The 50,674-nt window shown below is 67.7% G+C and carries 52 protein-coding genes and 3 pseudogenes (1 of these 55 running past the window's edge); 24 read left to right on the top strand and 31 right to left on the bottom strand.

All coding sequences use genetic code 11. The features are described from left to right. Positions 1-383: 383 nt before the first annotated feature. The 19 genes and pseudogenes from ACGG9C_RS12360 to ACGG9C_RS12270 all read left to right on the top strand — a co-directional run bounded on the left by ACGG9C_RS12360 (position 384) and on the right by ACGG9C_RS12270 (position 16,723). The gene (locus tag ACGG9C_RS12360; RefSeq protein ID WP_194384185.1) at positions 384-767 is read left to right on the top strand and encodes a helix-turn-helix transcriptional regulator; all 384 of its coding nucleotides are present in this window, start codon (positions 384-386) and stop codon (positions 765-767) included. A 119-nt stretch (positions 768-886) separates the two neighbouring features. Next, positions 887-2,902, top strand: a complete 2,016-nt coding sequence (locus ACGG9C_RS12355) for a cation-translocating P-type ATPase (protein ID WP_194385376.1) — start codon at positions 887-889, stop codon at positions 2,900-2,902. A 44-nt stretch (positions 2,903-2,946) separates the two neighbouring features. Then, positions 2,947-3,414 (top strand): hypothetical protein, encoded by a 468-nt coding sequence (locus tag ACGG9C_RS12350; protein WP_194384186.1) that lies wholly within the window; start codon positions 2,947-2,949, stop codon positions 3,412-3,414. A gap of 91 nt (positions 3,415-3,505) precedes the next feature. Continuing rightward, positions 3,506-4,174, top strand: coding sequence for a thioredoxin domain-containing protein (locus ACGG9C_RS12345; RefSeq protein ID WP_194384187.1), 669 nt, complete (start codon positions 3,506-3,508; stop codon positions 4,172-4,174). Between the two features lie 26 nt (positions 4,175-4,200). Next, positions 4,201-5,193, top strand: coding sequence for an NAD(P)/FAD-dependent oxidoreductase (locus tag ACGG9C_RS12340; protein WP_237673316.1), 993 nt, complete (start codon positions 4,201-4,203; stop codon positions 5,191-5,193). 10 nt (positions 5,194-5,203) lie between these two features. After that, a complete protein-coding gene (locus ACGG9C_RS12335; protein WP_194384189.1) occupies positions 5,204-5,932 on the top strand; it encodes a copper resistance CopC family protein in 729 nt (242 codons plus the stop codon). Next, a complete protein-coding gene (locus tag ACGG9C_RS12330) occupies positions 5,922-6,464 on the top strand; it encodes a signal peptidase II (RefSeq protein ID WP_194384190.1) in 543 nt (180 codons plus the stop codon). Before ACGG9C_RS12335 ends, ACGG9C_RS12330 begins: the two co-directional genes overlap by 11 nt. Then, on the top strand, positions 6,461-6,796 hold the full coding sequence (locus ACGG9C_RS12325; protein ID WP_194384191.1) for a DUF6804 family protein: 336 nt from the start codon (positions 6,461-6,463) through the stop codon (positions 6,794-6,796). The genes ACGG9C_RS12330 and ACGG9C_RS12325 overlap by 4 nt, the downstream gene beginning before the upstream one ends. Then, positions 6,793-7,398 (top strand): TlpA disulfide reductase family protein, encoded by a 606-nt coding sequence (locus ACGG9C_RS12320; protein ID WP_194384192.1) that lies wholly within the window; start codon positions 6,793-6,795, stop codon positions 7,396-7,398. The genes ACGG9C_RS12325 and ACGG9C_RS12320 overlap by 4 nt, the downstream gene beginning before the upstream one ends. Beyond that, a complete protein-coding gene (locus ACGG9C_RS12315; protein WP_194384193.1) occupies positions 7,395-8,159 on the top strand; it encodes a cytochrome c biogenesis CcdA family protein in 765 nt (254 codons plus the stop codon). The genes ACGG9C_RS12320 and ACGG9C_RS12315 overlap by 4 nt, the downstream gene beginning before the upstream one ends. Further along, positions 8,140-9,831: a cytochrome c biogenesis protein ResB gene (locus ACGG9C_RS12310; RefSeq protein ID WP_194384194.1), complete on the top strand. Its 1,692-nt coding sequence runs from the start codon at positions 8,140-8,142 to the stop codon at positions 9,829-9,831. Before ACGG9C_RS12315 ends, ACGG9C_RS12310 begins: the two co-directional genes overlap by 20 nt. Further along, a complete protein-coding gene (locus ACGG9C_RS12305; RefSeq protein WP_194384195.1) occupies positions 9,828-10,088 on the top strand; it encodes a zf-TFIIB domain-containing protein in 261 nt (86 codons plus the stop codon). The genes ACGG9C_RS12310 and ACGG9C_RS12305 overlap by 4 nt, the downstream gene beginning before the upstream one ends. 21 nt (positions 10,089-10,109) lie before the next feature. Beyond that, positions 10,110-11,051, top strand: a complete 942-nt coding sequence (locus ACGG9C_RS12300; protein ID WP_228480878.1) for a cytochrome c oxidase assembly protein — start codon at positions 10,110-10,112, stop codon at positions 11,049-11,051. Further along, positions 11,051-12,664: an apolipoprotein N-acyltransferase gene (gene lnt / locus ACGG9C_RS12295; RefSeq protein ID WP_390178689.1), complete on the top strand. Its 1,614-nt coding sequence runs from the start codon at positions 11,051-11,053 to the stop codon at positions 12,662-12,664. The genes ACGG9C_RS12300 and lnt (ACGG9C_RS12295) overlap by 1 nt, the downstream gene beginning before the upstream one ends. A 98-nt stretch (positions 12,665-12,762) precedes the next feature. Next, the gene (locus ACGG9C_RS12290; RefSeq protein ID WP_194384197.1) at positions 12,763-14,034 is read left to right on the top strand and encodes a M23 family metallopeptidase; all 1,272 of its coding nucleotides are present in this window, start codon (positions 12,763-12,765) and stop codon (positions 14,032-14,034) included. A 189-nt stretch (positions 14,035-14,223) separates the two neighbouring features. Then, positions 14,224-14,922: a M23 family metallopeptidase gene (locus tag ACGG9C_RS12285; protein WP_286793236.1), complete on the top strand. Its 699-nt coding sequence runs from the start codon at positions 14,224-14,226 to the stop codon at positions 14,920-14,922. A gap of 36 nt (positions 14,923-14,958) precedes the next feature. After that, positions 14,959-15,966, top strand: a complete 1,008-nt coding sequence (gene ccsB, locus ACGG9C_RS12280) for a c-type cytochrome biogenesis protein CcsB (protein ID WP_194384199.1) — start codon at positions 14,959-14,961, stop codon at positions 15,964-15,966. A 36-nt stretch (positions 15,967-16,002) separates the two neighbouring features. Next, positions 16,003-16,293 (top strand): annotated as a pseudogene (locus ACGG9C_RS12275) (cytochrome c oxidase assembly protein); the annotation flags it as partial. A 34-nt stretch (positions 16,294-16,327) separates the two neighbouring features. Beyond that, the gene (locus ACGG9C_RS12270; RefSeq protein WP_194384200.1) at positions 16,328-16,723 is read left to right on the top strand and encodes a DUF4307 domain-containing protein; all 396 of its coding nucleotides are present in this window, start codon (positions 16,328-16,330) and stop codon (positions 16,721-16,723) included. 46 nt (positions 16,724-16,769) lie between these two features. Here ACGG9C_RS12270 and ACGG9C_RS12265 read toward each other — a convergent pair whose 3' ends face one another. Next, a complete protein-coding gene (locus ACGG9C_RS12265; RefSeq protein ID WP_194384201.1) occupies positions 16,770-18,803 on the bottom strand; it encodes a heavy metal translocating P-type ATPase in 2,034 nt (677 codons plus the stop codon). Positions 18,804-18,881: 78 nt separating this feature from the next. Between ACGG9C_RS12265 and ACGG9C_RS12260 the strand changes: the two genes are divergently transcribed. Further along, positions 18,882-19,223, top strand: coding sequence for a helix-turn-helix transcriptional regulator (locus tag ACGG9C_RS12260; protein ID WP_194384202.1), 342 nt, complete (start codon positions 18,882-18,884; stop codon positions 19,221-19,223). A 682-nt stretch (positions 19,224-19,905) separates the two neighbouring features. Beyond that, positions 19,906-20,157, top strand: a pseudogene (locus ACGG9C_RS12255) (ArsR/SmtB family transcription factor); the annotation flags it as partial. Positions 20,158-20,269: 112 nt separating this feature from the next. Here the strand turns inward: ACGG9C_RS12255 and ACGG9C_RS12250 are convergent. From ACGG9C_RS12250 to ACGG9C_RS12225, 6 genes and pseudogenes are all read right to left on the bottom strand, one after another. Then, positions 20,270-20,597: pseudogene (locus ACGG9C_RS12250) on the bottom strand (cation-transporting P-type ATPase); the annotation flags it as partial. Positions 20,598-20,710: 113 nt separating this feature from the next. Continuing rightward, the gene (locus tag ACGG9C_RS12245) at positions 20,711-21,013 is read right to left on the bottom strand and encodes a hypothetical protein (protein WP_194384205.1); all 303 of its coding nucleotides are present in this window, start codon (positions 21,011-21,013) and stop codon (positions 20,711-20,713) included. Between the two features lie 17 nt (positions 21,014-21,030). After that, positions 21,031-21,573 (bottom strand): signal peptidase II, encoded by a 543-nt coding sequence (gene lspA, locus ACGG9C_RS12240; protein ID WP_194384206.1) that lies wholly within the window; start codon positions 21,571-21,573, stop codon positions 21,031-21,033. Continuing rightward, complete coding sequence (locus ACGG9C_RS12235; protein ID WP_194384207.1) at positions 21,570-23,474, bottom strand: cation-translocating P-type ATPase; 1,905 nt, start codon at positions 23,472-23,474, stop codon at positions 21,570-21,572. Before ACGG9C_RS12235 ends, lspA begins: the two co-directional genes overlap by 4 nt. Continuing rightward, a complete protein-coding gene (locus tag ACGG9C_RS12230; RefSeq protein WP_194384208.1) occupies positions 23,471-23,830 on the bottom strand; it encodes a helix-turn-helix transcriptional regulator in 360 nt (119 codons plus the stop codon). Before ACGG9C_RS12230 ends, ACGG9C_RS12235 begins: the two co-directional genes overlap by 4 nt. Before the next feature lie 68 nt (positions 23,831-23,898). Further along, positions 23,899-24,231, bottom strand: coding sequence for a helix-turn-helix transcriptional regulator (locus ACGG9C_RS12225; protein WP_228480879.1), 333 nt, complete (start codon positions 24,229-24,231; stop codon positions 23,899-23,901). Positions 24,232-24,309: 78 nt separating this feature from the next. On the opposite strand from ACGG9C_RS12225, the gene ACGG9C_RS12220 reads away from it, so the two are divergent. After that, complete coding sequence (locus tag ACGG9C_RS12220; RefSeq protein ID WP_194384209.1) at positions 24,310-26,343, top strand: heavy metal translocating P-type ATPase; 2,034 nt, start codon at positions 24,310-24,312, stop codon at positions 26,341-26,343. An 89-nt stretch (positions 26,344-26,432) separates the two neighbouring features. Here ACGG9C_RS12220 and ACGG9C_RS12215 read toward each other — a convergent pair whose 3' ends face one another. The 23 genes from ACGG9C_RS12215 to ACGG9C_RS12105 all read right to left on the bottom strand — a co-directional run bounded on the left by ACGG9C_RS12215 (position 26,433) and on the right by ACGG9C_RS12105 (position 48,045). Next, entirely contained in the window at positions 26,433-27,089 is a 657-nt protein-coding gene (locus ACGG9C_RS12215) for a metal-dependent transcriptional regulator (protein ID WP_194384210.1), read from the bottom strand. Between the two features lie 25 nt (positions 27,090-27,114). After that, complete coding sequence (locus ACGG9C_RS12210; RefSeq protein ID WP_194385379.1) at positions 27,115-28,497, bottom strand: Nramp family divalent metal transporter; 1,383 nt, start codon at positions 28,495-28,497, stop codon at positions 27,115-27,117. Between the two features lie 337 nt (positions 28,498-28,834). Further along, positions 28,835-29,230: a DUF4307 domain-containing protein gene (locus ACGG9C_RS12205; protein ID WP_194384211.1), complete on the bottom strand. Its 396-nt coding sequence runs from the start codon at positions 29,228-29,230 to the stop codon at positions 28,835-28,837. 25 nt (positions 29,231-29,255) lie between these two features. Beyond that, positions 29,256-31,019 carry a cytochrome c oxidase assembly protein gene (locus ACGG9C_RS12200; RefSeq protein WP_390178688.1) on the bottom strand — a complete coding sequence of 588 codons (1,764 nt, stop codon included), beginning with the start codon at positions 31,017-31,019 and terminating at the stop codon, positions 29,256-29,258. 64 nt (positions 31,020-31,083) lie between these two features. Continuing rightward, positions 31,084-32,268 (bottom strand): IS30 family transposase, encoded by a 1,185-nt coding sequence (locus ACGG9C_RS12195; RefSeq protein WP_390178690.1) that lies wholly within the window; start codon positions 32,266-32,268, stop codon positions 31,084-31,086. Between the two features lie 130 nt (positions 32,269-32,398). Continuing rightward, complete coding sequence (locus tag ACGG9C_RS12190; RefSeq protein ID WP_194384212.1) at positions 32,399-32,635, bottom strand: hypothetical protein; 237 nt, start codon at positions 32,633-32,635, stop codon at positions 32,399-32,401. A gap of 150 nt (positions 32,636-32,785) precedes the next feature. Continuing rightward, positions 32,786-33,469 carry a DUF305 domain-containing protein gene (locus tag ACGG9C_RS12185; RefSeq protein ID WP_194384213.1) on the bottom strand — a complete coding sequence of 228 codons (684 nt, stop codon included), beginning with the start codon at positions 33,467-33,469 and terminating at the stop codon, positions 32,786-32,788. Then, the gene (locus tag ACGG9C_RS12180) at positions 33,466-34,158 is read right to left on the bottom strand and encodes a DUF3105 domain-containing protein (RefSeq protein ID WP_194384214.1); all 693 of its coding nucleotides are present in this window, start codon (positions 34,156-34,158) and stop codon (positions 33,466-33,468) included. The genes ACGG9C_RS12185 and ACGG9C_RS12180 overlap by 4 nt, the downstream gene beginning before the upstream one ends. A 45-nt stretch (positions 34,159-34,203) precedes the next feature. Continuing rightward, the gene (gene ccsB, locus ACGG9C_RS12175; protein WP_194384215.1) at positions 34,204-35,214 is read right to left on the bottom strand and encodes a c-type cytochrome biogenesis protein CcsB; all 1,011 of its coding nucleotides are present in this window, start codon (positions 35,212-35,214) and stop codon (positions 34,204-34,206) included. A gap of 79 nt (positions 35,215-35,293) precedes the next feature. Continuing rightward, on the bottom strand, positions 35,294-36,160 hold the full coding sequence (locus ACGG9C_RS12170; RefSeq protein WP_390178687.1) for a M23 family metallopeptidase: 867 nt from the start codon (positions 36,158-36,160) through the stop codon (positions 35,294-35,296). Between the two features lie 18 nt (positions 36,161-36,178). Continuing rightward, entirely contained in the window at positions 36,179-37,579 is a 1,401-nt protein-coding gene (locus ACGG9C_RS12165) for a M23 family metallopeptidase (RefSeq protein WP_194384216.1), read from the bottom strand. Then, positions 37,576-39,198, bottom strand: coding sequence for an apolipoprotein N-acyltransferase (lnt, locus tag ACGG9C_RS12160; RefSeq protein WP_194384217.1), 1,623 nt, complete (start codon positions 39,196-39,198; stop codon positions 37,576-37,578). Before lnt (ACGG9C_RS12160) ends, ACGG9C_RS12165 begins: the two co-directional genes overlap by 4 nt. A 3-nt stretch (positions 39,199-39,201) precedes the next feature. Beyond that, positions 39,202-40,143, bottom strand: a complete 942-nt coding sequence (locus tag ACGG9C_RS12155; protein ID WP_194384218.1) for a cytochrome c oxidase assembly protein — start codon at positions 40,141-40,143, stop codon at positions 39,202-39,204. After that, positions 40,140-41,834 (bottom strand): cytochrome c biogenesis protein ResB, encoded by a 1,695-nt coding sequence (locus ACGG9C_RS12150; RefSeq protein WP_194384219.1) that lies wholly within the window; start codon positions 41,832-41,834, stop codon positions 40,140-40,142. The genes ACGG9C_RS12155 and ACGG9C_RS12150 overlap by 4 nt, the downstream gene beginning before the upstream one ends. Then, positions 41,815-42,582, bottom strand: a complete 768-nt coding sequence (locus ACGG9C_RS12145) for a cytochrome c biogenesis CcdA family protein (RefSeq protein ID WP_194384220.1) — start codon at positions 42,580-42,582, stop codon at positions 41,815-41,817. Before ACGG9C_RS12145 ends, ACGG9C_RS12150 begins: the two co-directional genes overlap by 20 nt. Then, complete coding sequence (locus ACGG9C_RS12140) at positions 42,579-43,181, bottom strand: TlpA disulfide reductase family protein (RefSeq protein ID WP_194384221.1); 603 nt, start codon at positions 43,179-43,181, stop codon at positions 42,579-42,581. The genes ACGG9C_RS12145 and ACGG9C_RS12140 overlap by 4 nt, the downstream gene beginning before the upstream one ends. Then, complete coding sequence (locus ACGG9C_RS12135) at positions 43,178-43,513, bottom strand: DUF6804 family protein (RefSeq protein ID WP_194384222.1); 336 nt, start codon at positions 43,511-43,513, stop codon at positions 43,178-43,180. The genes ACGG9C_RS12140 and ACGG9C_RS12135 overlap by 4 nt, the downstream gene beginning before the upstream one ends. Next, the gene (locus ACGG9C_RS12130; protein WP_194384223.1) at positions 43,510-44,061 is read right to left on the bottom strand and encodes a signal peptidase II; all 552 of its coding nucleotides are present in this window, start codon (positions 44,059-44,061) and stop codon (positions 43,510-43,512) included. The genes ACGG9C_RS12135 and ACGG9C_RS12130 overlap by 4 nt, the downstream gene beginning before the upstream one ends. After that, positions 44,051-44,788, bottom strand: a complete 738-nt coding sequence (locus tag ACGG9C_RS12125) for a copper resistance CopC family protein (RefSeq protein ID WP_194384224.1) — start codon at positions 44,786-44,788, stop codon at positions 44,051-44,053. Before ACGG9C_RS12125 ends, ACGG9C_RS12130 begins: the two co-directional genes overlap by 11 nt. 13 nt (positions 44,789-44,801) lie before the next feature. Next, a complete protein-coding gene (locus ACGG9C_RS12120) occupies positions 44,802-45,794 on the bottom strand; it encodes an NAD(P)/FAD-dependent oxidoreductase (protein ID WP_237673317.1) in 993 nt (330 codons plus the stop codon). Between the two features lie 26 nt (positions 45,795-45,820). Continuing rightward, positions 45,821-46,489: a thioredoxin domain-containing protein gene (locus tag ACGG9C_RS12115; protein ID WP_194384225.1), complete on the bottom strand. Its 669-nt coding sequence runs from the start codon at positions 46,487-46,489 to the stop codon at positions 45,821-45,823. 90 nt (positions 46,490-46,579) lie between these two features. Further along, positions 46,580-47,002, bottom strand: a complete 423-nt coding sequence (locus tag ACGG9C_RS12110) for a hypothetical protein (RefSeq protein WP_194384226.1) — start codon at positions 47,000-47,002, stop codon at positions 46,580-46,582. A gap of 281 nt (positions 47,003-47,283) precedes the next feature. Further along, positions 47,284-48,045 (bottom strand): hypothetical protein, encoded by a 762-nt coding sequence (locus ACGG9C_RS12105; RefSeq protein ID WP_194384227.1) that lies wholly within the window; start codon positions 48,043-48,045, stop codon positions 47,284-47,286. A gap of 165 nt (positions 48,046-48,210) precedes the next feature. Here ACGG9C_RS12105 and ACGG9C_RS12100 point away from each other — a divergent pair, with 165 nt between their 5' ends. Both ACGG9C_RS12100 and ACGG9C_RS12095 read left to right on the top strand, forming a co-directional pair. Next, positions 48,211-48,864 carry a hypothetical protein gene (locus ACGG9C_RS12100; protein ID WP_194384228.1) on the top strand — a complete coding sequence of 218 codons (654 nt, stop codon included), beginning with the start codon at positions 48,211-48,213 and terminating at the stop codon, positions 48,862-48,864. Further along, a complete protein-coding gene (locus ACGG9C_RS12095) occupies positions 48,864-49,601 on the top strand; it encodes a DUF4238 domain-containing protein (protein ID WP_194384229.1) in 738 nt (245 codons plus the stop codon). Before ACGG9C_RS12100 ends, ACGG9C_RS12095 begins: the two co-directional genes overlap by 1 nt. An 83-nt stretch (positions 49,602-49,684) precedes the next feature. Here ACGG9C_RS12095 and ACGG9C_RS12090 read toward each other — a convergent pair whose 3' ends face one another. Further along, positions 49,685-50,674 carry the 3' portion of a HigA family addiction module antitoxin gene (locus ACGG9C_RS12090; protein ID WP_194384230.1) on the bottom strand. It continues 102 nt past the right edge of the window, so only the last 990 of its 1,092 coding nucleotides appear in the window; the start codon falls outside the window, past its right edge — the gene reads right to left on this strand; it ends in the stop codon at positions 49,685-49,687.

Here is a 50,674-nt window from a genome sequence, read left to right as displayed (position 1 = left end):
TCGTGCGTTTAGGATCGGCACTGAACCGTCCTTTCGGGGTATCGAACGCCTACCGCAACCACCGACCCTGGGAATCCGTTGCGCGGCGCGCAGCCCGAGCAACGTACGTCGAGGCCCTCGGCGGCGCGATCTATCTTGCCGTTGGCGGTTCGTCGGAAAAGGCGGCGGGGACACCGTCATGGCCGAGTCACACTCTGTGATCTACGGAGAGAAAGCAGCCGCTCGACGGCGGCATGCCTGGACTCGGACATTGTCAGACACGCCCTAGCCGCTACGACCCCTCCGCCCAAACACACCGGAGGGCCCGCACGTATTGGGTGCAGGTCCGCGAGCATCTCGGGGCCGCGACCGCAACACTACAGCAATGGATGTATAGTCATCGCATGCTGACTCTTGCGTCTCGAGTTGATGTGATGAACCGTCTCGGTCGCGCGATGGCCGACCCCACCAGATCCCGTATCCTGCTGGAGCTGCTGTCCGGCCCAGGCTACCCGGCCCGATTGTCCGAGTCCCTTGGGCTGACCCGCACGAACGTGTCCAACCACCTGACGTGCCTGCGGGGCTGCGGGATTGTGGTGGCCACCTCGGAGGGGCGGCAGACACGGTACGAGATCGCTGACCCGCACCTGACCCGCGCGATCACGATCCTGGTCGACACGGTCCTCGCCTACGACGACGGCGCCGCGTGCGCGAACGAGAACTGTGACGTGCCGCTGTGCTGCGGCCCCTCCGCCTCGATCGGCGACCAGGTGGAGGGAGCGCTGTGAGCGATGAGTGCTGCGGACCAGACGAGCCGCGCAAGACCACGACGATCGTGAAGCGGCTGCAGCTGAGCAAGCCGCTGGCCACCGGCGACGCCTGCTGCGGCCCGGTCCACGAGCCGGCCATGGCCGGCAAGGCACGTCGCGCACACCACGATGCCGGTGACGCATGCTGCGGACCCGACGAGAAGACCGCCACGCACGCGCCCGGTCACGACGACCACGATGATGACGACGGACTCGAGGTGCGGCCGCCGTGGTGGCGGGACACCGCGCTGCTGCCCTCCGCGATCGCCGGGGTCACCCTGCTGGCCGGGTACATCTTCGCGTGGACCGGCATCCCGATCCCGGCGCTGATCCTGCAGTGGGTCACCCTGCTGGCCGGGGCGTACACGTTCGTGCCTAGTGCGATCCGCCGCCTGTTTCGGGGCAGGCTCGGCGTGGGGCTGCTGATGACGATCGCCGCGATCGGAGCGGTGCTACTGGGTCACGTCGGGGAGGCGGCAACACTGGCGTTCCTGTTCTCGCTCGCCGAGGCACTCGAGGACCGTGCAATGGATCGCGCGAAGGAGGGGCTGCGCGCACTGCTATCCCTCATTCCCGAGACCGTTCGGGTCTCGCGCCTCGCGGGAGACGTCATAATCCCTGCGGCGGAGGTGCGTGAGCTCGACATCTTCGTCGTCGGCGCCGGTGAGCGGATCGCCACTGACGGCGTGATCGTGGAGGGCCGCTCGAGCCTGGACACATCCGTGATCACCGGTGAGTCCATTCCGGTGGAAGTCGGTCCCGGCGCCGCGGTCGCCGCGGGCTCTGTGAACGGGTCGGCGACGTTGCGGGTGGAGGCGACCGCGGATGGGCGCGACAACTCACTCACGCAGATCGTCGCCCTTGTAGAGCAGGCTCATGCTCGCAAGGGCGAGCGGGCACGACTGGCGGACCGGATCGCGCGGCCGCTCGTGCCGGCGGTGCTGATCGCGGCCGCGCTCGTCGCGCTGTTCGGTCTGGTCGTGGGCGACCCGTGGACGTGGATCGAGCGGGCGCTCGTGGTGCTGGTTGCGGCATCCCCGTGCGCATTGGCGATCGCGGTGCCGGTGACGGTAATCAGCGCGGTCGGGTCTGCATCGAAGTTCGGGGTGGTGATCAAGTCCGGGGAGGCCTTCGAGCAGCTCGGCACGATCCGCACCGTCGCCCTCGACAAGACCGGAACCCTCACCCGCAACGAGCCGACCGTCGTCGACGTGCGCCCCGCTCCCGGCATCAACCGGGACGAGCTGCTCGGCTGGGCCGCCGCGCTAGAAGCGACGAGCACGCACCCCCTGGCTGCGGCGATCGTCGCCGCCAGTCCCACGACCCCCACTGCGGCCGATGTGATCGAAGAGGCCGGGCGGGGCATGACCGGACGCGTCGATGGGCGCGCCGTGCGAGCGGGCAACGCCCGCTGGCTCGACCCCGCCGCGCTCCGGGACGCGGCCGAAGAGATGGCCTCCAAAGGTATGACCGTCGTGGTCGTCGAGGCCGAGGGGCAAATCGCCGGTCTCATCGGGGTGCGGGACGAGCTTCGCGCAGAATCGGCCGAGACGGTGCGGATGCTGCAGGCTCAGGGCATCGAGACGGTCATGCTCACCGGCGACAACGAACGCACCGCCCGCGCGATCGCCGGGGAGGCGGGGATCACCGACGTGCGTGCGGAACAGCTGCCCGCGGATAAGGCTGCAGCGATCGAGACTCTCGTGATGACGCGCCCGACTGCGATGGTAGGCGACGGCATCAACGATGCGCCCGCGCTTGCGACCGCGACGGTGGGGATTGCGATGGGCCTGAAGGGATCGGCCGCGGCCATCGAGTCTGCCGATGTCGCCTTCACTGGCCACGATCTGCGTCTCATCCCCGGGGCGCTGGCACACGCCCGCCGAGGTCGGCGGATCATGACCGTCAACATCGGCCTCGCCCTGGCGATCATCATCGGACTCTTCCCCCTTGCACTGTTCGGTGTGCTCGGACTGGCGGGCGTCGTGCTGGTGCATGAAGTCGCCGAGGTCATCGTCATCCTCAACGGTGTACGCGCCGCTCGTCGCCCCCGCTCGGTCCCCGCCGCTCACGATTCTGCGTCTGTGAAGGAGCCTCACCTGGTAAGTGTCTGAGCCTGTTTACAGACCTGGAATAAACCCACGGTAAGCTTTCGGTGATGATCCCGACGACTCGAACCCAGCACAATACTGTGCTGAGCGAGCGTCTTCTGATAACGAGGATCATTACTGGTCTAGGGTTGGCACTCCTGCTCGTGCTGGGCATCGCCGCTGCAGGACACCTCGAGACCGATGGCACCACACCTGTGCCGCTGGGAATATCCGCACTCTTGGACCCGCACGTCGAGCCGCTGAGCGACAACGCTACCGATCCGAGCGGCGCCGGCGAACATCAAGCGGCGGTTGGCGAATCCTCGGGGACCAGCGCTCTGATGGGGGCAGCGCTATGTGTTCTCGGGGTTCTCTGCGGGCTGGTGTTCGCAGTGCTGACTCACCGGCTGTGGCGTCGCCGCGTCCTTCCTGAACGCGGGATCTGGCCGCGGATACTGTCGCTCTTTCCCCACCCGTCGACATTTTCGCGGGTGCGCACCCTCTCACTGACGCAGCTGAGCATCTCCCGAACCTGACATTCGGCATGCCGTCCTCTCTGGACGGCGCTTCGCCCCGGGCTCACGCCCGGGTCCTGTCATGCGCCGTGTCTTGGTTTGGAGTACCCGAATGAAAACCCCTGTGAAAGCGACGTTGATCTCCGTCGCCGTTGTCGTCGTGCTGGTGCTGGTCGCGATCATCTACGCCCTGGCCAATCAAAGCCCCGCCCCACCCCCGGAGGAAGGAAGCAGCACCGGCGGCTCCTCCGTGGTGCGGGAGAGCTCGCACGTGCTGGACGACGGCGGACCGGATGCGGTGACCGTCGTGGAGTTCCTGGACTTCGAGTGTGAGGCGTGCGGGGCGTTCTACCCGATCGTCGAAGACCTGCGCGAGACGTACGCCGGTCAGATCACCTACGTGGTGCGGTACTTCCCCCTGCCCGGTCACTTCAACTCGAAGAACGCGGCGATCGCTGCGGAAGCGGCCGCACAGCAGGACCGATTCGAGGACATGTATCACCGGCTGTTCGAGACACAGGCGGAGTGGGGCGAGGCGCAGGAATCCCGCGCCGACCTGTTCCGCGGCTTCGCCGAAGAGCTCGGACTGGACATGGCCGCCTACGACGCAGCCGTCGCCGATCCCGCCACCACCGAACGGGTGGAGCTCGATTTCAACGAGGGACGCGCTCTCGGAGTCGACAGCACGCCGACCTTCTTCCTCGACGGGGAGAAGCTCGATCTGCAGACGCTGAACGACCTCGAAGACGCCATCGCGGCTGCCGTCTCCGGTGGTCAGTGATGCGGACGGGCCTGTCACACCGGCGAGTGATCATCGTCGGAGCCGGGCAGTCGGGACTAGCCGTTGCCGCGGCGTTGAACGCCGAGGGTCTGCGTCCGCAGCAGGACTTCGTCGTGATCGACGCCGCCGGCAAGGGGCAGCGCAGCTGGGCATCCCGATGGCATTCGATGGAGCTGCTCAGCGACGCCCGGCATAGCGCGCTCCCGCCTCGCGGACTCCCCGGGGATCAACGCCGGCGTCCCCGCGTAGACGAGATCGTCGACTATCTCACCTTCGTCGAGGCGGGCCTCCGCGTCGAGACGGTCTGGGGTGTCCGCGCCACCGGGGTAGAGCGTCCCGGCACCGGAACCACACTGCTGCTGTCCACCACCGCAGGGGAGGTGCAGACCCGCAACGTCGTGTGCGCCACCGCCGCCGCGGCGTATCCGCGCATGCCGGAGTGGGCCGCACGTGTGAGCGTCCCTGGCATCGTGCTGCACAGCAGCGACTACCTGTACCCGAACCAGATCCCGCCGGGCAAGGTGCTCGTCGTAGGAGGCGGCAACAGCGGCGTGCAGCTAGCCCGTGAGCTGACCGCGTCTCACACGGTCACCATGTCCGTGCGCAGCCCCCGCCGACACCGGCCGAGCAGCAGCTACCCGGCAGCTGCTGGACCGGCCGTCTCGTGGCTTACCCGCCGGCGGCATCCCGAACCGATCTTCAGCGACAGCTACGACCAGCTGCGACGCGCCGGCGTCACCATCGTCCCCGCCGCAACCGCCGCAGACGGTGGCGTGGTGACACTCGCCGATGGCAGCGAGCTCGCACCGGACTCCGTGATCTTCGCCACCGGCTACGAACCGGGCGACGACTGGCTGCCCGATGCCGCGCGCACCGATCGGGCAGCCCGCACCCAGACCGGGATCCCGGGACTATTCGTGGCCGGCATGCCGCAGTACAGCGGCCGCGGCGCAGACACGATCACCGGGGTCTGGCGAGACGCCACCACCATCGCCCACCACATCATCAACCGTCCCTGAAAGCCACGCCATGACACCCTCCTCACCTACCGACACCAGCCCGGGCATCGCGCGGATGCCGCACAGGTTCCGCCCGGCCGCGTTCCTCGGCCTGTTGGCAAGCCTGCTGCTGGCAGCCGGCATAGTGCTCTCCACCGCATCGTCCGCGGCCGCTCACGACAGCATCGTCTCGGCCACCCCCGAGGCTGACGCGACCATCGGCGTGGTGCCGCAGGAGATCTCGTTGACGTTCAGCGGCGAAATCCTCACCGTGGGCAGCGCCGTCGTCATCGAAGTGATCACCCCGGGCGGTCAGAACCTCGCGACCGAACAGCCGCAGATCGACGGCACGACGGTCACTCAGGCTCTCACCGGCGATCAGGAGCCCGGTCTCTACACGGTGCGGTGGCGGGTCGTCTCCAGCGACGGCCACCCCATCAGCGACGAGTACACGTACACCCTCGAATCCGCCGCGATCCCCGACAACACCCCCACTCCCGCGCCCACCGCCACAGAGCACACGCCCGAACCATCTCCCACATCCTCCACCGCCGAATCCGCGGATGACGGCTACGGCGGTCAGGCCTCCGGCGGGGGAGAGATCTTCCCCGTTCTGGCTGTCATCAGCGGTGTGATGATCGTCGGCGGGGCACTGGTCGTGGTGCTCATGGTGGCCAGGGAACGGCGCCGCCGCGACCGCGCCGCCGCAGCAGCGGCCCAGGCAGATTCCTCGACGAGTGGCAAGACAGATGGCTCGTAACCGAGGCACACGACTCGCGATCGCCTGCGTGATCGCCGCGGTGGTGGTGCTGATCGACCAGGCCACCAAGGCGGCCGCGCTGTCCGGGCTGAGCACGGAGCAGCGCATCCCGCTGCTGGGAGATCTGCTCGGGCTGCAGCTCGCGTTCAACCCCGGTGCGATCCTCTCCCTCGGCGCCGGGTTCACCGGGCTGCTCACCCTCCTCGGGGTGGCTGCCGTGGTGCTGCTGGTGATCGCCGTCGTCCGAGCTCGCACCGTGTGGTGGGCCGTGGGGCTCGGGCTGATCCTGGGCGGCGCGATCGGGAATCTCATCGACCGACTGTTCTCCCCGCCCGGGTTCGGTGTCGGGCACGTCACCGATTTCCTCGCCTACGGCACCTGGTTCATCGGTAACCTCGCCGACGTCGCCCTCGGCGCGGGCGTCATCGTCCTCGTCGGCGTGCTGTGGGCACGGCGGCGAGCTGCCACCGCGCAACGCGCCGACACGACGCAGGACGGGCAGGAGCCCGTCGCGGAGGGGCAGAGACCATGATGGCCAAGCAACGAGTGCCGTCCGTCTATCAGCGCAATGCGTTCGCCCCGGGATTGCTCGCGGCGGTCGTCCTGTTCCTGGCCCCGGTGCTGATGGGCGGAGACTGGTTCCTGCTGGTGCTGTTCGTCGCCGCGATCCTCGCCGTCATCGTCGGCTGGTTCGCCGTGCAGGCTCGGCAGTGGTGGTGGCTGCCGGTGTTCGCCGCGATCGCGGTGCTGTGGAACCCGGTGTTCCCGTTCCCGTTCTCCGGGCCGGTGTGGACGGCCGCGCAACCGGCTGCCGCGGTGGTCTTCCTGGTCGCCGGAGCGATGATCAAGGTCCGCCGCTCGTGACCCGCGGCCGCGTGTTCGCCGCAGCCGTGGTGCTGCTGGCAGTCGTCGTACTGGCCGGGTGCGCGAGCAGCGATTCGCTCGCCCAGCAGTACCGGGACGGGAACGAGAAGGGCTACATCGCCGGCGAGTTCCAAGTGGTGGAGATCCCGGAGCCCGACCGCGGCGAACCGGTCGCGTTCGAGGGGGTCACCGAAACCGGCGAGCGCGTGTCCAGCGACGACTACCGCGGCGGGGTGCTGGTGGTGAACTTCTGGTACGCCGCATGCGGACCGTGCATCGTCGAGGCGCCGCTGCTGGAAGAGGTCTGGCAGGAGTACCAGGACCAGGGCGTCTCGTTCCTCGGCGTGAACACCTACGACCAGCCCGCCACCGCCCTGTCGTTCGCCCGTGACAACAACGTCACCTACCCGAGCGTGATCGACGTGAACGACGGCAAGGTCAAGCTCGCGTTCGCCCAAGTCACCCCGATCCAGGCCACCCCCACCACCCTCGTGCTCGATCGGAACGGGAGAGTCGCCGCCCGGGTCATCGGGCAGCTGGCCAGCGCCTCCATCCTGTCCACCCTGGTCGCCGACACCCTCGCCGAGGAGAACCCGTCATGAACCCCGGGCAGCTGGTCGTCGACGGCGCCCTCTGGATCGCGATCCCGATCGCGGCCCTCGCCGGCCTGGTCTCATTCCTCTCCCCCTGCGTGCTGCCTCTGGTGCCCGGTTACCTCGGCTACCTCGGCGGCGCCGCCGGCAGCAACCCAGGTGCCGCCGCGACCGGGTCGACGGTCACAGCGGAACGCACCCGCCTGCTGCTGGGGGTGGGCCTGTTCATCGCCGGGTTCACGGTGGTGTTCGTCACAGTGACGATCCTCGGCGGCACGTTCGGGTTCCTGCTGCTGCAGTACGGCAACATCCTCACCCGGATCCTCGGGGCGGTCGTGATCGTGCTCGGCCTGGTGTTCATCGGGTTCTTCGGCATCGCCCAACGCACCCTGCGCCCCCGGGTGCAGAGCCGCGCCGGCCTGATCGGCGCCCCGCTGCTCGGGTTCGCGCTCGGAGTGGGGTGGACCCCCTGTATCGGTCCGACGCTCGCGGCGATCCTGTCGATGTCGTGGAACCTTGGCGACCCCGCCCGCGCCGGCCTGCTCGGTCTTGCCTACTCGCTCGGGTTGGGCATCCCGTTCCTGCTGCTCGCCGTGGGCTGGGGATGGGCGTCCCGCTCGGTGTCGTTCCTGCGCCGCCACATCCGCGCCCTGAACATCGTCGGCGGCGCCCTGCTGGTGCTGCTCGGAGTGCTGATGGTGACCGGGCTGTGGACCACGCTGATGTCTGCTCTGCAGCAGGTGGTGATCAATGTTCCCGCCCCGCTCTGAGACCGACACGGTCGTCGACCCACTGCGCCCCGCCGATCACCTCGACTCCGACGCCCCGTCCGAGATCACCGGTCCTGCCCTCGGCATGGTGGGTTGGGCACGGTGGGCGTGGCGGCAGCTGACCAGCATGCGTACCGCCCTGGTGTTGCTGCTGTTCCTCGCGATCGCCGCCGTCCCCGGGTCGCTTTTCCCGCAACGCACCGCCGACCCGAACGGGGTCACCCAGTGGCAACGCGACAACCCTGACGTGTTCCCGTTGGCGGACGCGGTCGGCCTGTTCGACGTGTATTCCTCGCCGTGGTTCTCCGCGATCTACCTGCTGCTGTTCGCGTCCCTTATCGGCTGCGTCATCCCCCGCGCCAAGCACCACTACAAGGCGCTTCGGTCCCTGCCGCCGCGTACCCCCGCACGACTGTCCCGCCTAGTCGACTACCAGGACACGACGGTCGCGGCCGATGAAGCCGCCCCGGATCCGGCGGAGGAGGCGGTGCGGCTTGCGGAGCATCAGCTGCGCCGCGCCGGCTACCGGGTGCACCGATACGACGGACCGGGATGGGCGTCGGTCTCGGCCGAGCGTGGGTATCTGCGGGAGACCGGCAACCTGGTCTTCCACGTCGCCCTGGTCGGGGTGCTCGCCTCGGTCGCGATCGGCGGCGGGTTCGCCTACACCGGGCAGCGTGTCGTGGTGGAGGGCACCACGTTCGTCAACGCGCTCAGCGACTACTCCTCGTTCAACCCCGGCCGGTTCGTCGACGGCGCCGGCTTGGCCCCGTACTCGCTCACCCTCGACGACTTCCGAGTCTCCTATCAGCTGCCCGGCAGCCCGGGGGCCGGGCAGGCGGGTGACTTCTCCGCCGACGTCACCATCCGCAGCGCCGGTGAGGACGCCCGGGCGGAGAGCGTGATCGTGAACTATCCGATCACCGTCGCCGGCGACCGCATCTACCTGCTCGGCAACGGGTACGCCCCGACCCTCACCGTCCGTGATGCCGCAGGAGAGATCGTGTGGAGCGAATCGCAGCCGTTCCTGCCGCAGGACTCGAACATGACCTCGCTCGGGATCATCAAGATCCCCGACGGGCTGCCCGAGCAGCTCGGCCTGGTCGGCTTCTTCTATCCCACCCAGGGTGTGCTGCCCTCCGGCGCGTTCACGTCGGTCTATCCGGACGTGGTCAACCCGGTACTCACCCTCAACGTGTTCAGCGGCGACCTCGGCATCGACGACGGCACACCCAGGTCGGTGTACACCCTCGAGGTCGACGGACTCACCCAGCACACCGGCGGCGACACCGGCCTGGACTCCCTCGAGCTCACCCCCGGCGCCACCGTGGACCTGCCCAACGGGTGGGGAACGATCACCTGGGAGGCGGCGTCCGAGCAGGAGCCGGTGAAACGGTTCGCGTCACTGCAGATCCAGAACGACCCCACCAGCGGATGGGTGCTCGCCTTCGCGATCCTCGCCACGGTGGGACTGTTCGCCGGACTGTTCGTGCCCCGTCGACGCATCTGGGTCAAGGCTCGCACCACCCCCGAGGGCGTGCACGTCGAATACGCGGGACTCGCCCGCGGCGAAGATCCCACGCTCCACAAGGCCGTCCGCGACATCGCGAACGACCACGCCGCCGCCCTGGATCGCGCGCGCGGCGCGAACCCCGAAGGAGGAACCCGATGAAATGCCCCGTTGATGACACTCAGCTCCTGGTGAGTGAGCGTTCCGGCGTCGAGATCGACTACTGCCCAGGGTGCCGTGGCGTCTGGCTGGACCGCGGCGAGCTGGACAAGATCCTCGACCGTGCCACCGACACCCGCGCCCCGAGCAATCCCGCACCCGATAGCCGGGACTCCCACCACGGCCGAAGCGACTCCCACCACGGCCGGAACGGGCGCCGCCGCCGCGACGGCTTTCTGGGAGAGCTGTTCGACTTCTGATCCCCTGACAGGCATGACACCGTGAACGACTGGATCCCCGGGACGCCGCCGACTCTGCTCGGCTTCCTCAGCCCCGCACCGTTGCCGTTCCCACTGCTGCCGGTGATCGCCGCAGTGATCGCCGCCGCTTACCTGGCCGGCGCGATCCGGCTGTGGACCAGCCGGCGGCGGTGGCCGGTGTGGCGCACGATCAGCTTCCTGCTCGGGTGCCTCACCCTGGCCGCGGTCACCGGCCTGGGCGTCGAGGCGTACGGGTACGCGCTGTTCTCGGTGTTCATGTTCCAGCAGCTCACCCTCATGATGGCCATCCCCCCGCTGCTGGTGTTGGGATCCCCGGGCACGCTCCTGCTTCGAGCCACCCCCCATCACGGGCTCGGCCGGCTCGCGCTCCGGGCCGCTCACGCGGGGCTGCGCAGCCGGGTCGCGCGGTGGGCGCTGAGCCCCTGGGTCGCGCTCCCGCTGTACCTGTTCGCGTTCTACGGGCTCTACCTCGCCGACGCCGCCGACCGCATCCTGCAAGCACCCGGCGGGCATGTCGGCCTCGAGTTCGGGTTCCTGGTCGCTGGGATCCTGTTCACCATCCCGGTGCTCTCCGCCGACCCGCTGCCGGTGCGGCTCAGCCACGGCGGCCGCGCGCTGGACGTGTTCGCCGAAGCCGCCCTGCACGCATTCTTCGGGGTGTTCCTGATGATGGCCACCACGTTGCTTGTCGACGCGTTCGCCGCGCCCACGCTGGCGCTGGGCATCGACCCGATCGAGGACCAGCGTCTCGCCGGCGGCCTGGCCTGGTCCTACGGAGAAGCACCGACTCTGCTGATGCTGATGTTCGTCATGCACCGCTGGTTCCGCGACGACACCGCCCGCGACGCCGCCGCCACCCGCTACGCCGACACTCACGGAGACCCCGAACTGGACGCCTACAACGCCTACCTCGAAAAGCTCCGCCAAAAGGACAGCCGCTGATGGCCACGACTACTCTCGTCACTCCGGCTCGGCCGGTCACGACCACGGCGACGCCCGTGGATCGCACGGCGCGGCTGCCGCTGTGGGCCGCGATGGCGGTGGCGGGCGCCGGCGGGTTCGCGCTGGATCTGGCCACCCCGGCGATCGGCTGGTGGCCGCTGGCGTTGGTGGCGGTCACGATGTCGCTGATCAGTCTGATCGGCCGCAGCATCCTCACCGCATTCCTCGTCGGCACGGTCTTCGGCGTCGTGTTCTTCTTCACCCATCTGGCCTGGGTCGGGCAATTCCTCGGCCCGATACCCTGGGTCGCTCTCGCCAGCCTGCAGGCTGTCCTCTTCGGCGCCGGCGCCATCCCGCTCACCCTCGCCTACCGGTGGACCGGGCGGTATCGACCGCGCGGGACCGTGCAGCTGGTCGCCGTGCCGCTGCTGATCGGCGTCCTCTGGGCTACGCGTGAGGTCGTGATGGGGGCGTGGCCGTACGGCGGGTTCCCTTGGGTGCGGATTGGGATGACACAGGTCGAGGGCCCGTTGGCGCAGGCCGCGTCCTGGACCGGGGTGACCGGACTGAGCCTGCTGGTCGTGGCGCTGTGCGCGGGCATCCTGCAGTGGGCCCGCGCGGGCGGCCTCCGGTTCCTGCGCGGCATCATCCCCGCCGCGATCCTCACATTGATCCTCGTCGTGACACCGCAATTCCCCACCACCGACGCCGGGACACTGCGGGTCGGGTGGGTGCAAGGCAACGGCCCGGCCGGCTACTTCGATCCCAAGGCGCCCGGCGACATGCTCGCCGCGCAAACCGCCGGCTCCCGGCCGCTGCTGGGCCAGCAGATGGACCTGCTGGTGTGGCCGGAAGGCAGCGTCGATGCCGACCCGCTGCGAACCCCCGCGGTCGCGACTCAGCTGGATCGTGTCGTAGCGGGGGCGGGTGCGCCGCTGCTGATGAACGCGGCCACCACCCGCGGTGAGGACGTGTTCAACACGTCGCTGCTGTGGACGGCTGATGCCGACGCACGCCAGTGGCACGACAAGGTCAACCCGGTCCCGTTCGGCGAATACGTGCCCGACCGGTGGCTGTACGAACGTATCGTCCCCGGCCTCGTCGGGCTGATCCAACGGGAGTACACCCCCGGCAGCAACCCGCCGATCGTCACCGTCAACGACATCGACGTCGGGCTGGCGATCTGCTTCGACGTCATCTACGACCAGGTGATCTGGGACAGCGCCCGCGCCGGCGCGGAACTCTACGTCTTCCAGACCAACAACGCCGACTTCCGCGGCACCGACGAGAACCTGCAACAACTCGCCTTCGCAAGGATGCGCGCCATCGAGACCGGCCGGGCCGTGGTCAACGTCTCCACCGTGGGCACCAGTCAGGTCATCGCCCCCGAGGGTGCCACGACCGACAGCGTCGGCGTCGACACCGCGGCCGCGCAGATCAGCACCATTCCGTTGCGCACCGGGCTCACCGCGGCCGTGGTGATCGGCCCGTGGCTGACATTGCTGATCCCCGTCGCCGCGTTCGTCGCCCTCACCGCGCTCGGGATCCACCACCGCGCCCGGCCCGCAGCCCCTCGTGTACACGCCGATTCAACGAGGTCAACACGAGCATGAGACCAACAAACCCCATCGTGGATGCCCGGTCCCACCCGCCAGGTGAAGGGCCGCCGAGCACAGAGTTGGGCTGCGGCTCATCGCCTGCCGAGCAGCGGATGCTGGGGCTCCCCCTGACCCGCCGTGGGGCGCTCAGGGCGGGGCTGCTCGGTCTCGTCGCCGGGAGCTCGATCGTCGGCTCCGCGCGGCCGCTGCCCGCCTTCGCCGCCGACTACCCGTCGTGGGATGACGTGCAGGCGGCGAAGGCGAACGAGACGGCGAAGACCGCCGAGATCACCCGGATCCAAGGTCTCATCCAGAGCCTCACCAGCGACGTGCAACGTACTCGCGCGGTGGCCGAACAGGCGGCCGATGCGTTCTACACCGCACAACAGGACTACTTCGCCGCCGTCCAACGAGCTGACGCGCTCCAATCCCAGGCAGACGCCGAAGCCGAAGCCGCCGCTGAGGCCTCTGACCGGGCGGGACGGCTCGCCGCGCAGCTGTACCGCACCGGCGGCGACGACACCGCGCTGAAGCTGTTCTTGTCCGGGTCCGCGGCGAACGCTGACGATCTGCTGGCACGACTGGGCACGATGGACAAGCTCCTCGAACGCAACCAGGGCGTGTATGCCGCCGCGCTCACTGCGCGCAACGCGGCGCAGGGGTTGAGCGATCAGGCGGCCGTGGCCCGTGACGAACGTGACCGGCTGCAGCAGCTCGCCGAGCAGAAGATGCGCGAATCGCAGCAGGCCGCCGACGCCGCTCAGACGGCGCTGGACGCGCAGACCCTCCACCTCGGCGAGCTCGAAGCGCAGCTCGCCGCCCTCCAAGACACCACCGCGCGGACGATTGCCGACTATCAGGCCGGAGTAGAAGCAGCCCGGCTCGCCGAAGAGCAGCGCAAGGCCGCCGAACGCGCCGAAGCCGCACGCCGTGCCACGGAGGGGAGTGCTGGCGGCGGTGTCGCCAGCTCCGGGTGGGCACGTCCCACATCTGGACCCCGGACATCCGGCTTCGGCCCCCGCAGCTCGCAATGCGGCAACGGGTATTGCTCCACCAGCTACCACTACGGCGTCGACCTGAGCGGAGGCTGCAGCGCCGGAATCTACGCGGCCGCTGCCGGCACGGTCGTCTACGCCGGATACAACGGCGGCTACGGCAACTACATCAAGATCGACCACGGCGGCGGGATCGGAACCGGATACGCGCACATCCGCAACGGCGGGTTCTTCGTCGGCTACGGCCAGCGCGTGAACGCCGGAGATCTGATCGGCAGCGAAGGCAACACCGGGAACGCGTTCGGCTGCAACCTGCACTTCGAGGCCTACGTGAACGGCGCTCCCGTCAACCCCATCGACTTCCTGGCCGCCCGTGGCATCTCCATCTGACCCGAAACGAAGGAGGACATCATGACGGAACAGCTCACCCCCGAAGCTGACCAGCCTCAGACGCCCCCCACCCGCCGCAGCCTCCGACAACAAGGCTCTCCGCCGCGCAAGATTGTCGCCCCCACCCGGCGACAGGCCGCCGCCGCCGCGCCAGCGCGCGGACCCCGGACGATGCGTCCGGTGCGGAGCGTGGCTGCCCTCGCCATCGTCAGCGGCCTGATCGCGACGGTGGCGTTGCCCGCATACGGCGCCTGGCAGACCACAACCCCCGAGCCGCTGACCCTGCAGCAGATCGCCTCGGACAACGCCCAATCTCTCATCGTGGCGTCCGACGCGACGCAGACACAGCTCACGCGGGACAGCTACGCGGCCACCACCCAGGAGGAGATCGACCGGAAGAAGGAGGCAGAGGCGGCCGCTGCTCGCGCCCGCACCTCGACCCGCGTGGCGTCGGTGCCGTTCGACTACAGCATGGTCGCCCCCGGCAGCGGTACGGTGCGCTGGCCAGTGGGCGGCCCGTTCACCGTCACGGACCGGTTCGGCGACCGGGGCGGTGCGCACATGGGCACCGACATGGTCGCCGCCGGCGGCACCCCGGTGTACGCGTCCGTCGACGGCGCCGTCAGCGTCTCGCAGGACAGCTATGGCGGCTATGGGGTCACCGTCGTGATCGAGTCCGTCCTGAACGGTCAGCGCGTCCGCACCGTCTACCCGCACATGCAGACCGGAAGCCGACAGGTCACTGTCGGTCAGACGGTCACCGCCGGTCAGACGGTCGGGCTGGTCGGCAGCACCGGACGCTCCACCGCCAACCATCTGCACTTCGAGGTGTACATCGACGACACGGCCGTCGACTCACTGGTATGGCTCCAAGCAAACGCCGGCTGAAACCGGCATAACCCTGAAGAAGAGGACACCTACATCATGACCGGATCACTCACACTCGACGGCATCTCGCTGCTGCTGGTCTGGACCGCGATCGCTACCTACCTGCTCGCATTCATCGCCTACACCATCGACCTCGCCCGCCGCTCCGTCCCCGCCGCCGTGCCGCTGCGTGAACCGGCGCTGGTCAGCGCGGCGACGGCACCCGCGGTCACGGAGGCCTGGCAGGAACAGCACCCCGGCGCCCCCGAGCCGCGAGCATCTCAGCCGCGGCTGCTGTGGGCACGGATCGGGACGGCGCTGACGATCCTCGGTTTCCTGTTCCACCTGGCCGGCACCGTTCTGCGGGGGATCGCGGCCGGGCGGGTGCCGTGGGCGAACATGTACGAGTTCGCCCTGACCGGCACCGTCCTGATCGTCGCCGTCTACCTCGCCGTCCTGCGCCGCTACGACCTCCGCTTCCTCGGCGCGTTCCTGATCGGCATGGTGGTGCTGCTGCTGGGCGGCGCCACCATCACCTTCTACGTCGACGTCGTTCCCCTGATGGATCCGCTCAAGAGCGTGTGGCTGGTCATCCACGTATTCGTCGCATCCCTGGCCACTGCCCTGTTCGCGATCGGATGCGGCCTCTCCGTCACCCAGCTCCTGCAGGCCCGCCGCGAACGCCGCACGGCAGCCGCCTCTGCGGATGGCGCACCGCGCAGCGGCCCGCGGTTCCTGGCCACGTTGCCGCCCGCGGACGCGCTCGAGTCCCTCGCATACCGGTTTGTGATCGTCGGGTTCGTGTTCTGGACCTTCACGCTGATCGCCGGCGCGATCTGGGCCAACGACTCCTGGGGAAGGTACTGGGGGTTCGATACCAAGGAGGTCTGGACCTTCGTGATCTGGGTGCTCTACGCCGGTTACATCCACGCTCGCGCGACACGCGGCTGGCGAGGCACCCGCTCCGCGTGGCTGTGCATCATCGGCTTCATCGCGGTGCTGTTCAACTTCACCATCGTCAATATGTTCTTCAAGGGACTCCACGCCTACTCCGGCCTCAGTTGACCCCGAATAGAACCACGTTCTACTGAAACTGAAACCATCATGATGCAGTCCGGGCTGATGGTCGCCGAGTGGTTCGGGGCAATGGGGCGCACCTGGGGGGCGACACCACTGGAAGACCAGTACACCGGCGGCGGCATCGCCTGGTCGATCGGTGAGATCCCCACCCTCATCCTCGCGATCACGGTCACGATCCAATGGAGCCGCAGCGACGACCGCGAGACGAAACGCCGCGACCGGCACGCCGATCGGACGGGAGATGCCGAGCTCGACGAGTACAACGCGCGCCTACTCGACCTTGCCGCCCGAGACGCCCGCAGCCGCAGATGAGATCACCGAGAGACTCCACAGAGAAGCGCATCTGGTGACCACGAAGCAGCAGCTCGACGACCGCTATGGCCGCAGGCCCCGCCCCGCTCGCCGCCGCGCGTTCTGGATCATCGTCGGAACCATCGCTGTAGCGTCCGTTGCCGGACTGTCGTGGCTGACCATCTCCAATTCTCTCGATGACGTCGGATACGACGAGACAGGTTTCGATCTCGTCGACGCTCGCACCGTGACGGTGTCATTTCAAGCGACCCCGCCCGCTGGCATGAGCTTCGCCTGCGCGCTGCAAGCGCTCGATGAAGACTTCGGCATCGTCGGCTGGCGTGTCATCGAGTACCCCGCATCCGAGACGATCACCCGGACATTCGTCGAGACGATCCCCACCGTCGCGCAGGCCACCACCGGCACCGTTCACTCCTGCTGGGCGACCTAGCCGGAGTCCCGCCCTGCGCCGTGCTAACGGTTCTCGAGTCTGCAGCTCACGCCGTGGGCTTGTCTTCGTGGTCGATGCCGTGGTGCTCCTTGCCGCGCTCGAACGCGAGGAGCCGGAGAGCGTTGCCGACGACGATGAGCGTGGATCCTTCGTGGATGAGAACGACGGCGCCGATGTTCAGGCCGACGAAGGTGGCGATGATCAGGAAGAGGACGACGGCGAGACTGGCGATCAGGTTCTGGCGGATGATCCGGCTGGTGGCGCGGCTGAGCCGGACGGCGAAGGGGACGCGGCCGAGGTCGTCGCTCATCAAGGCGATGTCGCAGGTCTCGAGCGCGACGGTGGAGCCGGCGGCGCCCATCGCAATGCCGATGTCGGCCCGCGCCATCGCGGGCGCGTCGTTCACCCCGTCGCCGACCATCGCGATCGGCCGGTGGCTCTGGGCCAGCCGGGTGATCTTGGCGACCTTGTCCTCGGGCAGCAGCTCTCCGATGGCGGTGTCGACGCCGACCTCACGGCCGACAGCGTCGGCGACGCGCTGGTTGTCTCCCGAGATCATCACGAGCTGCCCGACATTCGCTCCGCGAAGCGCGGTGAGCACCTGGACGGATTCCGCGCGGGAGGCGTCCATGACGCCGACGAGACCGAGGAACCGGTCGCCGCGCCGCACGATCATCAACGTCTGCCCGGAGTCGCGGGCCTGTTCGTACGCCGCGTTGAGCGCAGCGGGGAGGGTGAGCTGCTGTTCGTCGAACATGCGGAGGTTGCCGACCTCCACCGTCTCACCGTCAATGGTGGCGCGCACACCCCGGCCGACGACCGCGTTCAGGTCTGTCGCTTCGACCCGGTCGGAGTCGGAGATGCGGCCGGTGAGGTCGCGGACGATCGCCGCGGCAAGGGGGTGATCGCTGAGCGACTCCACCGCGACCAGGGTCGGGATCAGCAGCGCCCCGTCGTCGCCGTCGACCGGGGCGACGGAGGTGACGCGGGGAAGGCCCCAGGTGAGCGTTCCGGTCTTGTCGAACGCTATCGCCTTAACCCGGCCGAGGGTTTCCAGTGGTGCGCCACCCTTGACGAGCACGCCGGCGCGTGCGGCGCGGGCCACCCCGGCGAGCACGGCCGCGGGGGTGGCGATCGCGAGAGCGCAGGGGCTTGCCGCGACCAGCACGGTCATGGAGAGGTAGAACGCGTCGGGGAACTGCTGCCCGAACCCGAACATCGCCACCAGCAGGGTGGCCGCGACGCCGACGATGACGGCGGGCACGTACCAGCGCTGGAACCGGTCGATGAACTGCTGGGTCGGGGACGTGGCCTGGTCGGCGGTGCGGACCAGCTCGACCACCTTGCTCAGCGTCGAGTCCGCCGCCGTGGCGGTGACCTTGACCTCGAGCACCCCCGAGCCGTTGACCGTGCCCGCGAAGACGCGGTTCGCGGCCGGCAGGGTGTCGACGGTGCGCATCGCACGCTCTGGATCGGTGACAGGTTCCTTCTCCACAGGGATGGACTCGCCGGTGACCGCCGACTGGTCCACGGCAGAGACCCCGGAGATCACGAACCCGTCCGAAGGGATTCGCGAGTTCGGACGGATCACGATAATGTCCGCGACCGCGATCTGCTCGACCGGCACCTCAACCGGCTCGCCGCCGTCACGGCGGACCAGTGCCGTGCGGGGAGCGAGTTCCGCGAGCGCCTCAATGGACTTGCTCGCCCTGCTCAGCGCGTACTCTTCCAGGGCGTGTCCCAGGCTGAACAGGAACAGCAGCACCGCACCCTCGGCCCACTTCCCGATCAGGGCGGCACCGATCGCCGCGACGAGCATGAGGAAGTCGACCTCGAACTTGCCCCGCAACGTCGAGGCGATCGCTGAGCGGAAAGTGAAGAACCCGCCGAAGAAGTAGGTGGCGAGAAAGAACACCAAGGGCAGCCCCAGCAATGGCATGCCCAGCACGAACTCCGTGATCATCCCGGCCGCGTACGTCAGGCCGGACGCGATCGCGAACCACAGCTCCCACCGAGCCGAGCCGTGCGCATGCTGCTGCACGTCGGTGGCAGATGCCGTGGTTGAAGAGGTGTTCATCATGCACCCACAGTACATCACAGTATTGTGATATGTTGTAAATGTGAATTATTATCGCGTTCGGCGGGCACAATAGTGTCCATGACACATGAGACCCTGCGCGAGGCGGCGGGCGTGCTGTCCGTAACGGAGGCCGAGCGACTTGCAGAGATCATGCAGGCTCTCGCCTCACCCGTGCGCTTGCGCATCCTGAGCGTGCTGCGCGCCCGCCCGAGCACCGTCACCGAGCTCAGCGAAGAGCTGGGGTCGGGACAGACCACCGTGTCCAACCACCTGCGACTGCTGCGCCACCCCAGCCTCGTGGTGGGCAGTCGAGACGGCCGCCACGTCCACTACGCATTGTTCGACGAGCATGTCGCGGAACTGCTGGACGAGGCTGTGGGGCATCTGTCTCACCTAGCCTCCGAATCCAAGCGGGGGTAGCGGGCCAGGTTCAAAATCTGTGCATAGGCAACGGCCAGGACTAGCCATATGCGGGACCACATGGAAAGGAACGCGGTGAGCGCGAGCGGTTCACGTCGATCCAATCGGCGGAGGTGGACGTCTGCTGAGTACGCCTACGTGGCCTTGGGACTGAATGGCCTGTGCCTGCTGATCTTGTTTTCCAACCTGCTAACCGGCAACACCTGGTGGCGGGTTGCAGTGCCGCTCGCTGTGCTGTGCCTCGTCCTCGGCGCCGTGTCAGGGTTTCAGACGAGGCGACTGAGAACGAGAGAGCGGCACGAACCCAAGACTTAGAGACGCCGGGGGCTCCGCGGTGTTCCACTTCCCCTGAACCTACTGAGCGAGTACGCCGGGAGGAGTCTGCCGGCTCGCATGAAATGCTGGGGTACGCCACCGACTCCCACTCCTTGCCTTTGTCGGCGCTGCGGATGATGCCCAGACTTGGAGCCCGAACTCTGCCGGAGTGCTCGATCTCGGATGCCCCGAAGCCAGCAGCGCTTCATCGGTCGCGACCAACCCCATCGCGTCGAACGCGAACCGCTGCATTTAGTGCAACGACAACGGAGACCAGTGCAACGAAAAGGTCGAAAATGCAACGGGAACACGTTCCCGACAAATCGACCCTTGACGCGGAAGATCTCGATCGCTAATGTACAACCAAATGGTTGCACAAACGGAGCTCACCGATGACGAGATCGACCGCGTCTTCCAGGCGCTCGCGGCGGCTACCCGCCGCGACATCCTGCGGCGCACCCTCACCGGAGAGCATTCCGTCTCGGCCCTCGCGCGCGACTACGACATGTCGTTCGCGGCGGTGCAGAAGCACGTCGCCGTGCTCGAAGCCGCGCAGCTCATCATCAAGCGCGCGGAGGGACGCGAGCGCCTCGTGCGCGCGGATCCTGTCGGTATCGCGGTGAGATGACACTAGATGTCACGTATCGCAGGCGTCTTGCGCGCGGTCGGAGGAACTTTGTCGTGACACTTTCCCAATGCCCGCGCTTCAGATGAGACTCTACGAGCGCCCTTTAAGAGTGGCGCGAGAGCGACAGCGATTGCTGTTCCCGGGCTGGCTCCGGTGTGATGACCGATGTGCGCGTCAGTTGCTGAACCGACTTCGCCCGCTGGGCGGTCCTGACGCCGTTGAGGATGACGATGACCTCCGCGATCTCGTGTACCAGGACTACGCCGGCGAGACCGAGGGACGCTGAACAGGGCAAGCGGGAACAGCATGATGATCGTCAGGGCCAGACTGATATTGGCGGTCATGATGCGCCGACCGCAGCGGGCGTGGGCGAGAGCGGCAGAGATGAGGCGAAGGTCGTGGTCCGTGAAGGCGACGTCGGCGGACTCAAGTCGCTGCCGCGATCGCCTGGTTCAAAGCGATCGGCGCGAACAGCAACGGTCTATGCCGCCACCGTCATTGAACGAATCAACGCGCCCCTCCCGATCCTCTGGCATTGAGGCCGTCAGGCCACAGGCAGCGCCCCTACGATTTGTGACGTTGTCGGTGCTCCGGCGTAGCCGTTCTCTGTCGCGTAGACGCGGCACGCGAGCGAGCGAACCGGCATCGTCGGGAACAGGTCGACGCCGTCGACGAGGAGCGTTGGCGACCCTCCGAATCGAGTGTTCGATGCCTCGGCCTCAGTCCGGATCGCCACCAGCTCCACCGGTACGTCGGCGAGTCCGAGAGCGTCCAGCGCTTCGCGCGTGTGTTCTTCGGCAACGGCCGTGTTCGGGCAGTCGACGATGTGCAGAAGCTCGACCTTCATGCGGCGTGCTCCGTTCGCTATTCGCTGTTGGTTGCCGCGCGCGGGCTCGGCGTGAGGAGGTTCAGGCTGACCAGGCCGACACCGACCACGACGAAGACGTCGGCGATGTTCCCGACGAAGAGGTCGCCGTAGGCGAGGAAATCGGTGACGTGCCCTCGCCCTAATGACGGCGGGCTCAGGAGCCGGTCGACCAGGTTGCCCACCGCGCCGCCGAGGACAAGCCCCAACGCGAGACCCCACCGGGCACCGCGCAATCGCACGGCGAACACGACCACCGCAGCGGCGGCGATCACGCCGACGAGAGTGAGGACCCAGGTGGCCCCGGAGCCGAGAGAGAACGCAGCTCCGGGGTTGTAGACCAGGGACAGGCCGAACAGGTCGCCGAGAAGCGGTATCCGTTCGCCCGGCGTCAGCTGCGCCACCGCGAGGGCCTTCGAGCCCTGGTCGAGCGCTACAGCGAGCACGGCCACAATCAGGACGACGCCGAGAGCTCTCCTCGCCTGCGGCCGCGCGCCCGCATTCTCTTCGTCGATCGCGGCAGCGACGTCCTGCGTGGTCACGCGCTGGTCTTCCGTGTACGTGCGGCGCGCAGGCCGTTGAGGATCACGACGACCTCGGCGATCTCGTGCACGAGCACCACGGCCGCGAGACCCAGGACGCCGAACAGGGCGAGCGGGAGCAGGGCGGTGATGATCAGCAGCGACAGGATGATGTTCTGGTTGATGATGTGCCGTCCGCGGCGGGCGTGGTCAAACGCACGCGGGAGTAGCCGCAGGTCGTGGCCGGTGAAGGCGACGTCGGCGGACTCGATCGCGGCGTCCGAGCCGGTCGCGCCCATCGCGATCCCGATGTCAGCCGCCGCGAGGGCGGGGGCGTCGTTGATGCCATCGCCGATCATCGCGACCGACCCGTTCTTGCCGAGTTCGCCGATCGCTGCTGCCTTGTCCTCAGGGCGCAGCTCGGCGCGCACGTCCTCGATTCCGGCCTGCGCGGCCAGGGCACGGGCTGTGCGGGCGTTATCGCCGGTGAGCATCGTGACCCCGATGCCCTGGGCGACGAGGGTGCGGACGACCTCGGGAACCTCGGGGCGCAGCTCGTCCCGGACACCGATCGCCGCGACCGGCGAACTGTCGCGGTGCACGATCACGACCGTCATGCCCTTCTCTTCCAGGGCCGCGACCCGGTCGCCGAGTGTCCCGGCGTCGAGCCAGCGGGGGCTGCCGACGGTGATCCGTGCCCCGTCGAGGGTGCCTTCGATGCCGTGACCTGCCCGCTCGGTCACACCCTCGGCTCCGGGGGCTCCGGGAGCTGCGGCCGTGATCGCCGCGGCGAGCGGGTGGGTGCTGTGCTGCTCCAGCGTGGCCGCCCAGGCCAGCGCCTGCTGCTCGGTCACGCCATCGACGGTGAGGACGGCGGTGACGGCGGGTTGGTTGCGGGTGAGGGTGCCGGTCTTGTCGACGGCGACGTGACGGATCACGCCGAACCGCTCGAACACGGCACCGGACTTGATGATCACGCCGAACTTGCTCGCCGAACCGATCGCCGCCACCACCGTCAGCGGCACCGAGATCGCCAACGCGCACGGCGACGCCGCCACCAGCACCACAAGAGCGCGGGTGATCCACAACTCCGGGTCACCGAACAGCGACCCGATCACGGCGACGAGGACGGCGAGGATCAGCACGCCGGGGACGAGCGGGCGGGCAATCCGGTCCGCGAGGCGGGCGCGGTCGCCCTTCTCTGCCTGCGCCTGCTCCACGAGCTCGACGATCGTGGTCAGTGAGTTGTCCGTGCCCGCCGCGGTCGTCTCGACCTCCAACGCACCAGCCGTGTTGATCGCACCCGCCGACACCGCGTCTCCGGGCTCGACCTCGACCGGGATCGACTCCCCGGTAATCGCGGACGTATCCAAGCTCGAGCGTCCCGTCCGGACGATGCCGTCGGTTGCGATCCGCTCACCCGGACGCACCAGCATGAGCTGGCCGACGGCGAGGTCCTTCGCCGCGACCTCGACCGTGGTGCCACCCTGACGGATGGTCGCGGTCTCCGGGACGAGCTTCAGCAGCGCCCGCAGCCCACCGCGGGCGCGGTCCATCGCCTTGTCCTCCAGCGCCTCCGCGATGGAGTAGAGGAACGCCAGCGCGGCAGCCTCCTCGACGTAGCCGAGGATCACCGCGCCGATCGCGCTGATCGTCATCAGCAGGCTGATACTCAGCTTGCCCTTGAACAGCTTCCGGATCGCGCCCGGGGTGAACGTTGACGCGCCCAGCAGCAGGCCGATCCAGAACAGCACCAGCGCCGGGATCTCCGCCCCCGTCCACTCGAGGATCAGACCGGTGAGGAACGCGATGCCGGAGAAGACTGGGACCATGATCCCGCGATCGGTCCACCAGGGACCGTCGTGGTCATCATCATCGTCCAGCTCGACGCCCTCCACTTGGGACTTCGTCACTTCACTCATGCGTCGGCTCCGATTCCGCAGCACCCCGGTACCGTGCAGGACGCGTCCACACACGGCGCGTTCTCGTTCACCGCCAGCGTCACATCGACGAGCGCGGTGAGCGCCGCCGTAAGGTGCGGGTCAGCGATCTCATAGCGCGTCTGCCGCCCCTCGGGCTCGGCGACCACGATGCCGCAGTCGCGCAGGCAGGTCAGATGGTTCGAGACGTTCGAGCGGGTCAGCTCCAGCTCGCGCGACAGCACGGCCGGGTAGCTCGGGCCACCGAGCAAGGTCATCAGGATCCGGGAGCGCGTCGGGTCCGCCATCGCCCGGCCGAGCCGGTTCATGACATCTAGACGCGAAGTAAGAGTCAGCACACACTGACTATACATTGAAGGCTGACTAATCTTCTGGACGCACGTCCTGTCTTCTGCGGCGGATTGATTCATCCTCCGCGCGGCAGGTGCTCGAGATGTCCGATGGCCTCGTCGAGGAGCTCGGTGACATGGTCGTCGAAGAGCGAATAGTGAATGTGTCGGCCGGCGCGACTACCGGTGACGAGGCTGAGGTGCCGTAGCAGCCGCAGATGGTTCGACACGGTCGTCTGGCCGATCTGCAACTGCTCGCTGAGCTCGGTCACCGTACTCGGTCGAGCGCTTAGCGCGCTCAGGATGCGCAGCCGCACTGGCGACGCCAGCGCCTGCATGATCTCGGCGAGCCGCTCGGCCTCTGCCACGGACAAAGGACCCATTTCCCGACGCATCTCAGCACTGACCATGCTCATCATTGTGCCGCGCGATCACGATAATCATTCACAAGAACACCATATCATGATATTGTGATGTATTCTGATGGCATGACTGCTTCCCCGACGACTGCCGCGCCCACTGCTGAGGCGCAGGACCATGCTCACGGCTCCGCCCGGTGGGAGTTGTGGTTCGCGATCGCCGCGGGCGTCACCTATGCCGGCGGGATGATCGCCGAGTTCGCGTTGGGGCTGCCAATGGTCGGGTGGCCGTTGGTGTTCTTCCTTGCCACCTACTTCTTCGGCGGGTTCTTCACGTTCCGCACCGCGATCGCCTCCACGCTGCGCGGCAAGTTCGAGGTCGACTTCCTCATGCTGATCGCCGCCATCGGCGCCGCCCTCATCGGCCGGTGGGCGGAGGGCGCGGTGCTGCTGTTCCTGTTCAGCCTCGGCCACGCGCTCGAGGAGTACGCGCTCAGCCGCGCCAGCAAGTCCATCGAATCCCTCGCCGAGCTCGCCCCCCGTAACGCCCTGGTGCGCCGGAGCGGGGACGAGCCGGTGGAAGTGCCGGTCGAGGAGATCGTGGTCGGCGACGTCGTGGTCATCCGCCCGAACTCCCGCATCCCCTCAGATGGCTTTGTAATCTCGGGACTGTCCGCAGTGGATCAGTCCGCGGTAACCGGGGAGTCGATCCCGGTGGAGAAGGAGCCGGTGGCCGACCCGGAGCGGGCGATGCGCACCGTCGACACCCTCCCCGCCGCCAACCGGGTCTTCGCCGGCACCGTCAACGGGTCCGGAGTGCTCGAGATCGAGGTCACCGCTACCGCTGCGGACTCGACGCTCAGCAAGGTCGTCGAGCTGGTCCGCACCGCCGACCAGGCCGCGTCCCCCACACAGCAGTTCATCGACCGGTTCCAGCGTTGGTACGTGCCCGCGGTGATCCTCGGCGTCACCGTCACCCTCCTGATCTCCTGGCTGGCGTTCGCGCAGCGGTTCCCCGACGCGTTCTACCTCGCCATGACGGTGCTCGTCGCTGCCAGCCCCTGCGCTCTCGCGATCGCCACCCCGGCCGCGGTCCTCGCGGGCGTGGCCCGTGCCGCCCGGGCCGGCGTGCTCGTCAAGGGCGGCGCCCCGCTCGAGACCCTTGGACGGGTCAGGGCGATGGCGTTCGACAAGACCGGCACCCTGACCTGGGGTGCCCCCCGGGTGACGTCCGTCACGCCTGCTGGCGACGGTCCCGAGTCCGACCTGATCCGCACTCTCGTCGCAGTCGAGGCGCTCAGCGACCACCCTCTTGCCGAGGCGATCGTCCGCGACCTCGAGCCCCGCGTCCCCCAGACCGAGCGCCTCACAGCGACAGACCTGAAGGCGGTCGTCGGCCGCGGCGTCACGGCGACGATCGACGGGGAACGCGTCGACGTCGGCAACCTTCGCATGTTCGACGAGCAGCAGCTCGCGCTTACCGGCACACTGGCCGATGCCTACGCGCAGGCGCGAGACTCCGGTCAAACGCTGATGATCGTCCGCCGCGGTGACCGATTCCTCGGCATCGTGGGAGTCATGGATGCCTCCCGCGCGGAATCCGCTCAAGTACTCAACGCCCTCAGGGCTGCGAACGTGGGGCAACTCGTGATGATCTCCGGCGACAACCAGCGCGTCGCCGACGCAGTCGGCCGGGAAGTCGGCGTCGACACGGCAATCGGCGAGCTACTCCCCGAGGACAAGGTCGCCCAGATCACCCGCCTCGCCGAAACCCACCGACCCATCGCAATGGTCGGCGACGGCGTCAACGACGCCCCCGCGATGGCCCGCGCTGACGTCGGCATCGCGATGGGCGCCGCCGGATCCACCGTCGCCCTGGAAACCTGCGACATCGCCCTGATGAGCGACGACCTCGGACGTGTCCCGTTCGCGGTGCGGCTCAGCCGCGCGACAAGCCGGATCATCCGACAGAACCTCATCGCCAGCCTCGCGATCGTTGCATTCCTCATCCTTGCCACTTTCCTGGGGCTGAATATCGGCGCCGTTGTTCTCATCCACGAAGGCTCTACCCTGATCGTCGTCGCCAACGCACTCCGTCTGCTCAACTTCGAGCGAGGCAAGGAGCACCACGGTATCGATCATGAGGACAAGCCCACCCCGTGACACTTTCCTCTCACTCGAACGCCCGCCAGGATCGTCTTCTCTAGTTGCGGCATCGGCAGCTGGTCACGAGCGGGGTAGTGGGGGATCACTCAGGCGGAGATCCAGATCGCCGCCGCAGCCGCGCGTGGGAGAGCATGCGGCTCTCCGGCGAGGGTCACGACGACGGACGCCTCGCCCGCGACCTCGGCGACCCTAAGTGCACTGCCGGGGCGAATGTGCGCCCGGTCGAGCTCGCGCAGCACGGCGGGATCACGGTCGCTGATCCGGATGACGCGGCCCTGCTGCCCGGTGAATGCCTCATCGAGTCGCACAGCGGGTTCCGATTCGACGGTGCCGTCGGCGGTGGGGATCGCGTCGCCGTGGGGGTCGCGCGCGGGCCTGCCGAGCCGCGCGTCGATCGCCTCGAGAAGCCGGTCGGAGATGGCGTGCTCGAGGATCTCGGCTTCGTCGTGCACCTCGTCCCACCCGTATCCCATCTCGCGTGCGAGCCAGGTCTCGATCAGCCGGTGCCGGCGCACCACTGCAAGCGCGCGTGCGTGCCCGACATCCGTCAGCCGGATCGCCTTGTAGGGGATGTGGGTCACGAGGCCCTGAGCGGCCAGCTTCTTGACCATCTCGGTGACCGTCGACGGTGCCACGCCGAGCCTCGTCGCGAGCACCAACGGCGTGATGGCATCAGGCTGCCACTCGGTGTGTGCGTACACCGTCTTCAGGTAGTCCTCAATGGCAGGGCTCGTGACAGGCATCGGCCTCAGGATACCCACGGGGGCGTCACGCCCCGGTGAACACGAGCCAGAGCAGCACGCCGTTCAGCGTGATCAGAAACACCGATGCCCCGATGCCGGCGGCGGTCGTCGCCCAATGGTTCTTCCACCGTCCGAGCACGCTCACCCTCGCCGTGAGTGCGACAAGAGGTACGAGTGCGAACGGGATACCGAACGAGAGCACAACCTGGCTGAGCACGAGGGAGAGCGTCGGGTCGAAGCCGAGCCAAAGGCTCAGAAGCGCCGGGATGAGCGTGACGAGTCGGCGGAGGATGAGTGGGACGCGTACGTGCAACAGACCGTGCATGATCTCGGCGCCTGCGTAGGCGCCCACCGAGGTCGACGCAAGCCCCGATGCAAGGAGGCCGACCGCGAAGAGCGTCGCGATTACAGGACCGAGTGTTGCTCCGAGCGCGGCATAGGCGCCCTCGAGGCTATCGGTGCCCTCGACGCCCGCGAGGTTCACCGCCGCGAGCAGGAGGATGCAGAGGTTGACGGTTCCCGCGATCGCCATCGCGATCGACACGTCCCAGCGGGTGGCGCGGAGGAGCCTGTCGGCCGGCACAGCCGTCGCGGTGCCGGGGAGGCGCTCTGGTGCGGCATCCGCGTCCCGCCTGATTCCGAAGCCGTGCCATGCGCGCGCCTCGCCGCCGCCGCCCTGTTCTCCCCGGTGCGTTGCGAAGCGATCCCGGCTGAGGGCCGAGTGCGCGTAGATGGCGTGCGGCATGATCGTCGCCCCGAGGATCGACGCTGCCAGCAGCACCGAGTTGGCGTCGGCGAAGCGTGGGACGAGGCCCGCGAGGAGGCCGGCCGGATCTGGCGGGGCGACGAAGACGCCGACCGTGAACCCGACCGCGATGATCACGAGCAGCCCCATGATCACGAACTCGAACGTGCGCGGGCCTCGCCGCGACTGCAGTACGAGCAGCACGATCGAGACGATGCCAGTGATGAGGCCGCCCCAGACGAGCGGCACGCCGAAGAGCAGGTTCAGTGCGACGGCGCCGCCGATGACCTCGGCCAGGTCAGTCGCCATGGCCACGAGCTCGGCCTGCAACCAATAGGCGCGGCGTCCCCAACGGTTCCGGATGCGACCGCCGAGCACCTCGGGCAGGCTCCGCCCGGTGACTATGCCCAGCTTCGCCGAGAGGTACTGGATGAGCCATGCCATGACGTTGCCGAGCACCACAACCCAGACCAGCAGGTACCCGTATTTCGCGCCCGCCGTCATGTTGCTCGCGACATTGCCGGGGTCGAGATAGGCGACGCCCGCGACGAGTGCAGGCCCGATCAACCAGGCAACGCGTCCGACCGATGCGGCGCGCTTGGGGTTCGCCGCCAATGTCGCGGGGTCCGGTGCGGCCGTCGCGGGCCTGGCATCATCGGTCATCATCGCGCCTGCGGTTCCCGCGCCGACAAGACCTGGACCACCATCGAGAGATTTCGGCATACCGAAAGAATATGAGTGATTTCGGCAATCCGAAAGAGGCGGTAGGACTGGAAGTCACACCACGGAGCCACTACGCAAAGCGGCGCGTGAGAGCTGCCGACTCAAGCTCTGCCGCGAAGTCAGTACACGCAATTGTGCTGCTGCACAACAACCCGACCTGACCGATCCCGACGCATAGGCCGATCCGCTTGCGCGACGAAAGCTGTCGCGCGACCGATGGCTCGGCGAACTCTTCGACTAGCGCTTCCGCAGGCGGCGGGCTTCGCCCCCTTGCGAACTAGGTGACCCAACAGACCTTCACGGTGCCGGTCGTGGCCTGTGCGACGGTCGGGATCGTCTCAACGAAGGCTCGCGTGGTCTCCTCTGACCCCGGGTATTCGACCACACGCCAGCCCACGATGCCGAAGTCCTCATCCAGCGCCTGCACAGCGCATGCGAACGCCGCGCCGGCGGGTGGGGTGGCCTGGAAGGATACGGTCACCGTGCGGGCATCGACCAGCTCGAAACCTGTCTCGTCGAATCCGACGTCGTCGAACGAGTTCGAGACGGTCAGCCATGCAAGCGCAGCGACGGACAACGCCGCCACACCTGTGACGGCGATCCAGAACAGTCGGCGGCGGATAGGGCGCTGAGCACGACCGTAGCGTTCGGCAAGCTCTTCCTTCGTCGTCACGCGGTCCTCTGTGTCTGCGTAGGGCTCAGCGGCGGGGGCGAGCATCGTGCGTGGCGAGGTCGGCCAGGTGCGCGTTGTAGGCCTGCAACTCGGCTTCCCCGGTGCGGTCGGCGTGCCGGTCGCGGCGCTTGGTCTCACGGTCGTCGCTGCGGCTCCATTGGATCGCGACGGTGATCGCGAGGATGAGGGTCGGGATCTCGCCGATCGACCACGCGATGCCGCCGCCGGTGTACTGGTCCTCGAGCGGCCTCGGCCCCCACGTCCGGCCCATCGACCCGAACCAGTCGGCGACCATCAGTCCCGATTGCATCATGATGGCGATGCCGAAGAACGCGTGCATCGCCATCACGCTGATGAGCAGCAGCAGCCGGCCGGGGTAGGGAAGCCGCCACGGCACCGGGTCGATGCCGATCAGGGAGAGTGCGAACAGGTAACCGGTGATGAGGAAGTGCGCGATCATCCACTGGTGGCCGAGGTGGTCGGCCAGCGACCAGCGGAACAGGTCGGTGTAGTAGAAAATCCACAGCGACCCGATGAACAGCCCGGCTGCGACGAACGGGTTCGTCAGCACCCGGGCAACGGGCGAGTGCACGGCCCACAGAATCCATTCCCGGCCGCCGCGCGTGCCGTCGTCGCGCTTGCGGATCGCCCGGGCGGCGAGGGTCGCCGGCGCACCGGCGACCAGCAGCACGGGGATCGCCATCGTGAGCAGCATGTGCCCGACCATGTGCATGCTGAACAGGTAGTCCTGGTAGACGTTGATGACTCCGCCGGTGACCCACACCAGCAGCACCATGCCGGTGACCCACATGATCGTGCGGTACACCGGCCACGCATCGCCGCGGCGGCGTAGCCGCCACACCCCGACAAGGTAGAAGAAGATCGCGAACCCGGCGATCACCGCCCACAGCAGGTCGACGTTCCATGCGGTGACCCACCGTTCGATCGTGAGCTGCGCGGGCAGCGGTGCACCGGTGAGGCGTTCCGCTGGCGTCGGGATCTCGGGAAGCGGGACCGGGTTCGGTGGCGGGGTGCGGGCCAGCGCTGCAGCGGCACCGCTGGCCACACCCATCAACGCCAACTCGAACACGATCAAGATCCAAAAGAGGCGGGATGCCCCGTCAGAGCCGCGCATCTTGCCGATCAGCCGCATCCGGTACCACGCGCCGAAGAGCCCGAGACCGACCAGCGCGACGGCCTTGACGGCCAAGATTGCGCCATAAGGGGAGAGCAGATCCGACCACTGCTGCAGGCCGATGGCCGCGCGCACCGTGCCGGACACGGCGACGAGCACGAACGCGGCCAAGGCAATGCTCGAGTAGCGGGCGACGACATCGGCGATGCGCTGCCGGTGGAGGACCGGACGGATGGCAACGAGCAAGAGGAGACCGCCGAGCCACACCGCGGCGCCGATGATGTGCAGGATGAGCGCCATCATCGCCTCGTGGTGAAGGGCGTCATCACCAGAGTGTCCTTGCGTGCCCATCGGCACGAGCGAGGCGACCGCCAGCAGGGCAACCAGAAGCGTTCCAACCCAGGACCGCACCGCGAATGTCAGGACGGTGAGTGCTGCGCCCGCGACCGTCGTGATCAGCCACGTCCGGCCCAGCTCGAGTTCGACAAGGAACCGTCCGAGCTGGGCACCGAACTGCGGTCCGACGTCGATCGCAGGGTTGAAGACGCTGAGAAACGTGAGGAACCCGGTCGTACCGGCTGCCACGGTGAACACGGCGGCGGAGATCGACGCGGTATCGAGGGCGATATCGAACTCACGCTCACCGGACCGCAACGTGAACAGCGCCGTCTGTCAACGGCGGCTGAAAACTGCCCCCTTTTCGTCGGGCGGTCTCAAGTCATCGTCGCAACACCGACGGACTTTGCGAGGCTAGCAGGGCCGCGAACATGGTCGCCGGTGAGCGGCCGTTGAGCACGTCGCGGGGGCGGTTGTTGAGCTCGTTCTCGACGGCTCGGAGGTGCTCGGCGGGGTGTCGGCTGAGGTCCGTTCCCTTGGGGAAGTAGTCCCTCAGGAGCCCGTTCGTGTTTTCGTTCGTTCCGCGCTGCCAGGGCGAGTGCGAGTCGCAGAAGAACACCGGCGTGCCGAGCGTCTCGGTGATCTTCAGGTGCCGTGCCATCTCGGTGCCCTGGTCCCAGGTGATCGAGCGCAGCAGCCCGGGCGGGAGATCGCCCATCGTGGCGTTGAGCGCGGCATGAAGCGCGTCCGCGTCACGGTTCGGCAGGTGCAGCAGTCGGGTCGTGCGGGTCTGCCTCTCGACCAGCGTGCCGATCGCCGATCCCTGCTCCTTCCCGATGATGAGGTCCCCCTCCCAATGCCCCGCCTCGGACCGGTCCTCTGGCGCGAACGGGCGGTGGTGGATGGTGAGCATGGGCTGCTGGAAGCGTGGACGTCGCCGGTCGGTGCGTTGCTGCGCCTTGCGATGATCGCGGCCCGTCCGCAACGGTGACGGCCGGTGCGGGGCGAGCTTGGACGGCCGCGAAAGCGCCGATCCGGGCCGATACACGGCCTGGTAAATGCTCTCGTGACTCAGCCACATCGAGGGCTCGTCGGGGAACCGCTCGCGCAAGGAGCGACTGATCTGTTGCGGACTCCATCGCTGCTGCAGCAACTCGTCAACGACCTCCCGGAGTCGGTCGTCCACGTCGATGCGACGCGCGTGCTCCCGCCCCCGCCGCCGACTGGCAAGCCGATGTGCTTCGAACGGACGGTAACCGCCGCCGGCGCTGGAGTTCCGGCTCAGTTCACGCGAGATCGTCGAGGGCGCGCGACCGAGCTGCGCCGCGATCTCGCGCGCGCTCTGACCGGCGTGATGAAGGTCCGCGATCCGAACCCGCTCGTCCTGGGAGAGGAACCGGGCACTCACGACCCGCACCTCGCGCCGGTCCAACGCCGGCACGTAGCCGACGACCGCACCGGCCTTGTAAGTCTTGTATCCGCGCGCCCAGTTGTGACCGGCGGTGCGCGAGGCGCCGACCTCTCGGGCGGCGGCCGCGATGCTCCACCCTTGCTCCCGCAACTGCATGAACCGCTGCCGCTTGGCCGACTGCGGGCGCCGGCCGGGGCCCTTCTTCACACGACGAATCGAAGACAACACAACTCCCAGAATCGAGGAGTGTTGCAACGATCGCTTGAAACCGCCCAACGTCTGGGGGTCAGTATTCACGCGTCGTCGACACCGTCACGAGCACACCGACCATTCCCGCAGCGGCGAGGTTCACGATCAGCTTTGCGGCCGGAAGCCCCCAGCGCACGACCGGGCCGGCGTCACCAAGGGGGAGCTGTGCAGCGCCGCCACCGAATGCCAGTGCGCCGACTAGGGAAGCAAGTGCCGCCCCAACGAGGATCGTCGGCCCGACTACCCGCAACGTGCGGTAATTGATCGGCATCATTTGTGCCCGGTGCGTACCGCGTTACTCGCGGCGCGCTCGCCTGCGTGGGCTTCTGTGGGCGTTGTGGTCACGGTAGTTCCCTCGGGTCGGGATTCTGCGGAGCCAGGCGGAGCGGGTCTGCTGCAGGCACCGCGGAGGTGCGTTCGGGTGCTATTCGCAGCCCAGTCGCACCTGCATGGATTTCATCGCGCTGATCTCGGCGGTCTGTCCGTTCTTGATGTTTTCTGCGACGGTCCGGGCTCGAGGATCTGTGCCGAGTTCGATGAGCGCCTCGGTCATGGGGATGGCGCCTTCGTGGTGGCGGATGAGCAGCTCGAGGAAGAGGCAATCGGCTTGCTGCCCGGTCGCCCCCTCCAGGGCGGAGATCTCTTCGGCTGAGGCCATTCCCATGGCGATGCGTGCCTCTTCCTCCGTCATGGCCGCCCCGTCAGGCATCGCGTGGTCGCTCCCGCCCGGAGAGGCGTCCATCCACTGCATCATCGGAGCACCGGACTGCGACAGCCCCCACTGCACGAGCCAGTCGTACATCTCGCCGCGCTGGCCCGCCTGCCCGGTGGCGATGTCGTACGCGAAGATCCTCAGTTCCTCGTCGGACGTCTTGCGGTAGATCTCCATGGCCATCTGGATCGCCTGCGCGTGATGCGCCTGCATGTCGCGGGAGAAGCCCGCCTCGGGAGAGTCAGCACCCGGCGTGCCCGCGCCCTGCGACCCGAAGGTTGAGAAGCGGCCCACAGCGAAGGTCAGCGCGCCTACCGCGAGCAGGACAAGGAGGACGATCCACCACCGCGGCCACCCTCGGGATGGGGACGCGTCGCTGGTTTCACTGCGGTTCATTGCTTTCCCGGTGCGTCGTATGCGCCAGTGCAGGCGGCGTTCGGCTCGGGAGCGTTCTGGCTGCGCCAGTACTCTTCGAAGAAGGCGCCGATGCGCTCGTCGTCGGCCGAGTCGACCTCCAGCTGCTGGTTCCAGTTGGACATCACGATCGGCGCCGCCAGTCCCTCGTAGGGGGACAGAACGACATAGGTTGAGGGCAGAAGGCTCTTGAGGGTTGCGAGTTGCTCGCCGGCGACCTCGTCGGGGTTGTAGGTCACCCACACGGCGCTGTGCTCCATGGAGTGGACCGCGTTCTCATTCGGGACCGGTTGGTCATAGATGCCGCAGTTCAACCAGACCGCATTGTGCGGGCCGCCCGCCGGGGGGCTTTGCTCGTACTGGACAGCACCCTCGACGTGCTCAGCCGTATTCTCGAAGGTTTCGACGCCTTCGATGCTCGCCCCCTCGCTGCCGGCCTCGTACTGTCTTGGCGGTGACGGTGCGAGCACTACGGATGCGACGACGAGGCCGATGATCACCACAGCCGCCGTCGACCCGACGACCCACCAGACCAGCTTGCTGCGGCGGCGTTTGGCAAGCTGCTTCTGATACTCAGCCAATTTCTGCTGGCGCTTCCGCTCACGCTGTTGCTTGACGGTGACAGGACCGCGCTGAGGGGTGTTGGCCGGATTCGGGCGGTTCGGAGTCATCTGCGTGCTTTCAGTTCGTGTCTCAGGCGGATTCGCGGAGGAGGCTCAGCTGAGGCCGGAGTAGGCGTGGAGACCTTTGAAGAACATGTTGACGATGGTGAAGTTGAACAGCACCGTGAGGAACCCGATGATGCACAGCCAGGCGGAGCGGGTGCCGCGCCACCCTCTGGTCGCGCGGGCGTGGATGTACCCGGCGTAGAGCACCCAGATCACGAAGGTCCACACTTCCTTGGTGTCGAACCCCCAATAACGTCCCCAGGAATCATTGGCCCAGATCGCACCAGCGATCAGGGTGAAGGTCCAGAACACGAACCCGACGATCACGAACCGGTACGCGAGGGCTTCGAGCGCATCCGCGGTAGGCAGCGTCGCCAGGAACCGCGGTCCGCCGGCACGAGCAGAGGTTGTGTCGGCGCGCCGTTCCCGGCGTGTTTGCATGAGCTGAGTGACCGCGAGGCCGCACGCGATCGCGAACAGGGCGGTGGCGAGCGAGGCGACGAAGACGTGGATGACCAGCCACACGCTCTTGAGCGGGTCCATCAGCGGAACGACCTCGACGTAGAAGGTGATGGTCGCCCCGCCCAGCAGCAGCACGATCATGCCGATCAGGAACGCGCCCAGGAAGCGGAGGTCATAGCGGCGCAGCACCAGCAGGTATACGGCGACGATCAGGACGGTGCCGGTCAGCGCAAACTCGTACATGTTCGCCCACGGCACCCGGCCGGCCGCGATCCCGCGCAGGACGGTCCCGGCCAGGTGGAACAGGAACGCGAGGACCGCCAGCGACGTCCCGATCCGTGCCCACAGTAGCCGCGGCCGCTGTGCGGGCGGGGTGCGGACACTGTCCGCCCCACGACTCTGGGTGCTCTCGGTCTGCGGGCTCACTGTTGCAGTGGCGCCGACCAGGGCCGGCTCCCGCTGCGGGGTGCTGGCAGGAACGGAGCGCTGGGCGAGGTCAATGGTGTACGCGATGAACGCGAGCAGGTAGGTGGCGATCGCCGTCCACACCAGCAGCAGCGAGATGCCGTCGAGGGAGAGCGTGTCAGTTCCGGTCATGGCGAAGTCATCCTTTTATCGTTGCGGGCTAGGGGTGGGCTCGAGCATCGTTGCGCGGCGGATGTCGGCGTGACATGTGTCAGCCCGCGTTCGCTTCCAGCCAGGCCAGCGAGTCGACGGCGGTGCCGTCGAGATACACCTCGAAGTGCAGATGATTTGCGGTGGAGCGGCCCGTGCTACCGACAAGCCCGACCAGCTGCCCGGCCGTCACGCTCTGCCCGACGCCGACCTGCCGACTGCCTGTTTGCATGTGGGGGTACACCGTGCTCACCTGCTGCCCGTTCAGGACGGATTCCACCACAACGGTGACCCCGTACCCGCCGTAGCTGTCCTGTGAGATCCGCACGACACCGTCGAGGGACGCGTAGACGGGGGTTCCGCCGGCAGCGACCATGTCGGTCCCCATATGTGCGCCGCCTCGGTCCCCGAACCGGTCGGTCACGGTGAACGGGCCGCCGACCGGCCACCGCACGGTTCCGCTGCCTTGGGGCACGATGCTGTAGTCGAACGGCAGCGAGGCGACCTGCGCAGCGCGCGCGCGTTCTGCGGCTGCTTCTGCCGCCTTCTTCTGGTCGATCTCCGCCTGGGTGGTGGCTGCGTAGCTCTCCCGTGTGAGCTGCGTCGCGGTCGCGTCGGAGGCGACGATCAGAGATTGCGCGTCCTCGGACGCGACTTGCTGCAGTGTCGGGATCTCGATGTCTGCTGGCTGCCAGGCAGCGGATGCGGGGAGGGCGAAGGTGGCGATCAGGCCGGTTACCACTGCGAGTGCCGCGAGGGACCGGATCGGCGCCAGCGCGCGCGCCTCGCGGCGGGCAGACGTCGTGGCCATCGCGCGTCGCCTGGGGTGGGGAGCGCTGGCGGGGAGGGAAGTGACGGCGCGGCGGAGGCTGCGGCGTGTGGAGGGCGTCTGGGGCTGGTCGCCGGTTGAGGTGGTCTGTTCAGTCATGATGTCCTTCATTTCGGGTCAGATGGAGACGCCCCGGGCGGCGAGGAAGTCGATGGGGTTGACGGGGGAGCCGTTCACGTAGGCCTCGAAGTGCAGGTTGCAGCCGAACGCGTTGCCGGTGTTGCCTTCGCTGCCGATCAGGTCGCCGGCGTTCACGCGTTGGCCGTATCCGACGTAGAAGCCGCCGTTGCGAATATGGGCGTATCCGGTGCCGATCCCGCCGCCGTGGTCGATCTTGATGTAGTTGCCGTAGCCGCCGTTGTATCCGGCGTAGACGACGGTGCCCGCTGCGGCCGCGTAGATCCCGGCGCTGCAGCCGCCGCTCAGGTCGACGCCGTAGTGGTAGCTGGTCGAGCAGTACCCGTTGCCGCATTGTGAGCTGCGCGGCCCGAATCCCGAGGTGCGGTTCCCGGATGTTGGCCGTGCCCACCCGGAGCTGACCACACCGCCTCCGCCGCCGCCTGAGGCCGCGAGCCGCTCGGCCTCGGCCCGCTCAGCCGCTCGCCGCTGCTCCTCGGCGATGCGGGCAGCTTCCACTCCGGCCTGATAGTCGGCGATGGTCTTGGCTGTGGTGTCCTCGAGGGCGGCGAGCTGGGCCTGCAACTCGCCGAGGTGGAGGGTTTGCGCGTCCAACGCCGCCTGTGCGGCATCGGCGGCTTGCTGCGCTTCGAGCATCTTCTGTTCAGCGACGCGTTGCAGTCGGTCGCGTTCGTCTCGGGCGACCACTGCCTGATCGGTCAGGCTCTGCGCGGCGTCCCGTGCTGTGATCGCGGCGGCATACACCGCCTGGTTGCGCTCGAGCAGCTTGTCCATCACGCCCAACCTGGAGAGGAGGTCGTCCGCGGTGGCCGCTGAGTCGGAGAAGAACAGCTCCAGGGAAGTGGTGTCGCCGCCGTCTCGGTACAGTTGCGCGGCGACGCGGCCGGCCTTGTTCGCGGCGTCGGTCGCGTTCTGCGCTTCCGTGTCGGCTTGGGACTGCAGCGCGTCCGCCCGGATGGATGCGTCGAAGTACTCCTGCTGGGCGGTGTAGAACGCGCCCGCGGCCTGCTCGGCGATAGTGCGGGTGCGTGTCACCTCACCGGTCAGGCTTTGAATGAGGCCCTGGATCCGCTGGACTTCGGCGGCTTTGGTTGCTTCGTTCGCTTTCGCGGCCTGCACGTCCTCCCAGGACGGATAGGTCGCCGCGAACGCGGCCGGCAGCAACGGACCGGCCACCAGCACGCCGACCACACTCGCCGTCCCCGCGGTCAGCAGAACACGTCGGCTCACACCGGCCCGCAAGGCGCGGCTCTCGGCGGGCGTAGGCGCGCATCCTTCGGCCATCCGTTCACCAGGGATCGTGGCATCGCTGCCGGTCACCGACGGTCGGAGCGGCAGGTTAAGTGGATGTGTGACAGCCCTCACTCGTGACGTGTTCATGGGCGCCTCGCCTGGTCAGTCGGACGATCACTACCGCCCGCACGCGTGCGGGCACGGTGGGAGAACCCCGCCGCGGCAAGGCCACCTGCGGCGGCGAGCACGATGAGACCGGTGAGCCAGGGGCCGAGGGCCACCGCGGGGGTCAGTCCAGTGCGCAACGGGACGATGCTGATCGACCCGGCAGCGGTGTCGACAGCGATGCTGTCGAGGGTGGTGCCGTCCGGGGCGATCACCTGGCTGGTGCCCACCGTCGAGACGTTGACGACGGCGCGGCCCGTTTCGATGGCGCGCATCCGGGCGAACGCGAGTTGCTGCAGGTTCTCGTCGGTCCCACGGAAGTCGGCGTTATTGGTCTGGAACACGAACATTTCTGCACCGGATCGGGCGCCATCCCAGATCACGGTGTCGTAGATCACGTCGAAGCAGATCGCCAACCCCACCCCGACATCCCCGACCTGCACAATCGGCGGATTGGTGCCGGGGGTGTACTCGCGCTGGATCAGTCCCACCAGCTCGGGGACGATCAGCTCGTAGAACCAGCGGTCGGGCACGTACTCCCCGAACGGGACCGGGTTGACCTTGTCGTGCCACTGCCGGCCCGTGGGGTCCGCGGTCCACAGCAGGGACGTGTTGAAGACACCGTCGCCGCGGGTGGTGGCGGCGTTCATCAGCAGCGGCGCACCGGCCAAGCGCACGACTCGGTCCAACGCCTCGGCGGCGGCGGGATCACTGAGCGGGTCGGCGTCGACGCCGCCTTCCGGCCAGGCCAGCAGATCCATCGGTTGCCCATACAGCGGCACAGTGGCGGCGGTCTGCGCGGCGAGGACGTCGCCGGGCGTCTTGTCGTCGAAGTACCCGGTGGGGCCGTTGCCCTGCACCCAGCCGACCCGGAACTCTCCGGCCGGCGCGGTGGGGAACTGCGGTGTCACGACCAGGAGCACCGCGACGCTCACGGCAGGGTGTAGTCCGAGCATGAACCGGATGCCGCCGGCGCGGACCCACTGCACCACAGAGGCGCACAGAATGACGATCAGCAGCGACAGGCCGGTCACGCTCGTCCACGACGCGACCTCCGCGAGCGGCCCGCCCACCTGGGTCATGCCGAGGCGCGCCCACGGGAACCCGGAATACGGCCACGCACCCATCACCACCTCACGGGCCGTCCACAGAACCGCGATCAGAGGCGGCACCACGAGCAGCTGCACGAGGCCGCGGGGCCAGTGATGCGCGGTCCACCGGTAGGCGAGCGTGATCGGCACCGCTCCCGCGCCGAACAGGACCGCTTCCAGCCCGGCGAGGGCAAGCCACGGGACCGGGCCGAGGAACTCCCCCACCCACACCAGATGGGTCGTGTAGAACACGGCGCCGAAGACAGTGCCGGCCAGCAGCGCCCCGCCGATGCTGCGGCCGATCAGGGCCACCAGGGCGACCGTGACGCTCACGAACGTCAACGGCCACCACCCCACCGGCGCGGAGGCGAGATCCAGTAGGAGGCCGGCGGCCGCGGATGCCAGCACCGCCGCCCACAACGGCAGCGACCATGCCGCAACGGGGCGGCGCGGCGGCGTCCCCTGCTCCGGCGCGGCGGCCGGGGCAGGGGTCGGCAGGGTCGTGCGCATCGGTCAGGTGTCTTTCTGGTGGAGTCGCGTGAGGTAGTCGTTGTACGCGTCGAGCTCGGGGTCGCCGTGCGCGTCGGCGCGACGGTCGGCGGCGGCGGCCTGGGCGGTGTCGTCGCGGAACCAGCGGTGCATGACGTAGATGAGCATCAGCAAGGTGGGGGCCTCGCCGTAGGACCAGGCCAGCCCGCCGGCGAGGCGCTGGTCTTCGATCGGGTCGATGCCCAGCGCGCTCGTCGGGCCGGCGAACCCGTCGATGAGGGTGGTGGTGGCCATCATCAGGAAGACGCCGAAGAAGGCGTGCAGGGCGGCTTCGGCGAACACGTCCAGGGCGCGGCCGCCGTGGCTCATCCGCACCGGCAGCGGGTCCGAGGACAGGATCGGGATCGTGAACAGCATCCCGGCGACCAGGAACCCGACCTCGAGGAGGGTGTGGCCGGTGACGGTGGTAAGGATCGGGTCAGCGAAGTTCGCCAGGTAGAGGCCGTAGAACGCGAACAGATACAGCGGCACCGCCAGCCACGGGCTGAGCAGCCACCGTCCCGTCCGGCTGTGCAGCCCGGCATGCGCGGCACGCAGCACCAGGAGCCCGGGGCCGCGGTGCGGGGTGGCGCGCAGCAGCAGGGTGCCCGGAGAGCCGAGGACCAGCAGCGGCGGGATCGCCATCATCAGGGTGAGCTGCTGGAACATGAACACCGAGAACAGCGCGTACCCGTAGTTCTCCACAGCAAGACCGGTGACAGCGGCGAGGGCGACGCAACCGAGTAAGAAGCTGATGGTCCGCCACATCGGCCATCCGCGCCCACGCACCCACATGCGGATCGCGCCGGCCAGGTAGGCGACTGCGAGCAGCCCCGCCAGGATCGGTAGCAGGGGGGCGGGAAGGGGGGCCGGGGTGAGGAACACGCCCAGGGTCGGCGGGGCATCCGGGATCCACACGGTTGTCACGGCGTGTCCTTCGCGGCCTGCTCTATGCCGAGGGACTGCGCGTGGCGGGTCGCGAGTTCGTCGACGGCGCGCGCGAGGGTGGGGTCTTCGCCCCGGGCGAGGCCGGCGTATTCGACGTGCACGCCGTCCGGGGTGGTGCGGGCTTTCACCCAGAGCCGCCGGCGGGGGACGAACAGGCCGGCGAACAGGCCGAGGGTGGCGAGCACGGAGAACGCGAGCACCCAGCCGCTGCTGGGGTCGCGTTGGATCTGCAGCGACGCGAACCGCTTCACCGGCTGCTCTGTCGTGACCTCCTCCCAGGTGATGGTGCCCCATCCGTTCGGCAGGTCGACGGTGGCGCCCGGGGTGAGCTCGAGGGAGTCGGCTGTGGTGTCGCCGCCGGTGTGTTGGGTGAGCCCGTCGACCTCGAGCGTGTACACCGACCTCGGGGTGCCGTCGTCGATGCCGAGATCGCCGCTGAACACGTTGAGGGTCATCACCGGGTTGACCACGTCGGGGTAGACGGAGGTGAACGCGCCGGAGGGCAGCACCCCCTGGGTGGGGTAGAAGAACCCGACCAGCCCGACCTGTTCGGGCAGCCCGTCCGGGATCTTGATGATCCCCAGCGAGGTCATGTTGGAGTCCTGCGGCAGGAACGGCTGCGACTCGCTGTACACGACCTGGCCGGCGGCGTCGCGGATCGTGAGGGTGGGGGCGTAGCCGTTGCCGAGCAGGTAGATTCGGTCGCCTTCGACGGTGATCGGGTAGTTCACGATCACACTCTCAGCCCGGTCGTCCTGGCCGGGCTGTCGGATAGAGACGTCGGCGGAGAAGTCGCCGGCCTGGCCTGCGCCGGGGGTGCCGGGCAGCCGGTAGGAGACCTGGAAGTCGTCGAGGGTGAGCGAGTAGGGCGCAAGACCGGTCCCGTCGACGAATCGGCCGGGGTTGAACGAGGAGTAGTCGCTGAGCGCGTTCACGAATGTGGTGCCCTCCACCACCACTCGCTGCCCCGTGTACGCGAACGACCCGCCGATCGCCACCGACATCAGCACGCCGATAAGGGCGACGTGGAAGATCAGGTTGCCGGTCTCCCGCAGGTAGCCGCGCTCGGCAGACACCGACGCAGCGCTGCGCGCGTCGTAGCGTTCCACCCGGTACCCGGACTTACGTAGCTGCTCTGCCGCGACGGCAACCGCGTGCGCGGCCGCATCGGGCTGCGCGGCCCCTACCGGGATGGTGAGCTCCCGGTACTCGGACAGGCGTGATAGCCGCGCCGGGGTGCGCGGCGGGCGAGTGCGGAGCGCCTTGTAGTGGTGCTTCGCGCGTGGAATCACGCAGCCGATCAGGGAGGTGAACAGCAGCAGGTAGATCGCGGAGAACCACGGCGACAGGTACACGTCGAACAGCCCGACCGCGTCCGCCAGCGGGAACACGTCGGGGTTGTCGCGTTCCCATTGGATGACCCCGTTGGGGTCGGCGCTGCGTTGCGGGAACAGCGACCCGGGCACGGCGGCGATGGCGAGGAACAGGAGCAGCACCAGCGCGGTGCGCATGCTGGTCAGTTGCCGCCACGCCCACCGCAGCCAGCCCGTGACACCGAGGGTCGGCTGGGTGATCTCGGTTGCGGTATCGACATCGGTGTCGGCGTGGTCGCCGGGCCGCAGCGGGTCGGCTGTGACGTCGGTGCCGGTGTCAGAGCGGGAGGGGAACATTGATCACCACCTGTTGCAGCTGCGACATCAGCACCGTCCACAGTCCCGTTACCATCAGCAGGCCGAGGGCGATGAGCATGGCCCCGCCGAGGATGTTCAGGGCGCGGATGTGGCGGCGCAGGAACGTGACCGAGCGGGACGCCCAGCCCCACCCGGCCGCGAGGATCAGGAACGGGATGCCCAGGCCCAGCGAGTAGGCGAGACCGAGCAGGCCGGCGCGGGCGGGGTCGCCGAGGTTCCACGACATCGAGATGATCGCTGCGAGCGTCGGGCCGATGCATGGGGTCCAGCCGACGCCGAGCGCGAACCCCAAGAGCGGCGCGCCGATCAGCCCGGCCCTGCCCTGGGCGCGGGGGCGGAGGGTGCGTTGCGCGATGCCGAAGAAGCCGAGGAATACCAGCCCGAGGGCGATGATGATGATCCCGAACACCCGGGTGAGGATGCCTGCGTATTGCAGCAGCAGGTATCCGAAGGTGCCGCCAAGGATCGTGACAGCGACGAACACCACCGTGAACCCGGCGATGAACAAACTCACTCCCAGCAGCAGCCGGGCGCGCTCCGCCGTCACCGTGCGCCCGCTGTTCACCGTGGCGGGTGTGGTCGTCGTGGTGGTGCTGCCGAGGTAGCCGAGGTAGCCGGGCACCAGTGGCAGCACGCACGGGGACACGAAGGAGACCAGCCCGGCGAGGATCGCGACCGGGATCGCGACCCACAGGGCGCCGTCGACGATGACCGCTCCCGGGTTCACGAGGTGTCCTCGGCGAGGGTGTCGGCGACCAGGGTGGACAGGATCGATGCGCTGGCCAGCTGCCCGATGATCCGCGCGGCGACCCGCCCTTCCTGGTCGATGACCAGGGTGGTGGGGGTGGCTTGGATTGGGGTGACTTGCGCGAATGCGAGTTTCACTTTGCCGTCGTTCACGTCGATCACGCTCGGGTAGGTGACGTTGTTGTCGCGGGCGAACGACAGTGCGGTCGCGGGCTGGTCGTAGGTGTTGACCCCGAGGAACGCGACATCTTGGTCCTGGTAGTCCTGCCAGACCTGCTCGAGCAGTGGCGCTTCGACGATGCATGGCCCGCAGGCGGCGTACCAGAAGTTCACTACCAGCACCCCGTCGCGATAGTCGTCGCTGGAGACCGCCTCGCCGGTCTCGGTGACGCCCTCGAAGACCACCGGCTCTCCACGGTCGGTCTCCGGGATCTCGACGATCTGGAAATCGCCGGCGATGTAGCCCTTCTCGTTTCCGTCCCGGTACTGCTGCGCGAGCGAGTCGCCAGACGTGCAGCCGGCGAGCAGCCCGACGACAAGAAGGGCCGAGGCGGTGGCGATCAGAGCGCGGCGGTTCATGGGCGCTTGACCTTGATCAGTGCGCCGGCTACCAGGAACACGACCGCGGCGACCGGTTGCGCGGCCGTCCACACCGGGCCGGTGAACGGAAACGGGAACACCGGGTTCCAAATCACTAGGATCGCCGCGAACACCGGCACCCACCACCATTGCCGCGCCTGGATGGCGAACCAGCTCACAATCACCGCGAAGATCGCGGCAACGAACAGCACCAGCGTGAACCAGTCCCCACCCATCAACACCGGTGCAAGGAACAACACCGCCGCCGCAAGCAGACCCGGCGCGAACGCATTGCGCTGATACACGGACGGGGTGCGCTGCTTCGCCATCATGACCCGCTCACCGCCGACCCCGCCGCCGGCAACGGTCCACCGGCCACCCCAGCATCCGCTGTGTTCGTGCGGGCGCGCCGGTGTCGGATCCAGATGTTCAGGCCGAGCACGATCACGCCAGCGCCGAGGGCGACATCAGCGAGGTTCCCAATGAAGAGGTTCCCGTAGGCGAGGAAGTCGGTGACGTGCCCGACCCCGAAGCCAGGCGGGGAGAACAGCCGGTCGATCACGTTCCCGACCGCGCCGCCCAGGATCAGCCCGATCCCCACCGCCCACCATCCCGTCCGTGCCCGCGCCGCGGCGACGATCAACACCACCACGGCGCCGACGCCGAGGAGAGTGAGCAGCCCTGTGAACCCGGCGCCGAGAGAGAGGATCGCGCCCGGGTTGAACGCGAGCTGCAGCCCGAGCAGATCACCCAGCAGCGGGATGCGCTCGTCCTGGCGCAACCCGTCGAGTGCGGCCGCTTTCGTCGCCTGGTCGATTAGGACCACCACGCCGGCGGCCAGGCAGGCGATCGCGAATCGTCGGGACTGCTCACGATTCATCGGCGGGACCGTTCTTCCCCGTGTCGCCATTTCCGCTGCCCTTGCCGGACGCGGCAGCTGCGGCTGCTCTGTCGCGGCGGCGGCGCTCTCGGGCCACCATGAGTACGACGATCAGGGCACCGCCGAGCACGATCACACCGCTTACCACCGCGAGGACGGGGAGGAACTCCCCACCTCCGGAGGGGCCGTTGTGCATCTCTCCGGAGGTCGTGGTCGGGGTCGTCGCAGACGGTTCGGGTGTCTGTTCCTGGGTCGCTTCGGGGGTGGGGGTACTGGTGGGCACCGTGACGGCTTCGACGGTGTACTGGTACTCGTTGCTGATCGGGTGCCCGTCGCTGGAGACGACCCGCCACCGCACCGTGAACACCCCGGCCTGACCTGGCTGGACAGCCTGGGTGACGGTGGTCCCGTCGATGACCGGTTCCCCGGACGCGAGGTTCTGCCCGTCTGGAGCGACCACCTCGATGATCACCGCGCTGAAATCGGTGAGGATCTCCCCGCTGAACGTCAGCGAAATCTCCTCCGGAATCACGCCGATCGTGGAACCGGCTTCCGGGGAGGACGAGACGATCTCATCGTGCGCGGCTGCGGGAGATGCGACGGCGAACAGCAGACCGGCGGTCAGCAGCAGCGCCGCCAGGCCGGGCAGAAAGAAGGAGCGTCGACGGATCCCGGGGGTGGGCGATCGGCGCCGGGATGCGCGGTCGGCAACGGGTATGGAGGTCATGGTCTCGGTCCTTTCAGGGCCGGTTGATGATGTGCTGGGCGATCGTCGTCGCGTCTCTCGAAACGCCTGCGATGGTGTCGGAGCCGCGGCCGCCGTAGTGCGGCATTCCCGCCACGAACAACCCGGGAAGCCCGGTCGTGGTGCGCCGGGGCCGCTCGGTGCGGGCCGTTTCCGGCAGCCAGTGGTCACCCGGGTCGTATCCGGTGGCGAGGATTACCGACCCCGGCGAGATTTGAGCACCGTCAGCGAAGGTCACCGTGGCGCCATCCGCGGTCGTCACCGCGGGTGCGATCGTGACCCCCGCACGCCGCAGCTGTTCATAGCTGTCGCCGAACACCGGCTCGGGGCGTCTCTCGCGCGACAGCAAGGACATGCTTTCGCCCGCCGCGGTGGGGTAGCTCATCGCGGGCCGGTGGCGCCGTGGAGTGCGGGTGGACAGGGTGACGGCGTGCGATGCGGACAGTTCGCGAGCCAGTTGCACACCACTGTTCCCGCCGCCGACGATGAGTACGTCCCCGGCAGGGATCTGCCCCGGGTATAGGTACTCGCTGCTGTGCAGCACGGCACCCGGCACGCGGAGCCAACTCGCCCACTCCGGCAGCCGAGGATGCGCGGCCGCGGCGGTCGCGCACACCACATTGCGGGTCTGCACCTCACCCGTCGTCGTCGATAGCAGCAGCGTCGAACCGTTCCCACGATGCTCCACCCCGGTAGCTCGGACGTCCCAGACGGTCTCCACGCCAAGTCCGGCTTCCACATACGTGAGGTAGTCGACCATCTCGTCCGCTCGTGGATGTCGGCGCTGATCGCCCATCAGTCGGCGCGGAGACAACGCGCTATGCCGGGCGTCGCTGAGCAGCTCCATCGAATGCCACCGCGACGCCCAGGAACGCTGCCCCGGTGCGGCCGCGTCGATCACCACGAACTCGTGCTGCGGCCGGAGCCCTTCCGAGCTCAACGCCGCCGCGACCGCCAGCCCGGCCTGCCCGGCGCCGACGATGATCACCCGTCGATGTGACAATCCGGCCCGCATCACTGGCCACCGCTCACCGCGGCCTGGATGAGGTTCTCAAGGTCGTCCCACTCCTGCAACTCCGCGAGCTCACCGTTGACGAAAAACGTCGGTGTGCTGCTCACCCCGAGAGCGCGACCCTCTTCAAAGTCCAGATTGACACGTGCCGTCGTTGACGGGTCCGCTACAGCGGCGTCGTAGGCGGCCATGTCCAAGCCGAGCTCCTCCGCGAAGCCGCGGAACAAGTCGGCGCGAGACTCCTGCGCCTCACCCCACTCCGCCTGTGTCTCGAACAACCGGTGATACATGTCTTCAAACCGGTCCTGCTGCGCGGCCGCTTCCGCGGCGATCGCGGCGTTCTTCGAGTTGAAATGACCCGGGAGAGGGAAATAGCGGATCACATACGTGATTTCCCCGGCGAACTGCTCCCGCAGATCCTCCACGATCGGGTAGAACGACCCACATGCTTCGCACTCGAAATCCAGGAACTCAACCACCGTGACCGCGCCCTCACCTCCGTCATCGAGGACGTGCGAGTTCTGCCGCACCAGCTGCGCCGACGAGGGGCTGTCCCCGGACGAGGGCGGAGCGGTTTGGCTCTGATTGATAAGGACATAGATCAACGCGGCCATAGCCAGCACCACCACAACGGCAATGGTGACGAGCGTCGCCTTTACAGGGGTTTTCATCGGGTACTCCAAACCAGGACACGGCACAGGACAGAACCCGGGCACACAGCCCGGGACGAAGCACCACCCCACGGGGTGGCGTGCCAGATATCAGGTTCGGGAAAGACCCAGTTGCGTCAACGAGAACACGATCGGATGCGCGCGCGCTGCCGAAGCGGGAATGAGCGATGGCATCCGTGGCGCTGCACCGAGAACGGGCGGCATCCGCCGCCGCCACAGTCTCCGCAACACCACCATGAACGTGAGGCCGCACAGCACACCAAACACACACAACGCCGCACCGACGAGCGCGTTCGACCCCGACCAGGAGCCACCAGCGACGGCCTCGTGCTCTGCTGTGGTATCCGCTACGGGCTCCACGTGCGGGTCCATCAGCCCGGACACCATGAGAGGAATAGGCGCCGACCCATCCAGCTCCGTATGGGCCGTTGCCGCCAGACCGAGCATCAGCAGCAACGCCAAACCGACGCTAGTAATGAGCCTCATTATCAACAACTGCTCATTCAGCGTCATGGATTGTGAGTTCCGGGCCGAAGAGACCATCTCCAACAGCTTACCGTGCGCACTCAAACGCACTCAGAACGCCGAAGGCGGCGCCGGCGAGGAGGGTGCATGGGTGTCCCGGGTGCTGTGAGTGCTGACGAGGAATGTCGGGAACGCGGTGAGATGACACTAGATGTCACGTAGATCGCGATGTTTCGCGTGGTCCGGGTCGACTTTGTCGTGACACTTTCCCGGCGTCGGCGGCTGTCCCACCGACTCAGTCGTTTGTTGCGCACCAGAGCGCCCGCGCGTCACGACTCGGAAGGATCGTCCACTTCATCCTCGCTAGGTTCCAGCGACTGCTGGTTGGTTGCCTTTGCGTGGTCGTCGAATAGACGCTGCAGGAGGAGGACGGGGTCCTCGTTGCGCAGTTCCGGATGCTCCTCGAGAACACGGTCGACTCCTGCGCTTACCTCCTCCGGAGAGAGCTCTCTCATCGCTTTGGCGAGTTCTTGGGTAGCGGGATCATCGGCGATCCGAGCGCCTGCCAGTTCGCGCCACTTCTCGGCGCTGATCTCCTGGTGAAGCTTCCCGGCGACTCCGTGCGCGACGGCGTCGAAGAAGAGTTGGTACCACTGGTCGCTGGTCAATGAGGGATCAGTCTCCACGACGTCGTCCCCGGGTTTGCTGTTCTTGACAGCTCCAGGTTCTGTGATGGCGATGCCATCGGGAGTGCGTTCGCGTGCCGGAACCTCTGCCGCGGCCGTTGCTCGACGGTCGGCTAGGTACTGCTTGAACTTCGGGACACCGTGCTTGATGGCGGCTTCACCGCCTGCAATTGCCGCTGCGATGGCGAGGTCGAGGAGGAAGTCGGCGTACCCGCTGTTCACGAACTTGGTCATCTTGCTCGGGATCTCGTGCAAGACAACCTGGTTCGAGACGCCGTCGGGACCATGCACCAACGGGCTGGATGCGCCCGGAACCTTCTTGGATGGAGTGAGCTCGGCACCAGCTGGTATTTCGACCAGCATCTTCTTCATGATCGGCTTCGCGTTCTGCGCCTCATTCCCCATGTCGCCACACTAGCGACGAGTGGGTTGCGACGGGATGCGCGCTCGGCAGGCGACAAGAGCATCACGCGGACCTGAGTCGGCTATCTCGTGGCGCTTGTGTGGGACCGAGACACGTCGCCGTGGCTGCCGGGGTGATATCGGGCGTTCGCCTGGGAGGATGTCACCGTGGTTGCGACGGGGGCGAGGGCGACGGAGCTGTACGCCATCCTTTCGGACGCAGGGTGGAGACCTTCGACGAAGCCGTCGGCGCCGCGACTCGATCGGCTGCCGGCGGAGTTTGCTGAGAGCATCATGCGCGTATACCACGATCTTGGCGGAGTGCAGGAATACCCCCGGCTCGCCCCGGGCAGTTGGGACCTCGCCTACTCCGATTTGCTCGTCGAACTTGACGAGTCGTTTCACTTCAATCGATACCGCGAGTCCACTCTCGGAACTCCATGGGCGGCATCGCTGCCCTGGGCCGAGGTCTACGTCGAACACTGCAAGCGGTGGGAGCGCTTCGCTGGGACCGGTGGGAAGCGGTGGTCGAACGACTCGGCCAAACGCATGTTCGGCGGCGCTGACCCGGATGGCGAGTTCGGCGTCTACGGCGCGCCGAGATGGAAGCAGCGTGCGCTGTACGACGCAATGAAGGATGCCGCGGCGGCGTCGGGTCAGGTGAATCTCGCACGGGTGTCGATCTACGACCAGGTCGAAGGCATCCGGCTCAACGACGTGCTGTACCGCAGGGCTCACTTGCCCGCTGATCGCGTGGCGGAGTTCGTCCTGTCCAGGGCTGCTGTGAGTGGGGCATCTACCGCAGATTCCCTGGAGGTCTGATGGGCAACGTGAAGCGTGCGCACATGGTGTCGAGGAGCTACCTCCGAGCCTGGGCCGACGAACGGAACCGAGTGGACGTGCTCGATATCCAGCAGGGGCGCGGGTTCACAAGCGCGATCGGCAACGCAACAGTTGTCAGCTACGCGTATGAACCAGAGGTTCTCCCGCACAATCTTGAAGGTGAGTTCGACCGAATCGAGAGCCGCGGGGTGCCAGCGATAGTCAAGTTACGTGCCAGGCACGCTCCGACGGCTAGCGACAAGGACGACGTCATCGCATTCCTCGACATGCATCTCGACCGCGGACGCTACGCAGACCAGTCAGAGGTTCGAACCCCCGCGGTCCTCGTCAAGACTGACGGTAGCTCAGAGGACGCCTCACTCAGCCTTGGCGACCGGCTACTGCTCTCGCGCCACATGGAAGGCGTAGTCCGACTCGCCGCTCTCGGCGTCGCTCAATGGCCGTGGCAAGTCCTGGAGGCGAGAAGTCTCGCCACCGGTGATGGGGCCGTCCTCCTGTGGAGGCAGACAGACGGTGCCGAGGTCTCACTTGTGACCTTCCCGCTGTCGCCGACGCAGTTGCTCGTGATCGGAGAAGGGTTCCCAGAGCGGGCGCCACTGAACACTTTGCTCGCACAGCACAGCCGGCGATGGATCGTCGGCACAGTCGGATCGCTTGTGAAGGGTCAAGCGGCCGTGATCGCTGCCCTCCGTCGTGCTGAGTCCGGCGGAGAGTGACGTCTTCGGTGCGCTGAGTCGATGTGTCCCCCGGCCGAGGTCGCCGACGGTAGTCCGAGGGGGTGGTCGTCGTCGCCATCCGTCTACGCGGACGCCCACCTGCTGAGCTCTTCTGTAACCGAAGGGGCACCCTTGGCGAGCTGGGTGCGCCAGTCGAGGTGGCCGTGGTGCTGAAGGAACCCCACGATGACGATCTCGTGAACACCAAGCCGTTCGGCTTGTGTGGACACCCAGTTCTGCCGAATCGGGCGAGGCGGGGCGGGAAGGCCGCCTGGAATGGCCCACTCGCCGGCAAGCTGGTTCGTCGCCTCTTCGTCTCCCATGGTGTGCGTTTCACCGTCATCGATGAGGATGATGCCGCCGGGGCGCACGTCACCGCGGACAAGGTGCGCGAGCTCGTGCAGGAGGGTGAACAGAACCTTGTCGAGTCGCTTACCTCGTCCGGAGATCGCAATCACGGGCTGGGTTTCGTCGTCGTCGAGGAGGAACGTGGCCCCGTTCATCTTGCTGCCGGGGAACGCCTCGATGTAGACAAGCCGCACACCAACGGCGGCAAAGAGCGTCGCCAGATCTGCGAAGGATGAGACATCTCGCACCTTGCGCGCGAGGTTCTCGGCGAGCTCGCCGAGCCCCCCCCTGTCAAAGGCCCCAACTGTGAGTCTGCGTGCCTGCCGACGGGCGACTGCAAGCCAGGCCTTTTGGGTAGGTGTGAGCGGCACGTCGGGGTTGGCGCGTCGAGCGGCGGCCGCGAAAACGGGCTCCTCGTCGATAGATTCGATCTCGAACAGGTCTCGAATCTCGCCTTCGAGCTCGTCGAGACTGTTTCCGGTGATGTAGCCACGCTTACGGAGCACGGAGACGGGTGCGAGCTGGTTCAGTTGGGCACGCACCTTCACGCTGTGAAGCTGGCTCTGCGTCTCGGTGTCTTGGGCCTGACGAGACAGCAGGTACCGGTTCTGTAGGTTCAACCAGAACTCAGCCGACGTCCCGAGCGCGGCCGCGATCTGTGCGGCCGACTCGCGGGTGATCTCCTTCTTCGCGGACATGATCTCGGAGACGAACTGGGTGGGGCG

It is taken from the genome of Microbacterium sp. MTN4-26 (assembly GCF_042846595.1).
Taxonomy (GTDB): Bacteria; Actinomycetota; Actinomycetes; order Actinomycetales; family Microbacteriaceae; genus Microbacterium; species Microbacterium luteum.
The sequence above is the reverse complement of the archived record's forward strand: the minus strand, read 5'-3'. Positions and strand labels throughout refer to the sequence as shown.

Bases quoted from the DNA above. Each gene is read 5' to 3' on its own strand.
- ACGG9C_RS12335 (WP_194384189.1), top strand. From the start codon at position 5,204: ATGACACCCTCCTCACCTACCGACACCAGCCCGGGCATCGCGCGGATG.
- ACGG9C_RS12260 (WP_194384202.1), top strand. From the start codon at position 18,882: ATGACACATGAGACCCTGCGCGAGGCGGCGGGCGTGCTGTCCGTAACG.
- ACGG9C_RS12105 (WP_194384227.1), bottom strand. From the start codon at position 48,045: ATGGGGAATGAGGCGCAGAACGCGAAGCCGATCATGAAGAAGATGCTG.
- ACGG9C_RS12170 (WP_390178687.1), bottom strand. From the start codon at position 36,160: ATGACTGAACAGACCACCTCAACCGGCGACCAGCCCCAGACGCCCTCC.
- ACGG9C_RS12115 (WP_194384225.1), bottom strand. From the start codon at position 46,489: ATGAAAACCCCTGTAAAGGCGACGCTCGTCACCATTGCCGTTGTGGTG.
- ACGG9C_RS12210 (WP_194385379.1), bottom strand. From the start codon at position 28,497: ATGACCGATGATGCCAGGCCCGCGACGGCCGCACCGGACCCCGCGACA.
- ACGG9C_RS12165 (WP_194384216.1), bottom strand. From the start codon at position 37,579: ATGAACACGTCACGAGTGAGGGCTGTCACACATCCACTTAACCTGCCG.
- ACGG9C_RS12225 (WP_228480879.1), bottom strand. From the start codon at position 24,231: ATGGTCAGTGCTGAGATGCGTCGGGAAATGGGTCCTTTGTCCGTGGCA.
- ACGG9C_RS12190 (WP_194384212.1), bottom strand. From the start codon at position 32,635: ATGATGCCGATCAATTACCGCACGTTGCGGGTAGTCGGGCCGACGATC.
- ACGG9C_RS12325 (WP_194384191.1), top strand. From the start codon at position 6,461: ATGATGGCCAAGCAACGAGTGCCGTCCGTCTATCAGCGCAATGCGTTC.
- ACGG9C_RS12330 (WP_194384190.1), top strand. From the start codon at position 5,922: ATGGCTCGTAACCGAGGCACACGACTCGCGATCGCCTGCGTGATCGCC.
- ACGG9C_RS12140 (WP_194384221.1), bottom strand. From the start codon at position 43,181: ATGAACCGCCGCGCTCTGATCGCCACCGCCTCGGCCCTTCTTGTCGTC.
- ACGG9C_RS12220 (WP_194384209.1), top strand. From the start codon at position 24,310: ATGACTGCTTCCCCGACGACTGCCGCGCCCACTGCTGAGGCGCAGGAC.
- ACGG9C_RS12150 (WP_194384219.1), bottom strand. From the start codon at position 41,834: ATGTTCCCCTCCCGCTCTGACACCGGCACCGACGTCACAGCCGACCCG.
- ACGG9C_RS12350 (WP_194384186.1), top strand. From the start codon at position 2,947: ATGATCCCGACGACTCGAACCCAGCACAATACTGTGCTGAGCGAGCGT.
- ACGG9C_RS12135 (WP_194384222.1), bottom strand. From the start codon at position 43,513: ATGATGGCGAAGCAGCGCACCCCGTCCGTGTATCAGCGCAATGCGTTC.
- ccsB (WP_194384199.1), top strand. From the start codon at position 14,959: ATGACCGGATCACTCACACTCGACGGCATCTCGCTGCTGCTGGTCTGG.
- ACGG9C_RS12110 (WP_194384226.1), bottom strand. From the start codon at position 47,002: ATGACGCTGAATGAGCAGTTGTTGATAATGAGGCTCATTACTAGCGTC.
- ACGG9C_RS12355 (WP_194385376.1), top strand. From the start codon at position 887: ATGGCCGGCAAGGCACGTCGCGCACACCACGATGCCGGTGACGCATGC.
- ACGG9C_RS12315 (WP_194384193.1), top strand. From the start codon at position 7,395: ATGAACCCCGGGCAGCTGGTCGTCGACGGCGCCCTCTGGATCGCGATC.
- ACGG9C_RS12095 (WP_194384229.1), top strand. From the start codon at position 48,864: ATGGGCAACGTGAAGCGTGCGCACATGGTGTCGAGGAGCTACCTCCGA.
- lnt (WP_194384217.1), bottom strand. From the start codon at position 39,198: ATGCGCACGACCCTGCCGACCCCTGCCCCGGCCGCCGCGCCGGAGCAG.
- ACGG9C_RS12215 (WP_194384210.1), bottom strand. From the start codon at position 27,089: ATGCCTGTCACGAGCCCTGCCATTGAGGACTACCTGAAGACGGTGTAC.
- ACGG9C_RS12180 (WP_194384214.1), bottom strand. From the start codon at position 34,158: ATGACTCCGAACCGCCCGAATCCGGCCAACACCCCTCAGCGCGGTCCT.
- ccsB (WP_194384215.1), bottom strand. From the start codon at position 35,214: ATGACCGGAACTGACACGCTCTCCCTCGACGGCATCTCGCTGCTGCTG.
- ACGG9C_RS12345 (WP_194384187.1), top strand. From the start codon at position 3,506: ATGAAAACCCCTGTGAAAGCGACGTTGATCTCCGTCGCCGTTGTCGTC.
- ACGG9C_RS12125 (WP_194384224.1), bottom strand. From the start codon at position 44,788: ATGACCTCCATACCCGTTGCCGACCGCGCATCCCGGCGCCGATCGCCC.
- ACGG9C_RS12265 (WP_194384201.1), bottom strand. From the start codon at position 18,803: ATGATGAACACCTCTTCAACCACGGCATCTGCCACCGACGTGCAGCAG.
- ACGG9C_RS12360 (WP_194384185.1), top strand. From the start codon at position 384: ATGCTGACTCTTGCGTCTCGAGTTGATGTGATGAACCGTCTCGGTCGC.
- ACGG9C_RS12245 (WP_194384205.1), bottom strand. From the start codon at position 21,013: ATGAAGGTCGAGCTTCTGCACATCGTCGACTGCCCGAACACGGCCGTT.
- ACGG9C_RS12310 (WP_194384194.1), top strand. From the start codon at position 8,140: ATGTTCCCGCCCCGCTCTGAGACCGACACGGTCGTCGACCCACTGCGC.
- ACGG9C_RS12195 (WP_390178690.1), bottom strand. From the start codon at position 32,268: ATGCAGTTGCGGGAGCAAGGGTGGAGCATCGCGGCCGCCGCCCGAGAG.
- ACGG9C_RS12235 (WP_194384207.1), bottom strand. From the start codon at position 23,474: ATGAGTGAAGTGACGAAGTCCCAAGTGGAGGGCGTCGAGCTGGACGAT.
- ACGG9C_RS12130 (WP_194384223.1), bottom strand. From the start codon at position 44,061: ATGAATCGTGAGCAGTCCCGACGATTCGCGATCGCCTGCCTGGCCGCC.
- ACGG9C_RS12185 (WP_194384213.1), bottom strand. From the start codon at position 33,469: ATGAACCGCAGTGAAACCAGCGACGCGTCCCCATCCCGAGGGTGGCCG.
- ACGG9C_RS12290 (WP_194384197.1), top strand. From the start codon at position 12,763: ATGCTGGGGCTCCCCCTGACCCGCCGTGGGGCGCTCAGGGCGGGGCTG.
- ACGG9C_RS12305 (WP_194384195.1), top strand. From the start codon at position 9,828: ATGAAATGCCCCGTTGATGACACTCAGCTCCTGGTGAGTGAGCGTTCC.
- lnt (WP_390178689.1), top strand. From the start codon at position 11,051: ATGGCCACGACTACTCTCGTCACTCCGGCTCGGCCGGTCACGACCACG.